The sequence below is a fragment of the Pedobacter sp. UYEF25 genome (assembly GCF_054061655.1).
This window is the reverse complement of record NZ_JBSSEL010000001.1, coordinates 1-57,671: the sequence shown is the minus strand read 5'-3', so window position 1 is coordinate 57,671 and position 57,671 is coordinate 1. Positions and strand designations below refer to the sequence as shown.

The window sequence follows — 57,671 nt, the reverse complement described above, 5'->3', positions numbered from 1 at the left end:
AATTGCCGGCGGACATACATTTGGCAAGACACACGGTGCCGCAGATCCAGCAAAATATGTTGGTAGAGAACCTGCAGCAGCTGGATTAGAGGAGCAAGGTTTGGGATGGAAAAACTCTTTCGGAACGGGCAATGCAGATTACACCATTACCAGTGGATTGGAAGGTGCTTGGACATCCACGCCAGCCAAATGGGCTAATGGCTATTTTGAGAATTTATTTGGGTACGAATGGGAGTTGACAAAAAGCCCGGCTGGTGCACATCAGTGGAAACCAAAAGATAATGGTGGGGTGGGTACAGTTCCAGATGCACATGATCCAAGCAAAACACATGCGCCTTTTATGCTCACCACGGATATAGCCTTACGGGTGGATCCCATTTACGAACCTATTTCTAGACGCTTTTTAGAAGATCCTGCATACTTTAAAGAATGTTTTGCAAAGGCTTGGTTTAAGCTTACCCACAGAGATATGGGTCCGGTAGAACGTTATCTTGGTCCAGAAGTGCCTAAAGAAGAATTGCTTTGGCAAGACCCTGTTCCTGCAGTAGATTTCCAACTTGTAAATGAGGATGACATAGCAGACTTAAAAGCTCAAATTTTATTGTCAGGGCTTTCGATTTCTGATTTGGTGACGACTGCTTGGGCTTCTGCATCAACGTACAGGGATTCTGATAAAAGGGGTGGTTCTAACGGCGGTCGTATTCGCCTTGCGCCACAAAAAAATTGGGAGGTAAACAATCCAGATCAACTGAAGAAAGTACTTGATAAACTGGAGTCAGTTAAAGAAGACTTTCAGCTAGGCGGTAAAGAAATATCGATGGCCGATTTAATTGTTCTTGGTGGAGATGCCGCAGTTGAACAAGCATCGAAAAATGCGGGACAGGCTGTAAAAGTATCATTTACGCCAGGAAGAACAGATTCCTCACAAGCACAGACTGATGTGATGTCGTTTGCGGCTTTAGAACCTGCAGCAGATGGTTTTAGAAATTACATAAACCCTCGCCATAAGTCTGCAGCAGAAGAAATGCTGGTAGATAAATCTCAACTATTAACTTTGACCGCGCCAGAGATGACTGTTTTAGTAGGTGGATTGAGGATGCTAAATGCCAACTTTGATCATGCTGATTTAGGTGTATTTACGGCCAATAAAGATAGTTTGACCAATGACTTCTTTAAAAATCTACTTGACATCAGTACCGTTTGGAAAGCCACTTCGGAGCAGAAAAATGTATTTGAAGGAAAAGATAGAAAGACTGGCGAAACTAGGTGGAATGGTAGTAGGATAGACTTGGTTTTCGGTTCTAATTCAGAACTACGTGCCATTGCTGAAGTGTATGCTTGCGACGGCGCTCAAGAAAAATTCACGAAAGACTTTGTGTCCGCATGGACTAAAGTGATGAATTTAGGTCGGTTTAATCTTAATGAAAATTAAGCTTTGAACGATCGAAAAAACTGAATTTATAAAAAAATAAGTAACGTTTTAAGGTCTCAAATGGCTAATTGTCATTTTTATAAACCAAGCCCAAATTTAGTTGGGCTTGGTTTTTTATTTTAATGGGCACCGTGTCCTTCTTCGCTATTTTTTAATTTTGATAACAAATCGTAAGCGCCTTTTAAAACTACATTCATAGTGTCCAAAGAGGCATTTTGTGGAAAATTAACTTCGGTAAATCCAAGCTCAGTTACGCCTGGAATTATCTTGATCATCTTAAAATGACTTTGTTTTCCATTGTTATGCTCTTCCGATGATTCAACAAAAATATAATGCGCTCCTTCATATCTTAAAATAGCTTCGGTAGGTAAAGCTGGTACTTTCTTACTGCCGCTTTCTACCAACGCTTGCAAATACATCCCCGGTAACAATTGGTTGTCTTCTCGATCTAGATGGCAATGAATATTAACGGTTCGCTCGGCACTAATCTGCCTTCCAATTAAATATACGGTTGCCATTCGCTCTTTGTTTTCGTTAGCTAGCGTAAACCTAACTTTCTGACCAATAGCCAATTTTGGAACGTCTTTTTCAAAAACCGTAAGTTCGGCATGTAAATGTTCGGTATCTGCAATTTCAAACAATACATCAGACGGAGAAACGGTAGACCCAATATTGCTGTGTACTTCAGTTACATAACCATTAATTGGTGAAAATAAGGTTATCGTAGATCGTAGATTTCCATTGTTTAATGTTGCAGGGTTTATGTTCATCAATTTAAGTCGTTGTTTTTGTCCGGAGCTTTTTGAAAGTGCACTTTCATAGTCGCTTTTGGCTTTTTGTAAAATTTTTCTGGCATTAACATTTTCAACAGCCAACTCAACCTGCCTGTTGTATTCAGTTTTTAGATAGTTTAGCTGAGTTTTTCCTTCTAAATATTCTTGTTGGATTTGGATGTAATCTGGATGCTCCAACACAGCAATTACTTCGCCTTTACGTACTTTTTTTCCCTGCAACATGGCTGTACTTTTTAGCATGCCGGTATAAGGGGTTGAGATGGAAACTTTGCTTTGCGGGGGCAAATCTAAATTACCGTTTACCTTAATGGTACCACTCAGCACCTTTAAACTTATTTTTCCTAGCGTAATTCCTGCCGTTTTGTATTGCTCTGGTGTCAATTGAACTTCATCTGCACTTTCTTCGGTCGTATGTTCTTCTTTCTGTTCGATTTTCTTCGAATCGCAAGCAGTCATTCCAAAGCAGACTAAAAAAGTAGCGAATATATATTGGGTAATTTTCATTTTATTAAATGTTATAAGTTAACGAGTTGGGTTGCCAATTAGGAATTCTAATTTATTTTTACTTTGAACAAATTGATTTAAGGTCGACAAATATGTATTTCTTGTCTCAATCGTTTTCTTTAAGTTTAAAAGATGGTCTTGATACCCAATTTCTCCGTTTTGATAAGCAAGCTGACTGTTTTTCTCAATGAGTGTCATATTTGGTAAAGCCGATTTCTCGTAATAATTAAGCGATCTTTTTTGCTTTAAATACGCCTGTAGGGTTTGTTGATATTCGCTGGAAATCTCTTGTTGATAGTAAGCAAGTTTTTCTGTTGCAATATCAGCTTCGATATCGGCCGATTTTATTTTACTGCGATGTGAGCCAAAGAAAAGTGGAATAGAAAGACCCAATTGAAATCCGTCGAATCGCTTACCGCTGTCAAAATATACGCTTTTGTCTAAAATATTCTGCGTTCCAATGATAGATTGATTGAAATAAGCTATCGTAATGTCCGGTAAACTTTTTGCTATTTCGACCTTTTTCTGTCCGTTTGAAATCTTAATTTGCTGCTTCAAAAAACTTAGGTATGGATTTAGCTCTACTTTCTTCGTTTCTGGATTTGTGATTAAATCGCTACTATTTAATGTCTTATCTGCGATTATTAGGTTTTCACCATCAGAAAGTAATAGGTTTAATTGTTGATATAAAACCAAGATGTCTCCATCGTTTTGTTGCTGCAAATTTTTAACTTCCTCTAATTCGGTTCGTGCGGTAGTACTTTCTAACAAATTACTCTCGCCAGTTTTATAACGCAATTCTGCCGATTTTAGAAAATTCCTAAAAATGCTGTCTTGTTTCTGCAACAGTAATTTATGCATATGTTCTAGCTGGAGCTCGGTATAAATTTGTTTTACCCGATAAACGAGTTCGTTCTGGGTAATGAGAAACTTTTGTTCTGAAGAATTAATTTTAGCAGCTGCAAGTTTCCGATTGGCAGAAAACAAGGTAGGAAAAGGAAATGTTTGCGAAACCGACAAACGATTATCGCTGTTTTCTATGGTATTTAGCTGCCCATATTCAAGCCCGAATTCAGCTTTCTTTAGTTCTGTTGCGCTTCTGCCCATCCTTTGTTGCAACTTAATCTCAAGCTCGACACTTTTAAGATTTTTATTTTGCTTTTTCGCCATTTCAATTGCGTCAAGTAGCGTTACCGTTTTGGTTTGAGCGTTGGCTATGGTAAGACTTAAACCGAAGCACAAAACGAGAAGTAGAGTCTTGTGAACAGCCAACTTCTTTTTCCCGATTTTTTCAAACCAAATGTACAATACGGGTAACACCAATAGGGTTAACAACGTGGCGCTTAATAGTCCGCCAATAACTACGGTTGCCAAAGGACGCTGAACTTCTGCGCCACTTCCGTTCGATAATGCCATTGGCAAAAACCCTAAAGAGGCAACGAGCGCGGTAATGATTACAGGCCTTAGCCGGATAGCAGTACCTGTTTTTATAATTTCTATAATATCTGTCATTCCTTCCTTTTTTAGCCGATTAAATTCAGCAATCAATACAATTCCATTCAATACAGCTACTCCAAACAGCGCAATAAAACCTACTCCTGCAGAAATACTAAAAGGCATTCCTCTAAACCAAAGCGCAAAAATACCGCCGATGGCTGATAAGGGTATTGCTGTAAAAATTAACAATGCGTTTTTTAAGGATGCGAAACTAAGGTATAATAGAAAGAAGATAAGCAAGAGCGCAGCTGGAACTGCAATGAGTAATCTAGCGTTTGCAGCTTCTAAGTTTTCGAACGTACCACCATAGGTTGGGTAGTATCCGGGCGCGAAAGCCACATCGACCTCAATTTTTTGCTTGGCTTCTTCTACGATAGATTTCACGTCTCTTCCTCTCACATTAAAGCCTACCAAAATTCTACGCTTTGCATCCTCTCGCTGAATCTGGTTTGGCCCTGTTCTATAGTCTATGTCTGCTAGTTGTTCCAAGGGAATCTGATTTCCATTTGGCGCCGTTACATAGACGTTTTTTATATCGTCTAGACTTTGTCTTTTGTCTTTTTCCAATCGAACCACCAAATCAAAACGCTTCTCGCCTTCAAAAACTAACCCGGCACTTTTTCCGGCAAACGCGGTGTTGATAACGGTATTGATGTTTTCGATGGATAAGCCAAATTGTGCGATTTTTGTCCTATTAAATTTAACAACCACCTGCGGCAATCCCGAAACTTGTTCTACAAATACATCCTGAGCACCCTCAATCTTTCTGACAATCTTTCCGATTTTCTTTGCATAAATACCGAGTTTATCTAAATCCTCTCCATAAATTTTAATCACCACATCTTGGCGCGCGCCTGTCATCAATTCATTAAAACGCATTTGGATAGGTTGTTGAAATCCGTAGGTAACTCCCGGAATGTACTGCTCTAGCTTTAACTGCATTTTTTCTGCAAGTTCGTCGCGGTTTGATGCACTTGTCCATTCGCTTTTGTCTTTCAAGACGACAATCAAATCGCAGGCTTCTACTGGCATCGGATCTGTTGGGATTTCTGATGAGCCAATTTTACCAACTACTTCTTTAACCTCAGGGAAGTTTTCTTGCAATATTTTAGCAGAGCGAGTGGCTGCTTCGATGGTTTGGGATAGGCTACTTCCTGTCAGTACCCTCATCTCTACGGCAAAATCACCTTCATCTAACGAGGGAATAAATTCTGAACCCATAAATTGAAAAGTAACGACCGCAAGTACCAATAAACTGAAGGCAAAACCTATCACTGCTATTTTAAACCGCAGTACAAAGTCTAGCATAGGTGAATAAACACGTTGAAAAAAGCTTATGATGCGATCTGAAATATTTCTTTTTTTACTTACTTTACGATTTAGAAATAAGGCACTTATCATCGGTACATAAGTAATGGAAAGGATGAAAGCGCCCAAAATGGCGAACCCAACTGTTTGCGCCATTGGGCGGAACATTTTTCCCTCTATTCCAATCAGAGCGAGAATCGGTAAGTAAACGATCAGGATGATAATTTCGCCGAAGGCTGCGCTATTTCTAATTTTTGAAGAAGATTGATAAACCTCTTCATCCATTTCCTTCCTAGTTAATTTTTCTTTGTTTTTCCGTATGGAAAGATGGTGTAGCGTTGCTTCTACAATAATTACCGCGCCATCTACAATCAATCCAAAATCTATAGCACCCAAGCTCATCAGATTTCCACTTACACCAAAGAGGTTCATCATTGCAACTGCAAAAAGCATGGCTAAAGGAATAACAGAGGCGACAATTAAGCCGGCTCTAAAATTTCCGAGAAGTAGCACAAGCACAAAGATTACAATTAAGGCACCTTCGGCCAAATTTTTGGTAACGGTTGATATCGCGTTATTTACCAGTTTTGTTCTGTCTAAAAATGCATCTATTACCACCCCTTCTGGCAAGGTTTTGCTAATTTGTGCCATTCGGGTTTTTACATCTTTTATCACTTGAGAAGCGTTTGCGCCTTTTAGCATAAGCACCAAACCACCTACAACCTCGCCACTTGCGTTCCTTGTCATGGCGCCATAACGGGTTGCGGCACCGATTTTAACAGTCGCCACATTTCTAATCAGTACGGGAATACTTTGACTATGTGTTTTAACAACTATATTCTCAATATCCTCTACGCTGTTTACAAGTCCCTCGCTTCTAATAAAATATGCGTTGGGCTTTTTATCGATGTAAGAACCGCCAGTATTTTGATTGTTCTTTTTTAATGCAGTAAAGACATCTTCGATGCTGATGCTCATGCTGTTCAATTTTTCTGGATCAAGCGCAACTTCGTACTGCTTTAAATAGCCGCCAAAACTACTCACATCGGCTACGCCTGGAACACCCAAAAGCTGGCGCTTGACCGTCCAGTCTTGTAAGGTGCGAAGCGCTGTTGCATTAAATTTAGATTCATAACCCTTTTTTGGATGGATGACATACTGGTAAATTTCTCCAAGTCCGGTAGTAAGAGGCGCTATTTCAGGAATTCCCATCCCTTCTGGGATAGATTTAGAAGCTTCATTCAGTCGCTCATTTACTTGTTGTCTTGCCCAGTATACCTCAACGTTTTCTTTGAAAACTACAGTAACAACCGAAAGACCGAATCGGCTAAAAGAGCGGACTTCTTCGATGCCCGGAATCGTAGACATGGTTTGCTCGACCGGAAACGTAACAAATCGTTCAATGTCTTCTGCGCCATTACTTGGGGAACTAGTAAGAATTTGGACTTGGTTATTGGTGATGTCTGGAACGGCATCGATAGATAACTGCTTAACAGACCAAGCGCCCCAAACGATCAGCAATAAAGTGAAGACAGCGATGACGAGCTTATTTTTTATGGAAAATTTGATGATATGATTGAGCATTTTTACTTGCTTGGATTAAAAATATAGTGAAATGAAACACAACTCGCTGCATTGATAAAAAAACAATGCAAAACGATGATTGTGGATGTTTAAATAGAAATTGTGAATTGGATTGACCTTTTCGATCGATCAAATAGGTTTAAGACATGAAGGTCAAACCAGGTTACAAGCCAAAAATTAAGCTAATTTAGGAGGTTGCCAAACAGAAATAGTAATGTCTATTGGTTGAGCAGTTAATTTTTCGGCATCTTTTGCGCTATCTATTTGAAGATCGAACGGAAAAGAATCGCTATTTTTTGCAATTGCTCTAACAGAACAGCAAGAGCAACCACAGAAAGGGCTGCATTCATCCTGGCTATGATTTTGATGATTTGCCGTTTTATCAACGGTTTCTGTATGAAGGTTTTCTTTAACGGATGCGTTATCTGCACATGGATGGAATGACATGCACAAAACAATTAAACCCGTTAAAAAACAAAATATTTTCATCTGATGTTGCAAACCTAACGTTATTTTTTTTATTAAGTGGATGTTATCAATGTTGGTTGTAAAAAAAAGACATCATTGATTTTTCAAAAGCCGCTGCATATTGATGTTTTTATGACGGTTACCTTGAATTTTCTCGATCCCTTCTGTTGTTTTTCTATCCGCACCATCAGCCGGTTTAATAAGTTTTTTAAAACAGGCTTGATTTGAAAGCGTTTATTTGCAGTATTTTTTATATTTTTAGGCCTAACCACTAAAGAAATGAAAAACATAGTACTTATTCTTTTAGCATCCTGTTTTAGTCTAGCTTCTTTCGCCAAAGTTAAACTGCCATCTATCCTCACAGACAATATGGTGTTGCAGCAAAAGACAAATGCATCCATTTGGGGCTGGGCAAAAAACGGGCAGCTCGTTTCGATAACCACAAGTTGGAATAAAAAGAAATATAGTGTTACTGCTAGTGCCAATGGCGATTGGAAAGTTTCTGTTGCGACGCCAAGCTATGGAGGACCGTATCAAATAAACATATCTGACGGAGACTTGACCGAATTAAAAAATGTGCTAATTGGTGACGTTTGGCTCTGTTCTGGTCAATCTAATATGCAATTGCCTTTAGCCGGATGGGGCAAAATAAATAATTATGAGCAAGAAGTTAAAGATGCAAACTATCCAAAAATCAGGTTGTTACAAGCAGAACATGTAACTAGTTTTATTCCACTAGATGATGCAAAGTTGAACAACGGCGACGGTTGGGAGGAATGTACACCAAAAAGTGTGGCAGAATTCTCTGCGGCAGCTTACTTCTTTGCGAGAGAAGTTTACAAGCAAACAGGAATTCCCATAGGATTGATTCATACTTCTTGGGGAGGAACTGTGGCGGAAGCCTGGACGAGCAAATCGGCATTAGAAACCATGCCCGCTTTTGCAGCGCCTTTAAAAATTATCCAAGAAAAAGCCGCTGTTACAACAACGCCTTATGCCGAGCAATTAAAACAATGGAACGATAAGGCGATGAAGACAGATGCAGGTTTTGAAGATGGGAAAGCTGTTTGGACCTTAGCAGCCTTAGATGATGCGGATTGGAAGACAACAAAAGTTCCTGGCGTTTGGACTACCGAAGATTTAAAGAATTTTGACGGAGTTGTTTGGATGCGTAAAGACATAGACTTACCTGCAAGCATTGTTGGCAAAGAGTTAGTTTTAAATTTAGGTACGATAGATGATGATGACATTACTTATTTTAATGGCGTTAAAATAGGAGAGACTGTTGGTGTGGCAAATGTTAGATCGTACAAATTGCCTTCCGATCTAATTAAGGCTGGCAAGAATACTATCACCACACGGGTTTTTGATACAGGTGGTGAAGGAGGCTTTTATGGTGATAAACCACCCAAAATTGATGTGGCCGGAGGAGAGTCAATTGCGCTTTCGGGTGGTTGGAAATATAAAATTGGTTTCAACCTCTCTAAGTTGCCAGCTAAACCAAGTCCGGATAACGACCCAAATCAAGTAACGGTTTTGTATAATGCAATGATTCATCCTTTTTTAAATTACACCATAAAGGGCGCATTGTGGTATCAAGGCGAAAGTAATGCAGACAGACCGGAGCAGTATAAAACACTGTTTCCTTTAATGATTGCGGATTGGCGAACAAAATTTAGGCAAGGTGATTTTCCATTTTATTTCGTACAGTTGGCTAACTTTATGGCTAAAGAGAAAGAGCCAGTAGAATCTAACTGGGCAGAACTACGTGATGCGCAGCGAAATACTTTAAAGCTAGCAAATACAGGAATGGCCACTATCATTGATATTGGTGACACGAATGACATTCACCCAAAAAACAAACAAGAGGTGGGAAGAAGACTTTCACTTATTGCGCTGCACAATGATTATCACAAGGACATCGAATATTCTGGACCAATATTTTCAAACAGTAAATTAGAAGGAAACAAGGTTGTTTTAGCATTTACACATGCTAAAGGACTGCATGCAAAAAGCGAGACTAAATTAAAAGGTTTTGCCATTGCTGGTTCCGATAAAGTTTGGCATTGGGCAGATGCAACCATAAATGGAAGCAATATTTCGTTGAGTGCAGCGGCCGTAGCGCAACCAAAATTTGTGAGATATGATTGGGCAAATAATCCTGACGGCAATCTATATAACAGTAGTGACCTGCCTGCATCTCCATTCCAAAGCTTAAAATAATCAGCAAAAAGCATCGGTAGAAGAAATCCACCGATGCTTTTTATTTTTTTTTCTTACTTTTTTGGCGGCAGATCAAATGCTATTGCTTCGTGCTCAAAATGATTTCTATGAGCGCCGTCGCAAAAAGGCTTGTTTGCAGAGAGACCGCACCTGCAGATCGAAACAATTGTTCTTCCTTGTAAGCCGTAGTTGTTTCCGTCTTTATCTACAATCTCAAAATCGCCCTCTATTTTCACAGATCCATTGTTATTGATAGTTAGTTTTGTTGTCGCCATAGCTGTCTTAAATTTTGTCCAAAGATATTCATCAAAGTGCCTTGTCGAGGAATATTAGTATAATTTAGAAACGTTATATTGTCTCAACCAACACTTGCAATTTCCGAAATAGTTTTCTAACAACATAAAATTGTAGGCCAAGCGAAAGCGCATATACAGGAAATTATAAATCGACATTTTCAAGACAAAAGCTTTTAATTTCATTTTATATAAGTATATTTAGCTATTAATCATTTCTTTTTAGGGATGGTGTATTACCAAATAATTCTTGTAGAAAATATCGGCGGTTTTGAAGGGTTAAATACTTCTGAACTGCGTTAAAATGACGCGATAAATTTTTATTTTGTCGTGTTTTTATGTCGAACTACCATCAGGCCATAAAATTTGAAATTAACTAAATCCAAATTGATATGATACAGATATTAAAAAATAATGAAGATTTACAGGCAATTAAGTATTTGTCATTAAATATGCTCCAGGTTATTTTTTACAAAGCTGGTGAACTAAACATCAACGATCTCCATATTAAAGTAGACAAGCCTTGCGCACTTTACGTAAAAAACGTAGACAGCGAGCTTCCTATCCTTCATTTAGAGGATTCTGCACACGAACATTCAAACATAAATGTACAATTACAGACTGCGGGATTTAAAATTGAAAGAAACATTAATTTCGATCTGCCTGTAGTAGATTGGACTGCTTCTAAGCCTTACCCGATTATGTTGAAGTAGGAACATCTACATTTTAGCATTCTTTGACACTAATTTTTCTTAAATTTCATTGAAGTAAGATGTTGTTTTAACTGTAAAAATTTACGTCAACAATGAAGGAATTATCTAAGTCTTCTGTGTAAACGCATCTAACACATCCATGCTCAATAAAGCATTTTCTGCACTAGACGGATTTAGACCTTTGTCTAAAAAATAATCTACTACTTTTTGAATCATCGGCTGTTGAACATGATCTAAGGGTTCAAATTCATATTTTTTATGTATACCTGCTGACGAAATGGTTACATCATAGCCGAAAACGGGGAATCGGATGACACCTTCAGATCCGTAAATTTCGCAAACATCCTTTCTGTCATCTGGCGCTACTGAAAAACACCACACACCATTGAACACCACCCCATTTTTGAACAATATGTTTCCAACCACCACATCATCTGCTGTAGAACCAACCTGTTGCGTACTCGAAACCCCAGAAAATTTCTCAGGCGCACCGAAATAGTAAATCATTAAATCTAACTGGTGAGGCGCTAAGTCGTGGAATAATCCTCCGCCGGATACGGCTGGATCAACTCGCCAGTTGGTCTCGCTTTTTGCAATAAGATCAGGATTTGCAGACTTTAACATTTTTAGATTTATAAATCTAACATCACCAATGACTCTTTCCTCCAACAACTGCTTTATCTTTAAAAACATGGGTTGCGCTCTTCTGTAGTGCGCGACCGAAATTTTTACATTGTTTGCAATAGCCGCATCTATCATACGCTGTGTAGCGGAGGAATTTAAGCTTACAGGCTTTTCTACGTAGACAGATTTGCCAGCGGCAATGGCAGCTATTGCATATTCTTCATGTTGCAGCGGAGGTGTTGCGATGTAAATTGCATTCACTTCTGGGTCGTCAATCAATTTCTGCGCATCATCGTACCATTTTGGCACGTTGTGTCTAAGTGCATAATCTGCAGCCATTTGCGCATCTCTCCGCATTACAGCAACCAGCTTAGAATTGCTAACTTTATTAAAAGCCGGACCACTTTTTTTCTCAGTTACGGCTCCGCAACCGATTATACCCCACTTAATTTCTTGCATTTTACAGTTTAAAGTTGGGAAGTTAAAAATAATTATCACATAACCACGGCTAGTTTTTTTTAAATTTCGACTTCGTTCCGTGCTCTCTTTACTTTATTATTATTTTGATTGCAATATTTATCGATGAAATGACTTGTAGAGATTTAATAAAAAATTTCGACTTTTTAGCCAATCAAGAAATGGTTGATGAAAGTTGCAGTCTGCTGGTTGTAGCAAAACTTGCAGATGCAGTTAATTGGAAAGGTGCCAAATGGAATTATATGGTAGTCAATGACACAAGTGTAAATTCTAGAGAGCAAGCCTGAAGCACATCGAAAATAAGGTTAAGCCGGTAGGTTAATAAACATGAATTTCGAGCTAAAAAGTTCTTCGTATTTAACAAAGCTTAACAAATAAGATTAGGAAACGCTGTGCCAGAAAGCACAGCGTTTTTATTTTACTAAGCAAATGTCTCTTTACGCATTTCTTGTGCAGCGGCAACCATTTTTATTAATGCTTGCTTGGTTTCTGCCCAATGTCGCGTTTTCAATCCGCAATCTGGATTAACCCAGAGCTGATCAGCAGGTATCACTGCTTTAGCCTTTTCCAACAGCTTAACTATTTCCTCTTCAGAAGGTATTCGCGGCGAGTGGATGTCATAAACACCCGGGCCAATTTCATTTGGATAGTTAAAACCGGCAAATGCATCAAGCAGTTCCATTTGAGAGCGCGAACATTCTATGGTAATTACATCCGCGTCCATGTCGGCAATGTGCGATATAATGTCGTTAAAGTCAGAATAGCACATGTGGGTATGAATTTGCGTTTCATCTTTTACTCCGCTGGCAGCAATTTTAAAAGCGTTGATTGCCCATGTTAGATATGCATTCCAGTCGTCCATTCGCAATGGAAGTCCTTCCCTGATGGCCGGCTCATCAATTTGGATTATCCTGATGCCAGCATTTTCCAAGTCAATAACCTCATCACGAATGGCAAGTGCAATTTGGTTACAGGTGACGGAGCGTGGTTGATCATTGCGAACAAAAGACCATTGTAGGATGGTAACCGGACCCGTGAGCATCCCTTTTACCAAGTTTTTGGTTAAAGATTGTGCAAATTTAGTCCAGTAAACTGTCATGGCTTTTGGTCTGCTAATGTCGCCATAAATGATAGGTGGTTTTACGCAACGGCTGCCATAGCTTTGTACCCAGCCATTATTGGTAAAAACGAAACCATTCAACTGTTCTCCAAAATATTCCACCATATCATTCCGCTCAAATTCACCATGTACCAACACATCGATGCCTATTTCTTCTTGCCAGCGAATGGTTTCTTCAGTTTCTTTCTTCAATAGTGCCTCATATTCGGATCGTGTAATTTCCCCTTTTTTAAACTTCGACCTCCAAGTTCTAACCTCGGATGTTTGCGGAAACGAACCTATCGTAGTTGTTGGAAAAAGCGGCAGGTTTAAGATTTTGTGTTGTACTTTTTTTCTTGAGGAAAAGGTACTTAAACGTTTATAATGGTTTTCCGTAAGGGCATGAATACGCTGTTTTATCGCTTCATCATGTATTAATGTAGCATTTTTGCGCGCTTTGGTGGCCTGCTTGTTTTCCGCAAATTTGGCATTTGTGAGTTCATCCGGAGTCGCCGACATTAAATTTTTAAGTGCAGCGACTTCATCTAATTTCTGTCTGGCAAAGGCCAACCACTGCTTAATCTCTGGCTTTAGTGTTCCTTCATCGGTTTCTAGATCTAGATCGCACGGCGAATGAAGTAAAGAACAAGAAGGGGCAATTAGTAGGCGTTGCGATCCAAGTTTTTCTGAAGCTTTCCTCAGCATAGATAACGATAATTCATAATCGTTTCGCCAAATATTTCTCCCGTCTACGAGGCCAAGCGATAACATCAGGTCTTGAGGAATGGCGTTTAACACATCATCTAATTGTTCAGGACAGCGAACAAGGTCTATGTGTAGAGCTGTTATCGGAAGCTTGGTGGCGAGAACTAAATTATCTTTTATTCCTTCAAAATAAGTTGCCACCAATATTTTAAGGTTAGGAAATTGCTTTCTAATTTCTGCATAAACAAAAATAAAGGCCTCTTTTGCTTTCATGTCGATGTCTAAAGCTAAAAACGGCTCATCCAATTGAATCCACTCTGCGCCTACATTTTTTAGTTCGCCAAGAAGCTGTAGATAAACTGGTGACAATTTCCTAATTAAATCAATTTTGTCAAAGCTAGCTTCTTTTGCCTTGCCGAGCAGCAGATAAGAAACTGGACCTATGATTACAGGCTTGCTAATAATTCCAAATTGTTTCGCACGAACAAATTCTGTAATAACTTTATCGGAAAACAAACTAAAGGATTGATCTTTAAAAAATTCGGGCACAATGTAGTGGTAGTTGGTATCGAACCATTTGGTCATTTCCATCGCGGTAATGTCTAAACCATCCTTTTGATAGCCCCTCGCCATCGCAAAATATAAATCCAGCTCATTATTTGCTTTTTTAAGGACCACCTCGTTATAGCGTTTTGGAATGGCACCAACTGTTAACGACATGTCCAGAATTTGGTCATAGTAAGAAAAATCATTTGAGGGAATAATGTCTATTCCTGCTTCTTGCTGTAATTGCCAATTTTGTTCGGTAATTTCTTTACCCTTTTGTAGTAAATCTGCCAAAGAAATTTTACCTGACCAATAGTGCTCGCTTGCTTTTTTTAAAGCTCAATTGTTGCCAATGCGTGGATAACCAAGGTTGTGTGTCTGCATCTTTTTTTATTTTTTAAACGGTTAATAATTATTTTAAACCTTGTTTATAAACTGTAGATGCTTTTTGTTGTAAAAATTGGAGTAGAAAAACGCGGGTATAGAATACCAGGCAAGCTGAAGCCATTAAAGGTTCTGCCCTGCATTATGCATTTGTCTGACTTCAAGCTTCAAATCGCGAAAGCATCGTCATTTCGAAATAGGTAGGTATCTTGACTTGTAACTTTTTTCATTCCAGCATTATCAAATTCCGGCTAAAAATTGTGTTACTTACAGTTGCGCGACAGTTCGTGATTTACACACGATTCCCTTTTGTTTTACACTTGGTAAAACCTTTTCGATTTAGAAATTTATAAAGAACTATTTATTGTACTAAGTTTTTAAATCTTTTCAAAGATAGGTTTGTGGATATAGAATCTACACTAGATATTTTAAAAAGATTAAAATTCTTTTAATTTATATAAATTAAGGATTTTATGTCGATATGTTTGTTAGATTTACCTAATAAAAAGAAAATTATTCTATGGAAGGATGTGATGAAACTGATTTACTACTGTTAAAAATATTGGGTAACAACTCTAGTTTCACCACGAAACAGCTCGCTGCACAGGTAAATTTATCACCATCGCCTGTTTTCGAACGCGTAAAGCGACTGGAAAACAATGGCTATATTAAAAAATATATCGCCGTGTTAAATGCGGAAAAGTTTAACAAAGGTTTTGTCGTTTTTTGCAACATTAAACTCAAACAACACGATAGAACCATTGGTCATAAGTTTGTAGAGGATATTCTAAGTATTGATGAAGTGGTAGAATGTTACAATGTATCTGGTGAGTATGATTTTATTCTAAAAGTATATGCAAAAGATATGAAGAACTATCAAGATTTTGTTTTTAACAAGTTAGGGTCGGTCGAAAGTATTGGAAGTACACACAGTACTTTTGTGATGGCTGAAATCAAAAATTCCCACAACATTAATTTTTAGAATTATTACATTTTGGCTGTGAAAGTGTACCTTCAAAGAATTGTTCAGCACGAATTCAGAAGGTTGAAGGGCAATTAAGCTCTTAGTAAATTAGCTGTTCTAACAATCGATTTTAGTTTTTTATCGCTTTAGAAGATTTCCATTATCTTAATCACCTTTTAGCCGAAGATTCTATTCATTTATTTTATAAACAAACTTTTAAGTTGTCATGACACATCAAAATATTAAAAAATACCTGATTTTCTGTTTGGTCATTTCGCTATTTAGCTCTTTTAGGGAGAAAGAAATAAGTTGGGTTGCCATTGGCGATTCGATTACGTATTTAAACGATCATCTGGATGAAACTGGAAATCGCGTAAGTAAGGGATATCTAACGCGCGTAACTGATCAACTGCCGGCTATGCATTACATAAATCAAGGCCATAACGGATGGACGTCTGGCGGAATTGCAGAACATATTAATAATCTAGCGCTAGTTAAGGCAGATGTTTACTCGATATTTTTAGGCACAAATGATTGGTGGGCCGGTAGGCCGGTTGGTAAGCTGGAAGATTATAAAACGAATGTTGGAAATACGTGCCTATTTGGATCATTCCGCATCATCATTGATAAGGTTCGTGCGCTAAATCCAATAGCTAAAATAGTCTTGATCACACCAATGCAACGCGTAGATTTTGTCTATATCTCAGATCCTAATAACAACGCATATGGTTCGTATAAAAAGAAAAATGGACAATCTCTGGAGGAATTTGCGAATGCGATTTTGGCAATTGGTAGATATGAAGGGCTCCCCGTTGTAGATCTTTATAATCAACCTGCTCTTGCTATAAAGCATTTGATGAAATTCAAGCGATTGAAAAACCAAAAAACAGGAGCTTATGAAAATTTTAAATTTCCACAGTCGACAAACATGATTTTTAACCCAAAAACAGACGACTATCCATATCCGCCTAATGCTGTAAATGTTGCATACGATGGGTTGCATCCATCCGATAAAGGAAATAAAATCATCGCCAAACAACTAGTGCAGGCCTTTAAGAAACTTGACATTTCCTCAGAGTAAAAGGATCAAGATAGCATTCAATCTGCCTTTAACGATAAATTAAAATAACCTCAGAAGCGGCCATCTACAGCGCAGTAAAAGTATATGTGGCTCCAACTTGTGTTTTGAAGTTGTATTCAAAGTTCACATCAGTTTTTTGTTTCGAATATAGAAAGCCTGCTTTTAATTCAGTTTTACTAAGCAACGTACAATCGGCACCGGCTAAAGACTTTAGCACAAATTTTACAACTGTGCCTTTTCTCCATTCTAAATTAGTAATCTCAAAATCTCCTCTAGCTTTTAATCCTTGTACTTGGCCATTAACCCATTGATCTGGTAGCGCAGGCAATAATTGTATTGCACCCATCTGACTTTGGATTAGCATTTCTGCGACACCGGCTGTATAACCAAAATTGCCATCGATCTGAAAGGGAGGGTGCGCACAAAGAAGGTTTCCGTAAATGCCACCGCCCGTATTATAATCCGTTCCCGAACCGCCTGCCAAGGTTATGAAATTATTTAAAATCTTATAAGCATGGTTCCCGTCCTTCAGCCTCGCCCAAAAATTCATCTTCCACGCCATTGACCATCCCGTGGACTCGTCGCCACGCGCAATAAGACTAATTTTTGCTGCCTTTGCTAGCTCGGGTGTCGTTAAGGTACTTATTTGCCTGCCGGGATAAAGGGCAAACAAATGCGAGACGTGGCGGTGTTTGTCATTTGGATCGTCGCGGTCGGTTTCCCATTCCTGCAACTGTCCCCATTTGCCAATTTTTGGTTTCAGCAAATGGTTCCTCATATCGGTAACTTTGTTCTCATAAGCTGGATCAATGTCTAAAATTTCGCAAGCTTCTAAGTAGTTGGTAAACAGATCGTAAATGATTTGTTGATCGTGCGATACACCATCTTCTGTAGGTCCATGCTCTGGCGACCAACCCAAAGGGGAAACCAGCGTTCCGTCTGGTCTGCGTTTTAAATGATCCTCCCAAAACTGAGTAATCTCTTTTAGAATTGGGTAAGCGAAATTTTTAAGATAGGCTTTATCCCCGGTAAATGTATAATGATCCCATAAAGACTGTGCATACCACGCACTGCCAGGTGTATTCCACGTAAAACTATCGCCACCAAAAATATTATTTTCGGTCCTTACCGTCCAGCCACGCACATTGCCATATTCTTTTTGAGTATGCAATTTTGCTACTTCCCGTATACTATTTATGTAATCTAAATAAGGAACTGCACATTCAGAGAGGTTGGTCGGCTCGGCCAGCCAATAGTTCATTTGAAGATTTATGTTAGAATGGTAATCACTGCCCCAAGGCGGATTTGAATTGTTGTTCCAAAGCCCCTGCAAATTTGCAGGTAACCCGCCTTTTCTTGAAGAACTGATCAATAAATATCGACCATACTTAAATAACAAGGCTTCTAAACCCTGATCGGGGTGTTTCTTGTAATTAATTATTTGCTGTTTTGTAGTTGTAGTCAGTTGTTCGTTACCTGGGTTGTCTAACTTTAAAGAAACCCTGCTATATAACTTTTTATAATCGGTTATATGGTTATTCAGTAATGTGGAAAATTGCTTTTCGCTTGCCTGCGCTAAAACGCGCTTTATCTTTAAGTCAGGTTTTTCTCCTTTCCAGTTCTTACCGCGTTCATTAACAAAGTCAGTAGCGGCGGTAAAAATAATAGTTATGACATTGCTTTTGCTTATTTTAAGTGCGGCGTTTCCATTCTTACCAATAATGATCGCAGCACTTCCGCCCTCTATTTTTACCAATGCCGACGCTTGATAAGCCATGCCATTTGCCAGATATCCGCTAAACTGTATCAAATTTTCTTTTACGCTTGGCTTGGCGCCATGATCATCTTTTAAGCTTATAGTGGCATTATAGGCGCCTTTTTTATTCGCTGTTAATCGCATAATCATTACTTTATCAGGAAAACTACAAAAGTATTGGCGACTGTATAAGACGTTATTTTGAGTATAATTAATTTTATGGACAGCGTTGCTTAAGTCTAACTCACGACGATAATTTGTGAACGGCTCATCGGCAGGATCAAAGTCTATAAATAGATCGCCAAAAGCTTGGTACATACCTCGATCTGTCTCGTCGCCACTCCATAAACTGTTGTCGTTAAATTGAATATGTTCTTGGTTAACACTTCCATATATCATTCCACCAATCCTGCCGTTTCCAATTGGATAGCATTCTGTCATCCAATCAGTTGCGGGCTTATCGTCCCAAATTGTTTCTGCGTTTTGAGTAGATGCTTGTATTTGCTGAGCAGCGAGTGGCCGAGTAACCCCAAATAAAATAAATAGAAGAATTAGCGTAATCAAAATTTTTGTTTTCAAAGCGTCCGTTATATACATTTATTTGGTTTTCTAGGTTGAGTAAATATAGTGCTTTGCTCTTTACAGAGTTTTCATACTTTCAGAAAGCTAAATATAAATCTTAAATCTATATTAATTTAACTTTAAAAACGCCAAGCTAAATTCGTTTAATATATCCTTCACAAAATCGGTCAATTGGTAAATGCTGGGAAATTTGAGATCAGCGCAAACACTTTTGTATGGACTGGCTAATAGAAATTCTGATGCCTTAGTCAACCTTCAGCAGGAAGAAGAGCGGTTATATTTAGAGCCTTCCCTCAAAATTAAAAGTTGAGTTAAACCCAAGTTGATTCCAGTAGTTGTATATTTAATCTATTCCTCCGATCAAAAAGCGGGTTTTAATACTTTCATCCTAATGCGAACTTTTAAAATTGCTTGATGGCATTTAGGTTTTTCAACTGTTTGATGATTAAAGGATTAAGTTAAACACCTGGATATTTAATTACATCAGTAAGGTAAAAACTATTTTAAGTCTATTGTATAGTTTATTTTAGATTGAAATCTAAAGAGGTTATATCAATTTCGAAAACACAAAACAGTCTTTTCTATCTCAGTAGTCATAAAATTACCTATAAAGTAATGTTAATATTTTTGGATGATGGATTTTTGATCGCTTAAATCATTTTATGAAGAAACACAAAAGCAGAAAATTAAAGGTATAATTATAAGCAGTATTGGTTAAAATCCAACAAGAGTTCAATTGTGCAATGGATTAACTTTGGAGATTGATGAGCGATGGTGTCGCTTAAAGCATTTAGTGAAGCCAATCCGAGAAAATTAAATTGCGAGAGAATTACGCACTACAGTAAACAATAATTTTAAAACGTTAACTAAAATATAAAATAATAATATGAGTATAAATTGGACGGGGGTTTTCCCAGCTGTAACGACCAAATTTACAGCAGATGATGAATTGGATTTTGAGGCTTTCGACGTAAATTTAGAAGCACAAATAGAAGCAGGTGCTGAGGGTATTATTTTAGGAGGTTCTCTGGGAGAAGCCAGCGTGCTTAGCGACGAAGAAAAATTTGGTCTATTGTCTCACACAATAAAAGCAGTTGACGGAAGGGTTCCTGTACTGTTAAATATTGCTGAAGGCACCACCAAAAAGGCAATAGAGGTGGCTTTAAGGGCTGAAGTCCTTGGTGCAAACGGCTTAATGTTGTTGCCGCCAATGCGATATTACGCTTCACCCGAAGAAACGCTCGTCTTTTTTGGGGCAATAGCAGAAAGCACAAATTTGCCGATTATGATTTACAACAATCCTGTCGACTATAAAATTGAAGTAACGTTAGATATGTTTGAGGTATTGACAAAATACAGCAATATACAAGCGATAAAAGAATCGACAAGAGACGTGTCTAATGTTACAAGATTAATTAATCGTTTTGGTGACCGTTTCAAAATTTTTACGGGGGTAGATCCCTTGGCAATGGAAAGTATTGTAATGGGCGCTCACGGTTGGGTTGCAGGTTTAGTTGATGCTTTTCCGAAAGAAACGGTTGCTATATTTAGATTGGTAAAACAAAATCGCATTGCAGAAGCTTTAACTATTTACCGCTGGTTCTTACCAGTTCTTGAACTTGATGTTCATCCAAAACTAGTTCAATATATCAAACTGGCCGAAGTGGCAACCGGTTTAGGTACAGAAGCAGTTCGTGCACCACGTTTAGCATTAGAAGGTGTCGAGCGTGAAAAAGTTCTGAAAATAATTAACGATGCACTAGCTGTTCGTCCTGAGTTGCCGGCAGGCAGCTGGGGCAAATAGTTTAACTATTAAATATGAACGGAAAAAACATTATCGCCTCCGAATACGTAACGACTGATGGGGTTAATTTAAAAGCAATAAGCCCTGCAACAGGAGCAGAATTGCAAGGCGAGTTTTCAAAAGCAGGAGCAAATGAAGTGAATGAGGCTTTAAAATCCGCAACTGCTGCTTTTCAAATTTATAGAAACCTAAACAAGGATAAGAAGGCTACATTTTTAAATGCCATAGCTGATGAGATAACTGCTCTTGGAGATGAAATAGTTAACCGAGCGTCGGCCGAGAGTGGATTGCCAGTTGCCCGTCTTCAGGGAGAACTAGGGCGTACAACAGGGCAATTGAGGTTGTTTGCAAATTTGGTTGCGGAAGGTTCTTGGGTTGATGCAATTATAGATATTGCCCAACCAGATAGACAGCCATTACCGAAATCGGACATTCGCAGAATGCTAATTCCAATTGGTCCGGTAGTTATATTTGGTGCGAGTAATTTTCCACTGGCGTTTTCTGTCGCAGGCGGAGACACTGCTTCAGCATTAGCATCAGGCTGTCCTGTGGTGGTAAAAGCCCATCCCGCACATTATGGAACAAGTGCTTTAGTCGGCGGTGCAATCATAAAAGCAGTAAGAAAGACAGGTATGCCTGAGGGTGTTTTTTCTATGTTGTATGATGACCGTTATGACATTGGATCGGCACTGGTGAAACATCCACTAACAAAGGCAGTAACTTTTACCGGCTCGTTTAAAGGCGGCATGGCTTTAGTTAAAATCGCTCAGGAAAGAGCGCAACCTATTCCGGTGTTTGCTGAAATGGGAAGCATTAATCCTGTTATTTTCTTGCCATTGGCTATAGATACGCAGGCAGCGGAGCTTGCTAAGAAATATGCAGCTTCAATTGCGCTCGGTGCGGGACAGTTGTGTACCAATCCGGGTTTGCTTTTAGCCATCGCCTCACCTCAATTAAATACTTTCAGAAAGGTGCTTGCAGAATCGATTTCCGTAATTCCGTCTGCAACAATGCTTACCGAAAGCATCGCAAAGAATTACGATAAATTATCGAATGAAGTTGTGACACAAATTGGAGTTGAACTATTGGGATTGTCTACAGTAAAAAACGAAACGCTAGAAAATCAGTCGCAACCTAAAGTTGCACAAGTTAAAGCGAGTGATTTTATAAAAAATCCAAAGTTGCGAGAAGAAATTTTCGGGCCATATTCGCTGTTGGTAGTTGCTGATAATTTTGCAGAACTTGAGGAGGCAGTTGAAGCGTTAGAAGGTCAGCTTACGGTGACTCTAATGGCTGCAAAAGGCGAACTTAAAGATTATTCCAACTTATTAAATATTTTAACCGACAAAACGGGTAGAATTATTTTAAATGGAGTACCTACAGGAGTAGAGGTTTGTGCTGCAATGCAACATGGCGGTCCTTTTCCTGCTACAAACGACAGTCGATTCACCTCGGTAGGTTCTACAGCAGTTGCTCGTTTTGTAAGGCCGCTAGCCTATCAAGATTGGGAACAGGATTTGTTGCCAGACGAATTGAAGGACGGAAATCCGTTGGGAATTTTCAGAACTGTCAATCAGCTTATAACAAAATAGAATGAGTAGAACTTTTTTTTGTGTCGACGCTCATACCTGTGGAAATCCGGTTAGACTGGTTGCTGGCGGCGGTCCACAACTTATCGGCGCTAATATGAGCGAAAAACGACAGCATTTTTTGAAAGAATTTGACTGGATTAGAACAGGTTTAATGTTCGAGCCAAGAGGACACGACATGATGTCGGGTAGTATTTTGTATCCGCCTCACCATCCAGAAAATGATGTCGCTGTTTTGTTTATCGAAACGAGCGGTTGCTTGCCCATGTGTGGTCACGGAACAATTGGCACAATTACTATCGGCATAGAAGAAGGCCTTATTCAACCTAAAATACCGGGTGTAATTAGGATGGAAGCGCCGGCAGGTTTGGTGTTGATAGAATATCAGCAGGAAGGTAAGAAAGTTAAATCGGTGAAATTGCGAAATGTAGCTTCCTACCTCGCCGCAGAAAACCTAGAAGTAGTCTGCCCCGATTTAGGCATGCTTACGTTCGATGTCGCTTACGGAGGAAATTTTTACGCCATTGTCGATCCTCAAGAAAATTTTCCCGGACTTGAGCATTACACAGCAACTCAGCTGATTGTGTGGAGTCAAACGATACGCAAACGCATAAATGAGCAATATACTTTTGTGCATCCATTAGACGATACCATCAACGGTTGTAGCCATATTCTTTGGACTGGCGAAACTTTAGATCCGAAATCTACGGCAAGAAATGCTGTTTTCTACGGCGAAAAAGCAATCGATAGGTCTCCTTGCGGGACCGGAACATCAGCTCGAATGGCACAGTGGTACGCCAAAGGAAAACTAAAACTGGGTGATGATTTTATCCACGAAAGTTTTATTGGGAGCAAATTTGTCGGTCGGGTAGAAGAAGAAGTAGACCTAAATGGCATAAAGGCGATTATCCCAAGTGTTGAAGGCTGGGCTAAAGTTTTTGGTTATAATACCATAAAGATAGACACTGAAGACGATCCGTACGCTTACGGTTTTCAAGTAATATAAAAGCAAAAAATAATGTACCAATGGAAATTCTTTTAAAAGAAGCATCGGATTATTCATTAAATTATCAACATACAGATAAAATACATGGCTAAGGTTTTGATTATTGGTGGTGGAATTATGGGGCTAACTTCTGCCTATTACCTACAGAAAAAAGGCTTTGAAGTAACTGTTTTAGATAAGGGTGATATCTCTGACAATTGTTCTTTCGGGAACGCGGGCATGATTGTTCCGAGTCATTTTGTGCCACTTGCAGCTCCTGGTATGATTAGTCAGGGAATTCGATGGATGTTTGATAGTAAAAGTCCCTTTTATGTTCGTCCTTCACTAAATGGAAATTTACTTAGCTGGGGGTTTAAATTTATGAAACATGCAACAAACAAGCATGTAGCCAGTGCGGCCGAACCTTTGCGAGATTTATCTTTACTTAGTAAAAAGCTGTACCAAGATTTGGCCAAAGAGCCAGATTTCGATTTTGAGTTGACAAACAATGGCATTCTTGCTTATTATAAAACCGAGCGGGCGGGAGCGGAAGAAGCACATCTTGCGCAAAAAGCCATTGCACTTGGACTTGATATGGCGATTTTAAATGTCGATCAATGTCAAGCACTACAGCCTAAATTAAACTTGAATGTATTAGGTGCGGTACATTATCGCTGCGATGCCCACTTACATCCAGCAAAGCTGATGAATGCACTGCTTTCTTATTTAGAGAAAAATGGGGTAAAAATTGTCCGTAATAAAGAAGTTGACAAAATCGAATCGTTAGGAAATAGAGTAACCAAGGTTTTTACAGGCAAGGCCGTTTGGGAAGCAGATCAATACGTTCTTGCCACAGGATCTTGGTCTCCTGCAATAGCCAAAATGGTCGATCTAAATATTTCGCTTATGCCGGGAAAAGGTTATTCTTTCATGGAAAAAGAACCCGAAAATCGATTGACCATTCCTGCCTTACTCTGCGAAGCAAGGGTGGCGCTTACGCCAATGAACGGAAACATCCGTTATGGGGGCACTATGGAACTGGACAAAATAAACACCCGTATAAACATGGTTAGGGTTAAGGGCATTGTAGAAGCCATACCTAAGTATTTCTCAGATTTGCACCCAGAAATGCCCGAAGAAAAGCACGTATGGTATGGATTTAGGCCTTCGTCTCCTGACGGTTTACCTTATATAGGAAGAAGCACACAAAAAGAGAATTTAATAGTAGCTACTGGACATGGTATGATGGGTTTAAGCTTAGGACCTGCAACCGGATTGTTGGTGAGTCAGCTTGTCGCAGAACAAACTCCGGAATTAAAAATGGAGCCTTACGCCATCAGGTAGGGTAGACTGTTAAATAACCAACGGCGGTTTAAGGGGTGCGTATCGCTTTGTTTCAAGTACTTAGAAGAAAACGCCTACATAGACTTGGTTAACGCAACGGATGATTTCTGTGATATTATCAAACATTGACCGTATTTTAACATTATTTCGCTTTTATTGGAATTTAAAAGTTAATATCCATATATTCATTTCATAATCAACCAACCGGAAACCAACTGATCTATGAAAGTATTGCCATTTACGCTGCTTGTTCCCGACGATAAAAGTGTGATCTCGGAAATTATTGAATTGCCTTATTTTTATCAATATTTGCATCGGCACGATGAATGGCAAATTACTTGGGTGCAGCGCGGCGAAGGAACGCTTATTGCAGGAAATGACATGCACTCTTTTCGCTCCGGAGATGTTTTTCTGATAGGCGCCAAGCTGCCACATCTATTTAAAAGTAATCCTGAATATTTTTCTGGAAATGAAAATAAGAGCATAAAGGCCTGTTCCATTTTTTTCAATTCCAGTGGCATTTTAAGCGCCTTGTTTAATCTTCCAGAAATGAAAATGGCTAGCTCCTTTCTCACACGCAATAAGCATGGTTTCAAAATCCCATCAGGTTTTGCCAATCATATTGCCAAGAAGATGTTTGCTGTGCACGAATCATCTGGAGAGGATGTTCTATTTACATTTATTAGGCTGATTAGAGGTCTTCAAGATTTAAATGAGACTGTAGAACCGCTTTGCTCTGATATGTATTCCTCAAATTTTAGCGAAAATGAAGGAATGCGATTGAGTAAGATTATAAATTTTATTACCGAAAATTACAACAACCAAATTGCATTGGAGGATGTCGCAAATGCTGCCTTTATGACTCCACAAGCTTTTTGCAGATATTTTAAGAAACATACAGGGCATACTTTCGTGTCTTTTTTAAATGAGGTGCGTATAAATGATGCTTGCAAAAGTCTAATATCCGGTAAAAAAGCTGATTGTATTTCAGGCATTGCCTATAAATCTGGGTTTAATAGCATTACCAATTTTAATCGGGTATTTAAAAGCATCATCGGCCAATCGCCTAGAGCTTACATAGACAGCTATAATAATGTAAGCAGGGTGAGTTACATAGGTTCTTAACGGTTCCAAGTCATTTTTTTCCTATAAAAACTATCTGATGTTTTGATCGGAGGTCATTATTATTTGTAATTTTATAACGATTTACAATGTTAAAAAATCAATCTTTCTACAATCTATCTCTAATATGCCTGGTCTATTTTTTAGTGCTAAACTAAGTGCGCATAGTCAGAATGACAGTCTTTACGAACAAACCAGCGAAATGGGAACGTTAATTGTAGGCTATCAAAGAGATGTTGACGCAATCGATGATTTTTATCACCCATATCCCAATTAAGGATACTTCTAAATACAGAAGCTAAAATGGCCTTTGGTATTTCTGAATTTGAAGCATGGGGACCGAAATTTAGATGGTTTAAAAACAGATAGCGTTTCCGAAATATCTAATCTGGCTAGCAAAATAAATGCAAAAGTATCTGAATCTTACACTCGCCATTTAATCAAATTAGCTTCATAAATGACGGCTAAGCCAACGAAACTTTTAGGTGGACGGCTTTTAATTGCACTACAAAAAACAGATTGGGTGGAATTTAGCTTTAATAAAAAGCAAATAGTAAATACCGTATATCTTACTTCTTTGACGATATAGGAGGCGTACAACCTCCAAAAGAATTTACGCAGCAAGATTGGGACGGTATTCGCTTTAAAGAAGTGGAAAGCGTTGCAAAAGAAGCCATCCATACCTATCGCCGGCATAAATACCTTTGTTTTTAAAGCTGTTAGTACCTCAAGATTAAAAGTGGTATTTACTCAAAAAAAAGAAAAAGTGTATACAGGCTTGTATGAAATAGAACTTTACAATGAGTGATTAAGTTTGATTTTAGCGTAATTAAAACAGCGCACCGCTAGTTTTAATTAGCTTATAGTTAAGCAGATAAACCCTATTGCGCTAAGTCGTCTGTTTTTAAATAACTCTAAAAATAATAATGGAAAGCTTAGGAAATAGTTCTAAAAAACAAATCAGTATTTTGTCTGAGAAAACGGTTACTTCGTCATTGTTGGAGTTATACACTACTTGATTGGCAACTCAACAAAAAATGTTGTTCCCTTATTTTTCCCCTCACTAACAGCCCAAACTTTTCCTCTATGAAGATTAACAAGTAATTTAACAATTGATAGACCCAATCCGGTAGATCTTTCTCGGCCAGTAGGTTGAGCGCTAAGCCTGGCAAATTTTATGAATAACTTGTTCATATCATCTTCCGAAAGCCCTAATCCTTCGTCAGTTATTGCGATGGTTATTTTGCTTTCTTCAGTAGTGCAGGTTACGTTAATATTGGTATTCTCGTTCGAATATTTAATAGCATTCCCGATTAAATTATCCATTACATCTTGCAGTTTCTCTTCATCTGCAAAAATTTCCGTCGATTCGTTATTCGGAAGTGTTAGGGTTTGATTTTTATTTTTAAGTGATAATTCGAAGTTATCTTGCAAGTTTGCAAAAATGTCTTTGAGCATCACTTTCGTTTTCATTAATTTAATCACTCCATGCTCATTTCTAGCAGAACTAAGCACATTATCGATGTTTCCAATGATATTTTTACTTTGTTGATATATTTTTCCAGCAATTATTTTGGCTTTATCGTTAATGTCTGCAATGCGCCCTAGGAGTTCAGACTGTAGCGAAATGGTGGTCATTGGATTTTTAAGATCGTGAACCATCATCTGCAACCGATCGTCGTAAGCTTTTAATGTCTTTCTAGTTGCGCGCCTTGTTTCTAATTTTTCAATTACGACTAGGGCAAGCTTTTGCAGCATTTCAAGTTGCTTTTCCGTCGGCTGTCGGGGCACACTATCTATTACGCAAACGGTGCCCAATTGAAAACCCTCTTCTGTTGTTATGGGCGAACCGGCATAAAAACGAATGCCACCTTTAGAAGAAACATAGGGATTTTTTTTAAACTCCTCATAAAGATAAGTGTCTGTAAACACGGTGGTTTTATCTTCTAAAATAGCTAAAGAACATAGGCTATGGGCTCTATCAACGGCATTTCCGTCTAAATTATTAATTGACGCTTTAAAAAAAACCCTGTCTTCATCAACAAAAGTTATAAATGCATTTGGCGTATCAAATATTTGTGCAGCTAAGCTTGCAATGGTATCAAATGAATGCTCTTGAGGCGTATCTAAAATTTCATATTGATAAAGTTTTTTCAATCGCCTCTTATCGTTTGAGGGAATAATACTAGTGGGAACGGCGTAATTTAGCATGGGGTTTTAACAATAATGTTTTCTTTGATAAAGATAAGAAAAATTAAAAATGGATAAATTTTGTGAAAACACAGTTATGTAAATTTTAGTTAGGCTTTAAAATTAAGGTAAATTTTAGTTACTTGCGTCGATAAAAACAACAACACTAATGAGGTTAAAAATAGATAGAAAATCGACCCAGATATTCCCTGATAGTAAAAGAGTAATTGCAAGATTTTTTTTTAATGGGGAGGAAAGGGCTTTGGGGGTGATGAAGAAAGTGCTTGAATTTAGCGATGAAAAGGTATTTGCCATTATCTCACCAATTTTGCAAGAATATAGCAGACGACACCGAAACATTACTAAAATTCTTGGTCGGCATTGCAATAAATTAAAGAAACAGTTTGCAAAACTAGGGGTAGATATGGAAGAGTTATCACTTTACAAAAAGTTGCTAATTGGCGCCTATTTCACGCATGAGTATTCCATTGAGTCTGCTGCATTTTTTAACCCTTCCATTATCGAAGATCCTGATCAAACCGATCTTGTTGAAGGAGAAAAGCGCATCATCATAAGTTTTAGGGCGGTTGGAGAAGGTCATATATCTTCTATTGTATTTCGCAGGGCTATTTTAGATGCCGAAAACAACATTACCGTGTTGCAAGTTGGCAACTATGTTGATGAAGCAGATGTAATAAAAAATGCCATCTACAACAAAAAGATTTTCTTTAAAAAAGCAACTTATGCCAAAATAGACCCTTCGGTTTTGCATGAAGTGGAGGAAAAATTAGAAGATAGATTTGAGTACAGTGTTTTAAGTGGTATTATCAAGGATTCTAAAGCTTTAGAAAAGGAAAATCCAGATAAATTGATGGAGTACAACAAGATTTTGTGGTTGTCTGAAACCTATCATACCATCACTTTTTCTAAGGATACCGACATATCTGATCGCGTGATATTTCCTATTTCTGAATTTGAACGAAAAGGCATTGAAGATGCGCGCTTTGTAAAGTTTATAGAAGATGACGGGACGACAGTCTACTATGCCACTTATACCGCTTATGACGGTTCGATCATCATCCCAAAATTAGTGAGAACAGAAGATTTTTATGAGTTTAGGGTAATTCCACTTTATGGAGACGGTGCCCAAAATAAGAATTTAGCGCTTTTCCCTAGGAAAATAAACAATAAATATGTGATGATGAGTAGGATAGATGGTCACAATAATTACTTGATGTTTTCTGATAAAATTAATGTTTGGAAAGAACCGATACTGCTCGACCAACACAAACATTGGTGGGAATTGGTGCAAGTAGGAAATTGCGGTTCACCTTTAGAAACAGAGAAAGGCTGGCTTTTGGTTACGCATGGCGTTGGGGCGATGCGGAGATATTGTATTGGAATAAGCTTGTTAGATTTGGAAGATCCAACCAAAGAAATTGGCCATTTACAAGAGCCGTTAATAATTCCTACAGGAGACGAAAGAGAAGGTTATGTGCCAAACGTCGTCTATTCTTGCGGATCCATAATCCACAACGGCGAGCTTGTTATTCCATATGGTCTATCTGATTATAGCTCGTCTTTTGCTACCGTAAATCTAGAATTACTTTTAAACAGATTGTTGGAAGATAAGAAATTAGAAGAACAGGCCTTGGTTTAATGCCGTTCGGCTTTAAGGTTTGATTAATATTTGTAGAAGCATGTAAAACGGTTTAGTAACTAATTTGAGCCACATTTATTTTTGCAAATGATGGAAATTTAAATATCTTTGGAATTGCCTAAGTGCATTTATCAGCCAATGTGTTTTAAATAAAAAGTTGATAAAAGCGTGTAGGACCTATGGTGTCATCACCTGATTATTAACCAAGTATTTAAAACCAACTCTTAACATGAAAAGAAGAACCTTTATTCAAAATACCGGTATGCTCGGCGCAGGTCTTGTTGCCTCTAAGTTTTCTTTTGCATCAAATTTTGCTCTAGAGTTTCCAATCGTTAGGGTTGCTGCGGGAAAGCGACATTTTGAAAGTGCGGCTGTAGACAAGGCGATTAAAACTTTCCAAAAAAACGTGAAGAACCCAGAACTTTCTTGGCTGTTTGAAAATTGCTTCCCAAATACGTTGGATACTACAGTGTATTATTCTGAAAAAGACGGAAAGCCAGATACGTATGTAATTACTGGAGATATTGACGCGATGTGGCTTAGAGACAGCTCCGCCCAAGTTTGGCCTTACCTACAATTTGTAAATGAAGACCAACCACTTAAAAAACTGATCGCCGGAGTGATAAGGCATCAAACCAAAAATGTTTTGAAAGATCCATATGCTAATGCTTTTTATCAGGATCCAACAAAAGTGGGAGAGTGGAAAAGCGATCATACTGATATGAAGCCAGGCGTGCACGAACGGAAATGGGAAATAGACAGTTTGTGTTATCCAATTAGACTCGCTTACCATTATTGGAAAAAAACCGGTGACAAATCTCCATTTGATGCAGATTGGAAGAAAGCGATAGAAAGTACTTTAATAGTTTTTACTACGCAACAACGAAAGGAAAATAAAGGACCTTATCATTTCGAACGGGAAACTACGCATCCAACAGATACGCAACCGATGGCAGGTTATGGTTTTCCCGTAAATCCTGTTGGGTTAATTTGCTCTGCATTTAGACCTAGCGATGATGCAACTATTTTTCCATTTCTAATTCCGTCTAACTTTTTTGCAGTAACTAGCTTACGCGAGGCTGCGGAAATGATTACGGCACTTCATCCTGATGAAAAATTACAAACTGGGTTAACAGCTCTTGCTAATGAAGTTCAAGCTGCCATACAAAAGCATGCGGTGGTTAAGCATCCTGTGCATGGCGATATTTATGCTTTTGAAGTAGACGGATTTGGTAGTCAGTATTTAATGGACGACAGCAATGTACCGAGTCTACTCGCTTTGCCATACTTAGGTTCGCTTGAGCTAAATGATCCTATTTATCAAAATACCAGAAAATTCGCGCTTTCTAAAGACAATCCGTACTTCTTTAAAGGAACCGCTGCAGAGGGAATTGGCGGACCGCATGCAGGACAGGATATGATTTGGCCAATGAGCATCACCATGCGTGGACTTACCTCTACCGATGATCAAGAAATAAAATATTGTATAGATACCTTACGTAAAACACATGCTGGTAAAGGCTTTATGCACGAATCATTTAACAAAGACGATCCGTCTAAATTTACTAGATCTTGGTTTGCTTGGAGCAATACGTTGTTCGGAGAGCTGTTGTGGAGAACGTACAACGAACGGCCCCATCTATTAAAAGCTTAATTTATGTTATAACTAAATCCCTTGGCAATTCCCAAGGGATTTTTGCATTTATATTATTTTGTTTTTTTTTCGCGGCATTATAGATTAAATCCTTAAAGTTTTTACATTTTTGTAAAGCGCGTTGCAAATGTGATTTAGTTCGTTGCTTGCCGCCTTAATGACATAGAGATGAGCACAAAGAAATACGATTTAAAAATTAGAGTTTGGCATTGGCTTACTGCTTTAGTAGTCACAGGTTCTTTATTAACGGTGTTAATAAATTCTACATTGTTAGATCGAAGTCAAACGCCGGCTGTGCAAAAAGAACTGCAAAATGCAGGCGTTCAACTTAGTGCAGAACAAGCAAGGGCCGCCACGCACGGCTTGGAAGATCAGGTTTGGGGAATTCATATTTATTTTGGTTATGCGCTAGCAGCACTTTTTGTATTTAGATTAATAACTGAAGCTTTTTTGCCAAAAGAACAGAAATTTATTGTTAAAGCCAAAGAGGCGTATAGGCGCTACCGAGATTCTCCATTGGTAAATTTGCGACACAATTTCTTTGTTAAAGTAATCTACGCAATATTTTATTTATTGCTACTCATAATGGTTTGTACGGGTTTATCACTCGCGTTTCAAGATGAGTTAGGCATCTCCCGCCAAATAGGGCACACCATTAAAGAAGTCCATGGATTCTGCATGTATCTGGTATTGGGTTATGTTGTTATTCACATCGTCGGCGTACTGCTTGCTGAAAACCAAGACAGTAAAGGCATCGTTTCTGATATGATTAATGGCGGACGAACTGATCTCCCAAATGAAATAGGAAGATAGCCTAAGAATTTAACGCATAGGTTCAGATTTAATCTTTTGGAATTTTAGGATAGTTTATGTTGGGAGCTTGGTAAAGACCAGCAGATAAGATCTATATTTCTTTGTTGTAACATCGCTTTTTCATAAGGAACAATCTTAAAAGAATACCCCAAATATTGATAGCCGTGCTCTTTTTTTGATGTGCTTGAAGCGGTAGCTAAAAGATCACTTTTTCTTTTAATAGCGCTTTTCCAAACTCCAATTCAAGTGCGTTCTTATTTCGGAAAAAACGAACTCAACATGTTTTCCTCAATGAGAATAAAAAAAGGGTTTAAGTTCAGTCGCCAATTTGAGTTCCATTTTTCTTAGGATAGAAGATGCTTTTCTCCCTCATTTTTGTGTTCAACTTTACATAAATCTATTTTGTACATCTTCGCGACCGTCGTTTATCTTGGAGCATTTCGGTAATATTTAGTGCAGATCCAATATCTATTCCCGGCTTTAAAATCAACTTTTGATTTTCCAAAATTTATGCCAAATAATATTATCCGTATAAAATTTGGCTAAAAAGACCTTCAGAATTAAATTCTGTTTAAAATATAATAATTTATATAACAGATGAATATGAAATTTAATTAAACCGTTTACTTATATGTTTGATGTTTTAATGCTCTCAGACCCTTAGTTTAGCCAAATAAAATATTGATTATGCTAAATATGTTATGTATTACAGCAAGTTATATTGATTATCTAAACTAATAGTTATACCTTTTGTAGGTAGAGATGAAATCTGTACGCATGGCTTTAAATCGATCAACTACCGTTTCAATAAACTGCTCGTCTAAGATTTCAAAAACATCATTTGTTCCTCCGCCGCTCAAATCAGTTTCTGCAATTTTATAGCTCTGCTCAAGCGCCCCCTGCTCAAACTTTACGATGAACTTATCATTCATTTTAAAAATACTGATTTTACACTCGGGGTGTGGCAGCTCTGCTATTACTCTCATAATGAAATTTATTTAATGTTAGTTAGTTGATATTGCAGACATGTTGATGCTTGGTATTGCATGATATTTATCCTCTTCGGGATTGCGCTCATCAGTTTATAATGACCTGACAATTTTACCTTTTTTTTCTTGTAGTAATTTTTTTTAATTATGTTTTGCAGCCGACACGTAATATGGCATCAAGTTGAAAAGTTTGCAACCATAGCGACGGCAATACCTCTTCATCATATTTAATTATTCGAAGGAGGCACCGGAGCAAATTTGGGATTTGCTTTTCGTTTTGCGAACCGCTTTCGTTCAGAATAAAATGTCCCAGCAGAAAGCACTCTAAAAATTTTAGTCAACAAGGGGCAGTACGCTAAATTAGAAATTTCTAAAAAATTTGGTTTAACGCCGCACCCGCAGGATTGCGGTAAAAACCTTGCATACGAGGTTGGTCTATAGCCATAACGCTAAGTTTAGCCAAATTTAATTGGGAAATGCTAAAAGCGTGTTTTTGAAATTCTGGAAGTTTAAAATTTTTAGGTCGCAAAAACCTATTTGCCTTCTTCTTTTTCCTGCTTATCTATCAGTTTGTCTAATTTAGAACCTTCACCGTCTGCAAATTTCTGCTCTTGTGGCGTATATTCGTTGTCCTTGACTTTTTTTCCTTCTTTATTGTCTTTTTCGGCTGGATCTTGTTCGTTTTTCATAAAAAATATCGATTGAAGTTGTATCACTTACTAACCCGAATAAGTCGAATTGGTTTTTGTTAGACTATAGATTTCGAACCTATTAGTAACTGAAAAACTTCTAAGTTTCTGGAACGGCGATCACATTATTTTTTCCGCTTTAAATGAGCTAGATTGTTGTTCAGCTCCATGCATCTGCTGCATTGATGTAAAATTCTGACCTCTAAACGCTATAGATCTATGTTAAGCCCAGTTTTTTCTTCTCAATCACATCTCCTCAAATAGAAATCAATTGCTGCTAGAAAACGTCCTACGATTTTTGGAAATCAACAACTTCGATTAGAAGTCTAAATTTATTAAATGCCGCTTCAAACGTAAATGTAATCTCAAAGTCGTCAGGGAACCATTCGTATTGTTAGTGCTGCATAACTAGTTGTCAGTTATCGATTTCTGATTATCGATGCTGATTAATGCTTTTAAGTATCGAAAGTAGGTCAACAACTCTAACTAAGATAAATGATAGCCGCTGTAAACTCAAATAAATGTGTTGCCTTAGCTTCTTCTACCGTTGCTTACGTGCGCTTGTTATGTCAGTCAGAATTCCCGGTTTTCGAAACATATTTAAGTTGCATTGCGAGAGATTAAAACAAGGAGGGGATTTTAGCAAAGGCATACGCTAAAACTTGGCGGCGAAAAGGCTTGCTTGGATCCGTTTGAAGCTTATAATTACAAGAAAAATCAGCGCATCTCCGTCCAAATCTAGTATTGAAAGTCAAAATTGCACTTCTCAGCTAAAACCATTGTATTTCTGTACTTATAACGTCAATATTTCGTTTCCTTTTACTCAAATATTCTCCTCTTAAAAAGTTCTTTCATTTTATTAAAGTTTTGTCGTGGTTTTTTGCAAAGATAAATTCTTTGATAAAGTTCTTCTTCATTATCTGCATAGGGATTATAAATCACCCTTACAAGTTTTACTTCTTCAAAATATGGAGTAAAAAAATTACCAACCCGATAGCTTAATCCAATAATGGTATTTGGCATCTGTCCTTTAGGCGCCCAAATGTAATAGCTTCCGTGATAGGAAAAGGCTTTGGGTAAATGGTAATTTGGCCCCAACAAATTTACTGCTCCTGCTTGACCGTAATGTTTGGCCCAAATCATTGCATTTTCTTTTTCATTTATTGGCAAACTGTCATAAACAGATTTTAATTGTCCCATCGTTTCTTCCCACTTTCCTTTGGTATAATATTCGTCATACTTTACCCCATATTTGCCACCATCTATGTCTTTCTTTTCATATTTATAAACAGCATGCAGATACCGATTGAAACTATAAACTGGCATTCCAAAGGGAATTAAGACTGCACCTAATAATAATAAAGCTGTTACTGGGTAAATTATCCATTTTCTTTTTTGCAAAATAACTTGTTCCCAAAAGATTCCACCAAAAGGAATAATTGTTAAAATAATAGGATAGAAGTAATAGGGTTTTCCATTATTAAGCGATAAGAAAACGGTCGACAAAATGATAGAGATTGCCAATGGAACGTTTATCGATTTGTGATGTCTAAACATATAAATGAATCCGGGAACAACGATGAGTAAAGAGGAGATCGGATTTATTTCAATCAACAATTGCCCTAAGTTACCTGCACGCGAAAGTTTGTCTAACTGTGTTTCATAAAGCCGGCTAACCATTTGCAACATGGGAAAGTCGTTTGCATATTGCCAAATCAAATTGGGAAGCAGCAATGCGATAGCTACGATTATGTGTTGCCAAAAATGTTGTTGTAGTAATGCCTGGCGTGTTCTTTTAAAAAACAATAAGGAGGATAATCCAAAGATGAAAAACACCGCATCATACTTGACCGAAGAACCTAAAACTACAAATGCGGTTAAATACCACAGACTTCTTTTGTCAAGGTATTTGATAAACCTGGTCAATTGGTAAAATCCTAACACCCAAAATAATTGACTGAAAACTACCGGTTGAAAAAGCTGTTGCGAACGACCAAAACTTGGCCCAATAAGAATACATAATAAAGCTAAAAAAACTGCTCTGTTTTGCCCACCTAATTCAATTATCGTTTTAGCAACATAGATAATGATGAGCATACTTGCAAGGTGCACTAAGAAATGATTTAGATATACGGAGCTGCTTCCGAAAATATTTTGGATAAAAGCCATTAGACCAATCAATGGCGGAAACTCCATATATCCAAAAGCTAAATGTCTGCCGGTCTCAATGTGCAATAATTCGTCACCCTGAAACCCTGAATGGCTGTCGGCAATTAAATGAAGTGATAGTTTTATTATGCAGACAATCAGAATGATTAGTTTAGTCTGTCTATTCATCTGAGATTTTATGTTGTTTGTTCAAAATGGCACAAAAAGGACTGAGGCTGATGAGCGTAGCGGATTTTTAGCAAAAAGTTCAGTGGAATGAATTATTATAGAATTTTGCATAAATGTTTTGTAGAAGCACTACATCTGCAATGTTGCCAAACCGCTGTTAATGGTTCTGGCTTTGTTTTAGCGGTTACTAATCAATTTTTTCTTGTTCAAAATTATCAAAATAAGTAAAGTCTTTTGTTATAATTCCGTTTTCAATTGTCAAAATAGTACAAATTGGCAATTCAAATCTTGAGCCATCAGGTGCAGTTCCACTTGACACAAATTCTACAATCATATGCTTGGCACCAGAAGGATAAACTTGAATTACTTGGTCGTGAAGGTTTGGGAAAACTTGATTTAGTTCTGAATATTTGTCAATAATTTGCTGTCTAGTTTGTTTTATAATCCCTTGTCCTAAAGACGGGTCTTTAAATTCAGAAACCTCCGAATACATATTAGCCATTTTCGTCCATTCATGATTATTGAAATGTTCAAAATACTGCTTTACTAATTTTTCGTTATCTGCGGTCGTCATACTGTTGTTTTTTTGATTGTTACAAGAAATTAATGCACAGGTTACAAAAAATAAAATTGTCAACTGTTTCATCTTTTTGTAATTTAAAATTATTTTTATCTTTAATTGACTGTCTTTTGTATGCCGTTTTGTATGCCATTTTGTATGTCGCTCAGAGCCTGAGCGCTAACCCTCCGCTTAGCCCAACCCTCATCACCTTTGCCCAATATTTAATCCCATAATACTATAAAAACTAACTTGCGTATGTCCCTGCTTAAACGTTTATACTCGGCTCATCCTACCCGTATCATCTTCAAAACTTAAACTTTCTATATCAATCCTATTCACCAGAAACCTTAATCTTTAAAAAAGATCGACCTATCCCAACAGAAATTAGCGTTAACAAGTTGCACCTAAGATAAATGATACTGTGAATAAAATCAAATAAATTGCCGATTAAGCTTCCTATAGTTTTGGTTTACTAGGGAATATTTCTTGAGGGGCGAACTGCAGCGTATATTTTGGGAAACCAACCAAGTAATCCCCTTGCAAGTTGATAACCAGCGGTCTTGGCCAGCAAAATTATTTCCTACATATGTTAGATAGCAGTTTGGGAGGGATAGTGGCAAAACGAAAAGTCCTTAGGGTAACGCCCAAATCATTTAAATAGATTAAACTTTATCCATAGTCAACACTATTAATTATTATTTGGGCGATTTGACACGCGGTCCATTGTATCTTTAATTGGCTTTAAGGTGCCAAGTAAAGGATGCCATTCCCATCGTTAGCGCACCTCTCATTTCGGCTAACGGTTAGCGATTGCAGTGGAAATCCTCCTTTTTTGCGACGTACGAATAAAAAGATTAGAACGTAAAGCGCGACCCTCTTCAGGGGAACGCCCAGATTATGTAAAAAATTTCTTTAGTTTACATTGAGGATTATTTGGGCGCTTTCACACGCTGTCCATTGTATCTTTAATTGGCTCCTAAAGGCCAATTAAAGGATGTCATTCCCATCGTTAGCGCTCGGACGTGATGTCTATTAACGGGTTAGCGATTGCTTGGAAATCCTTTTTTTGAGGCACGAGTAAAAAGATTGCAACGTAAAGCGCGACCCTCTTCAGGGTAACGCCCAAAATGAGCTAAAAACTTGTTAGATTTATTTAAGACCAAGAGTATTTATTATTAGGGCGCTTTTACACGGTGTCCTGTTTTTTCAATCTGCCGGTTTGTTTGGGATTTCGGTATTTGTTGTTGGAGCACTTCGTTCTATAGTTTGTCGTAATAACTCAAATCGCAGGTGTGAATGGCGTTATCATCTGTAAGAAGATCATAATTATAATAGGCACAATCTATAAAAGTAGCGAGGCTATTTTTTGTTTTGGACCTTAATAAGGTGCCTTTAGATTTTTCGTTGGAAATTATACTTGCTCTGTGCACCATCCAATCTATATCTTTTGCTTCTTCTGCCAAGTAGTTGATTACAGCCTCATTGTCTCTATGCTGTCCAAGCAGCCCCGAAAACCGCACAAGAGTGTTTTTAAGCACCCAAAAGATTAAGGAAAGACTTTGCTTGTACGGTCTACTAAAGCCCCCAGCTTGGTAAAGAAAACGTTTTATTCCATATTGGCGCATTGCCGGAATGAGCTTTTTTACGAAGTTGGCATTTACATTTTCGTTTTTTTGTAAGTCTTTGTCCCCCAACATGCTGACCACAAAATCAACACCGTCAACAAGTTCGTCGAAATTTTCGAAATCAATAATGGAACCTTTCACCAGTTTTAAGTTTTGATTTTCGATTAGATTTTTATCTGGATTGCGCACCAAAGCCCTTACGGTATGTCCTTCTTTTAGTGCCAAGGAAACAAAATGTTGCCCTGTTCTACCCGTAGCTCCAAATACTAAAAAAGTCTTTTTCGAATCTATCATTTTATTATCTTTCAATGTGTTGGTTTTTTTTGCTAAGTTTTTCTTAATCGCCCAAAACGGCAGCTCGAGTGAAATTCGACACGTAATCGCTGAGGATCCAATATACGGTCATCTGTTAAGACATGTCCATCTTTAAAATTGTTTATGAGTTTGTACTTTTCTTAATATTTTCGTTCAAAAGACCTGCCATTAAATTGATATACACCGCTTGGATTTCCACCTCCAAACCATAATCCCCCATGTTTACTTTGATAGATGAACCAAATATTTTTACTCTCCAGTCCGTCTTCCTTTGCAAAGTTTTTAACAGAATTGCCATCGTACCTCCAAACACCCGACCCCACCGTACCAAACCAAATGTTTCCTACACGATCTTCGCCAACGGAAAAAACCTTTTTAAGCGCATTGCCTTTTGTGTTTTCCTTGTTCAATTTATGTTGTTCGGTAAAATTGATTATTTTTTTCCCATCGTATTTCAAAACGCCCAATCCATTATTACCAATCCATAGGTTGCCTTTACGGTCTTCCATTATGCTACGAACATGCAAATGCGGACTTAATTTATTTTGTGCTAGATATTTGTTGTCTATTATTTTAAAATTGGAACCGTTATATCCTATAACTACACCGTATGCACCAAGCCATAGCGTTCCATTTTTTCCTTTTACAAAAGACGTTGAAATTGAATTGTTAAAATTAAATCGTTTTTCCGAATATGGTGGAACAGGCAACGTCCGATATAAAAGTGTTTTTCCGTCATACTGATACACGCCTGCGTTCCCTTCAGTTTTGTTATAGCCTTCAATTTCATTGCCTTTAAACCAAAGGTCATGTTCTATTAACTTCCATTTGGCCCTCGATTCATAATCTCTTTGTTTGTAAATGGTCATTTGTTGTCCATTGTAAGTGCTTAATCCTACGCCGCATTCAAACCAGACGATGCCATTTTTATCTTCATAAATACTCCTGACCTGATTGTGACTTAACCCGTTCTTTGTGGTGAAATATTTAAGCTTACCATCATGAAGTAAACATACGCCTTCATTGTAACTACCAAACCAAATATTTCCTTTGCCATCTTCTAATAGTGAACGAATTCCGCTGGTGTATTTTAACTTTACTGTTGAAACGGTTTGCATATTATTCTTGAATGCTACCAGCTTATTTGATTGACTTTGATTGTTGCAAGAGATGGTTAACACCGTCAGAAAGGTTAAATAAAGGCTAAATGAGTGTTGACTAGCTGATTTAATTCTCATTTAATTTTTTTTAGGATGACGCACAATATATTGGCGCTTGGCGACGGTAGGCGATCTTTTTGCAGAAAAGTTCAATCGAAGAAACAAACCCAAAACTTTTTTAAATGCTTAACCGAAGCCGTTTATCCCGCTCTTTTTGACTACCCATTATTTGCCATTCGCTGTTTTCAATTCACCGTATTCTTTTATCTGTATTTAAAAGAAAGTCTTTTCCAACCAAGTGTGGGTATTTCCTTTAATACATTGTTGTCGTTGGTGAGTTTCTACCTACAAATGTATGGATATGATTTAAAATGACCGGGGAAACAAAACTTTCGCAATGGCTGTCCAAATATTTATCTCTAATCTCAGGATCAGGTCGGATTGGAATCCATTTTCCGTTGTTACAAAGTCTACCACCTAGCTTGTCACGAATTTTTAATTAGGGGGTTCCTTCATGTGAAATAGGTTGGGCTGCGTCGGGAAAAGTTAAAACATTATCTCTTACTATTTCAAAGTCGGCATAGCTAAAAGTTAAGTTTTTTCAATGTGCATTTGTTTGAGTGCTTACCGACCAATAGTTTCCTGCAAAGTCATAAAAAGAGCCTCTGGTATCGGGGTCGCCTTCCGTATTTACTGGCTTATCAATTGTTATGCAACCTTTTTCTATGGCTGTGTCAAAAGTTTTAAAAACGTCTGGCACATAGATGTGAAGCATCGTCTTGTTTGCTTTATGGCTTTCGGTACTTTCGCTAATCATAATTACGGAATCGTCCAACAACAATTCTATATGAGCAATTTTTCCATTGTTGTGGTCAAAGCGTCTCAAAGTTTTCGCATCAAAAATTAGCGTCAATAAATCCACCAATTTTTGAGCATCGTCCACAATTAAGTAGGGGGAAAGGGAATTGTAATTTTCGGGTTTATAAGTGCTCATTTCTTATCTGTTTAACTTTTATTGAGTGTCGATTTTCTTCGTCCCTCCTGATGTAAAACTACTGTTAGCGGTATTTTGTTCTACTTTCAAGTTGTTTCTGTATTCTATTTAGTCTGTTGTAGAAATATAAATATCAACCTCAGCATTGCTCCAGTCTCTACTTCTTTCGTCATATATTTCAAAATCATACGTAAAGTTTCTTTTAATTTTAGAAGCCCAAATTTCTTTCCAAGTTTCAGTTACACATCCTGTCATAACACCTTTAGCAGTAAATTTTTTGTATTGTTGAGCAGGAATTATCAATTCTTCAAGTTCTTCGGGCGTTTTTGAATGCTCATCTACTTTACATCCGATAAAATAAGAATAAGAGGTTGTTTCATCTTTCTCATAGTCAAAATAAACCGCGTAGACTTCATTAGATAATTTTTCAGGAATAATTTCAAAAATTCTATCCTTTTCAAATTTTTGCCATAGGTCACCACAATCTTTACTTGATTGATTTTTTTGATTTGTTGTCTTACCGTCTAACTTCAATCCTACTAATTTAAAATCTGCTTTGTCTTCTGTCATAACGTGTTTTAATTGAATAACTTTTATTCTATCGTTCTTTTTAAAATGTTCGGTTGCGTTTAGCAGTTCCAAAAAGTTGCCGAGTGCGGAGAAGAAAAACTATCTGAAAACGCATAACTTGTTAAAAAATAGAGCGGTTCAATTAATCGGTGAACCCACGTTTTTGCTAAATGTGTGTTGTAGTCAGTGTTCTTTATTGCTAATTATACTGTCTATTTTTAAAGTTAATTTTTTAGCACCAATTTCGTTTAAATGGTCTCCATCATAAAAATCTTTAGCAATAAATGTTTTGTCTGTCAAGAAATTATAATAAGCTGTATTTGTGTTCTTTGCAGATAATTGTTTAATAATATTTACAGAATTGTCAAGTTGAATTGGATTTAAATTTTCACTGTATGTTAAATATGCAGGACAAGTGATAAAAATAATTTTCACATTATGATTTTTCGCAAATTCAATTATCGATTTAACAGTCTGAATATTTTCAGAGAAAATTGTTTGGTTGTTTTCTAATTTTATAGTATGCCTTTTTGCAGCAGTTTTACCAGTTTCTATAAGGTCTTTACTGTCTTGTGAGTTATAAGATGTACCAAACCCAAATTTATTACACGTAATATCCGATTTTTTATTAAACAAATATGATTTGGCTCTTAAAATATTTGTCGGTAATTTTCCATTAAATATTTCAAAGCCACTCCAATAATTTCCAAATGTGGAAATGTCATAATAAATTCTGTAATTTTTTACTCGCCAATTTTCAATACCATCTTCAAGTGTTGAGTACATTGAGAAATAATCAATTGGAATAATAACATATTTTAAATTTTCCCATCTATCGTTGTACTTTTCGAGTATAGCTAAATCAAAATTTAATGATTGAGAAATATGGGCTCCGTTAAAAGATTTTCGAGTAATATATTCTGGGTCAATTCCAAAATAAATATGAGAACTACCCAAAAACAATACTTCTATAGTATTAGATTTAGCATTCAAGTAATTATTTTTAAAAGAATAATCATTAGGAATATTTCTCAATAGTAATTCAAATGAAATCATTCCAATTAGGATTGGGAGAACAAATAATATAAGATGTTTTATGAATTTTTTCATCATTAAAATTGAAAATAGATAAATTGCTGTTTAGCACCTGCGAAATAAAATATTGCAAACACTATTATGTAATAAAATCCATGTCGAATAATTTGAGGAATTTTCAAGCTAAATTTTTCAATAGCATACTGATTTTCTCTACCAAACCATTCAATAATGAAAAATAGCACTATTAAAATGAATAATGTATTTGGTCTTATTGTAGGAATTGTAAATAGAGAATTTGAAAATATTTGTGAGATATAAATCATAGCGTGACCTATATTTTCCGCTCTAAAAAAAATCCAAGCAAACACAGTTAAGCTAAACGTAATTAAAATAGAAAAAAAGTCTTTCAGATTAGGTAAATATTTTCCTTTTGCAACAATTTCAAGGTTATTTCTATTTGTCTTAAATATTATTGAAGGCATTATGTACAAAGCATTTAGAAAGCCCCAAGCAATGAATGTCCAATTTGCTCCATGCCAAAAACCACTTACAATAAAAATGATAAAGGTATTCCGAATCTTCATCCAAATTCCACCTTTACTACCACCCAATGGAATATAGAGGTAGTCTTTAAACCAAGAAGAAAGTGAAATGTGCCATCGTCTCCAAAATTCGGCAATGTCTCTTGAAAAATACGGGAAAGCAAAGTTTCTTAAAAGATCTATGCCGAAAAGTCGAGCTGTCCCCAAAGCAATATCAGAATATCCCGAAAAGTCGCCATAAATTTGGAGAGTAAAAAATATAGCACCAAAAACGAGTGTGCTTCCTGAATAGTCTGCAGAATTATTGAAAATTTGATTGGCATATTCGGCACATTGGTCAGCAATTACAACTTTTTTAAATAATCCCCATAAAATTTGTCTTAATCCATCAACTGCTTTCCCATAATCAAAAGCTCTCTTTTTTTGTATTTGCGGTAAAAGATGAGTTGCACGTTCTATTGGACCAGCGACTAGTAATGGAAAGAAACTAACAAAGACAGAATAATCAATGAAATTCTTTTCTGCTTTAATTCGATCTTTGTAAATGTCAATTACATACGACAAGCCATGAAATGTGTAAAATGAAATACCTACGGGTAAAATAACTTTCAATGTCCATGGATTAACGTTTAATCCAATGTTATCTAAAGCGTGTGCAAAGGATTCAGTGAAAAAATTATAATATTTAAAAACACCAAGAAAGCCAAGATTTACAGATATGCTTAACCAAAACCAAAATTTTTTTGAATTTTTATTTTTTGCTTCCGACATTTTTATTCCCGTAAAATAATCAAGTAGTGTTGAAAAAATTAAAAGAAATAGAAATCGCCAGTCCCAACAAGCATAAAAAAAGTAGCTTGAAACGAGCAGTAAAATATTTTGTAGCCTTAAATTACCTTTTGTCGCAAACCAGTAGAGTAAAAATACAATAGGTAAAAAAATTGCAAAATTTAATGAGTTAAAAAGCATATTGTCTCTCTGTTTTTGTAATTTTTGGTTTTAGCAATGGCTTTTAGCCCGACCCACAACTCACGGCTTGGCCCAACTGTTATCCTCATAACTAAATATTTACAGCTAAAAATCCCTGTCGTACCGTTGCACAAATAACCGTTCGTAAAGGGTTAACGTAGTATTAAAAAAGTGATCCATCCTGGTGGAGTCACGAAACTAACCTTTCTATGTTAATCCTTTTAAGGAGAACGGTAACCTTTAAAAAAGATCGGTTTATCCAAAGAGAGAAAGTAGCGTTAATAAGCCGCGACGAAGATAAATCAAACCACGGATAAAATCAAATAAACGAGTTGATTAAGCTTCCTCAAATTTTGGAACTTGAGGGGTAATTGTTAAGAGGTCAAGATACAGCAACAATAAGCTTAATCTTACAGGCTGTTGCGTTGGTAATCTTGTTAGGAGGGTTGCTTGTAAAAACAGGTAGATTGACTGGGAGGCAAGTTAAACAAAAGGAAATTTATAAAATTCGTGTACGAGACGGGGGCTTGACAGGCGATGGAGTGGGCTTGCAAAATTCGGAAACGCGAAAAGGGTGTTGATCACTAAATTTGATGCGAAGCGTTACGCATCGTGTTTTTTTGGCAATTTTCTCCATACGCTTAACTTCTTTGTTGTCGTTCAGTTTATTTGTTTTTAAAAACTCTAATTAATTTTCAATCAAAGTTAACTACTTTAGACTGGGGTATTAGCGCTTCAAGTTTTTTATTTGCTGTTGTCGAAAGTCGCACCCTTAATTAGTAAATGGTTCCAAAATGATGAATGGCGTATGCAATTTGCGGAAAGGTAACTTTTGTTTTGTCAATTAAAAGACTTCCGAAACTCCAACGGAGACATTTCCGTTTTGGTTTTAAACAATTTATTGAAAGACTGAGAATGTTCAAAACCCAATTCGTACGCAATTTCGCTTACAGATAGTTCAGTTGTTGATAGTTTTTCTTTGGCTTTTTCAATCAGCTTTTCATGAATGTGCTGTTGCGTCGATTGTCCCGTAAGCGTTTTCAGCAGACTTCTCATATATTGTGGCGACATCTTAAATTCATCAGAAAGAAACTGAACGCTGGGCAATCCCTTTGTTTTAAAATCATCTTTTTCAAAATAATCATTAAGTAGTGTTCCTAATTTTTCTAAAAACTGATGATGCGCCTTATGACGCGTAATAAATTGTCGCTGATAAAACCTTTCGGAGTAATTCAAGAGTGTTTCTAACAGGGAAATAATAATGTTCTGACTGAACTTATCAATGTTAGTTTGGGTTTCCTGCTTAATATTTTCCACAATTTGCTGCATTTTTATTTCCTCGTCTTCCGATAAAAATAACGCCTCGTTTACAGCATAATCAAAGAACTTGTATTTTTTTATGACACTTGTTAATGGCGTATTCCAAAGAAAATCCGGATGAATCATAATCGCCCATCCGGAAGGGTTTTTGCCATTTTCTTCTCGGGTGACGGTTAAAAGCTGATGTGGCGCCATACCAAACATCACGCCTTCATCAAAATCGTAATCCTGCTGCCCGTATTTGTATTTATGATCCATATCTCTTTTTACGGAGATCATATAAAAATCAAATATTAAACGCTGCGTTAAACTTTCTAAAGAAGGCGCCATCTCTTCAAAATTGACCACACTGATCAGCGGATGTTTGGGCTTTGGAAGGCCACGCAAGGTGTGGAACTGAGAGATGGTTTTTATTCTTATTGGTGTGTCAGACATTGGTTTAATATTTAATCAAATTTAAGGAATGGATTGTACAGATTATTGTTGATTGGTAAAATAAACATCCCCTTGCAAATCTTTCATCAAGGTTGGATGTTGAGGATGCCAATCTAATGCTGCCTTCGTTTCTTCGCTAGAAGACAGATTATTAAGTTTAGTAAAATGCGCAAACCATCCAAAATGTTCTGTTGCCTCCTCATCTGTAAGTGAAACTACCGGAAGCTGCAACTTTTCTGCGATAAATGTAGCAATGTCTTTAAAAGCGATTCCCTGTTCTGCCACGGCGTGATACCTTGTTCCACTTTCAAATGGTTTTTCCAACGCCAATCGGTATAATCTTGCAGCATCCAACCGGTGCACTGCAGGCCAAAAATTTTCACCATCATTAACGAATGCGGAAACTCCTTTTTCTCTGGCAATATTAATTGAAGTTGGAACAAAACCAATCACATCGCCTTTGCCATGAACAGATGGGGACAATCTGATGACAGCCACCTTTACGCCTTTTGCAACTACGGCGTCAGCGGCATTTTCTGTTGCAATCCTAGGGTGTGGATTATTTGAATCAAGGTCCTTTTCTGTGGCGATCCCATCTTTCGAAAAAAGTGCAGTGCCCGAAGTGATGAGAAAAGGTTTGTCTGTTCCATGCAAAGCATTGCCAATGGTTTCAATCACTTTTCCATCAAGTTTGCACATTTCCTCAAATTTTGTAAAATCGTGAACAAAACCCAAATGGATTACTGCGTCTGACTTAGCAGCTCCAGATTTCAAACTTTCGAAATCGTTTAAATCTCCATGATGTGCCTCAGCTCCTGCTTCAGTTAATTTGTTTGCCGATGCTTCGGAACGTGCTAGTCCCAACACTTCATGGCCGTTTGCTAATAATTCTTGTACCACTGCAGTTCCTATAAAACCTGTAGCGCCTGTAATAAATACTTTCATGTTGCTATAATTTAATAAAGCAAAGTTGAGGTTTCCCAACTGTACGCTTGTAGCCGAAAAGTATTTTCTTGTAGCCGAAAAATTTAATCAAACGATTTTCTGAATTTTGGAGGGGAGATTGTTATTTGTAGAAATAGCGCTTTAATGTTATGACTCATTTTTCTTGTCGTGTCAGTCGTCGTTCTACTTTTCTTTCAGTTTAAAGTGTCCTGTTTGCAACGGTGGATTACCTATCGTATAAAGCTGACCGTTTTTTATTACGACATAAAACGCTTCTAGTTGTCCTTTTGTGAATGATGCCGCTGAACCAAAGGGTATAGTAAATGATAAGAAATTGTCGGTGAGGAAATTTTTACGATCAATTGTAAGTGTAATAAAATCTGTCCCTTTTTTTTCTTTGAATATGTTCTTGTCAACTGGAATTTTAAAAAGTCCAATCGCATTTCTTAACCTGTCATAACCTTGTAATTGTTTTCTTGTTTTTCCGTAGGAGTATTCAAACTGGATTTTGTCGGCCTGTCTTGCAATAGTTGAATCAAGTTGGACGTAAATCGTGTCTTTAAAGGGGGATTGAAAAAGGAATTGGCCTATTGTCATAGTTGCTGAAATCTTATAAAGCGTGTCACTGACTTTGCTTATTGTTCCAATATGCTCACCATAAACAACATTGCTGTGTTTGTTATAAATAAAATTTATTGTACTGTCTTTGTTTACTCGTATAGTGCAATTATAGGCTTTCAGCTTGTCTGTCGAAGTACCAACGAAAGTTTGTCCAAACAATAAGGTATTTGGCAAAATAAAAGTCAATAGGATTATTATTTTTCTCATTGTTGTCTATGTTTTTAAAATGAGCCATATCGTTTTGAAAATTTGTACAGAGATGGCATTGCTTGAAGAATCAGTCCCGACCGTACTAAATTAAATAAATAATTGATGACTTATGATAAACCATCGGCGCCATTTTTTGGCGACATTTGCCATCAGCGGTTGTAGTTTGTCTGTTATCGCCTCGCCGGCGCACGCGTGCCGCGTGTGCCTTTACTAAAACCATCATAAATTTTCTATTTTAATCAAACCTTTACCACCACTATAATCTATTGTAAGCTATACTTCCAATGCCGGGCTTCATTTACAAAACCAAATACTACTGGATTATCACGTAAATAATCTGCTTTCTGTTCAATAACAGCTGTACAGATAATTTTATATTCTTATTGTTGTGCCGCCTAAAATGGCTTCTTTAAACCCCTCGCTGGCGCACGCGTGCCGCGTGTGCATTACCTAAAACCATCATAAAGTTTCTATTTCGATCAAACCTCGCTGGCGCACGCGTGTCGCGTGTGCATTTAATAAAAAAATCTGTCGCGTGTGCATTTCCTAAAAACATCATAATTATTTCATTTCGATCAAGCCTCTATCACCACTATAAGCTATGGTAAGCTGTACCTGCAATGCAATGTTCTCAAACATATATCGATCTCGTCGGGATGTTAAGCTTGCGCATCCCGAAGTAGAGGAAAAGCGGATTTCAAATCCGGAAAAAAAACTTTCTCCTTGGGATTGCTGATCCCGATTTATCTTTTATTCGACATCGTCCTGAGGAAGGTGTCGAACAGCCAGTTAAAATAGAGAAAGTTTTTAAAAAAGCACGCCACACGGACGCATTAGCTAAGATATCCTCGGTTATCTTAAGCGTATCCCCCGCGTTTGCCGCTTTGAAACATTTGCTTTAGTTGTAGCTTTGTCGGTATTCAATGGGCGTTAAGTTGGTTTTGCTCTTAAACAGTTTGCTAAACGACTGCGGATATTCAAAACCCAATTGATAAGCAATTTCACTTACGGTGAGGTTAGTTGTGGTTAAAATTTCTTTTGCTTTTTCAATCAATTTACCATGAATGTGCTGTTGCGTGTTTTGTCCTGTTAAGCTTCGCAACATATCGCTTAAGTAGGGGGATGACACATGAAGCGCTTTTGCTAATTTCTCTACGGTGGGCAATAATACCTCTGAATCGTTTGTAAAACAGTTGTCTAATAGCGTCTCAAAGTTTGCAAGCAAATTGTTGGTGGCCATCTTTCTTGTAATGAACTGTCTGTTGTAGAAACGGTTGCAATAGCTCAAAAGCAATTCCAGGTTAGAAACAATTACATCCTGACTAAAATTGTCTAATCTCGAGTTTATTCCTCTTTGAATGTTTTGAAGAATGGTTTCAATGGTTTGCTCTTCTTCCTCTGAAAGATGTAAGGCTTCGTTTAGAGCATAGGAAAAGTATCCATAGTTTTTAATGACTTTTCCTAAGGGGTATTGCCTTATTAAATCGGGATGAAACAATAACGACCAACCATCTCTATTTCTATCTTCTTCATTGTCTACGCTAATGATTTGGTGCTATAAACGACATGGTACCCTCATCAAAATCGTAGTTATTTTTTCCATATTTCAACTTTCCTTTAAAACTTCTTTTGATGGAAATATTATAAAAATCTAAGAGCAATTTTTGGTTATTGGATTTGCTTTGGTTTTGTGTTTCAGCATGGTTTATAATGGTCAATAGAGGATTTAATGGACTTGATAAACCCATAAAAGTATGTAACTCGTTTACTGAATTTATTTTCTTGATATTCAATTCTTTTTCTCTCATCGTTAAATTAGTAGGCAGAAGTGTTGCCGCCTATATTATATTTAAGTGAATTTAAGCATTTAGAAAATCAACACCTGCACTTCTGTCCATTGTCATTAATTCTAGCACATTTGCAGGATATTCAACTGGCAATTTGCTTACTTCATTTAACTCGTTAAGTTCCTCTGCCGTAAAAACAACATTAACCGCATTTAAGTTGTCTTCAAGTTGATGTATTTTAGTAGCTCCAATAACAATGCTGCTTACAACAGGTTGATGGAGCAGCCATGCCAACGCCAATTGAGAGATTGAAGTTTGCTTTTTTTCGGCCATTGGGACAAGCACTTCTAAAACATCATAGGCTCTTTCTTCGTGAAAAGGAGGAAATGGAAAATTGTTTAGTCGGCCTTCTTCTTTTTCTCCGTTTCTTTTGTATTTCCCTGTCAGCAAACCACCGCTTAAAGGACTCCAAACCATCATTCCTACTTTTTGGTCTAGTAAAAGAGGTACAATTTCTCGTTCTGCATCTCTCACATCCAAAGAATAATTTGCTTGGAGGCATGCAAATCGATCTAAACGGTAATGTTGCGAGTGGGCCAAACCTTTCATTAATTGCCAGGCCATTAAGTTACTTGCGCCAAAATACCTTATTTTTCCACTTCGCACCAAATCGTCCAATGTTCTGATGGTTTCTTCCATTGGTGTTAATGGGTCTGCGGTGTGAATTTGATATAAGTCTATATAATCTGTACCAAGTCTTTTCAAACTAGCCTCCACCTGTTGAAGAATGTGCTTTTTTGAAAGACCCAGGTCGTTTTGGCCTTTGCCTGTTGTACCTCTCACTTTTGTTGCCAAAATTAGATCGTCTCTATTGCTGGAAAGATTTTTAATTGCTTGTCCAATCATGACCTCAGAAAGCCCTTCGGAGTAAATATTGGCGGTGTCGATAAAATTCACCCCTGCTTCTGTTGCTGTCCTAATTTGTTCATCCACGGCTCTTTGGTCAAGATTTCCCATATAACCAAAAAAACCTTTTCCGCCATAATTCATCGTTCCTAAACAAAGTGTTGAAACTTTCAAGCCGGTAGTTCCTAAAATTTTGTACTTCATCATTTTTATGTTATTTGTGAAGTACAAAAGTCGGTGGATTAAAAACTTTAGGTGTGTCCAAAATGAAGTTGTTTGTATTCAAAATCAGGTTTCAAGGTTTTTTTGGTTTCTAGGGGGGGAGCACCATCCACGATGATTGCTTGCAAATTTGTGCAGACATGGCATGGCCTGCTTAATCTTTGTTACACCGTAAAGACTCATTAAATAGGAATGAGGCTTACTCAAACCACTGTCAGCCATTTTTTTTGAAAGTTTGCTGTTTGGTATTTTTTATGGTATGTCGTAATAACTCGGATCACATGTGTGAATAACGTTATTATCTGTTTGGAGATCATCCTCGTATTCCCTTACAATAAATTAAGCGCTCTACCAGAATATCGCTATACAATGGTCTAACAAATACAGCTAATCCAATATACGGTTGAAAAACTTACAAAGTATAGTCTTCTTTATTATGGAATTTATATCTACAAATCATTGTTCTGGGTATCTTCAAATTTAATTACTCATTCACACGCGACACGCGTGCGCCAGCGAGGGGCTGATATTACTTTGTACTTCTTTCATACTCCGGCTAGCGCTGCTTCGGTAGAGAAACACATGAAGAAAGTTTTGGAGAATATAAAGTTCACAGAATAAGAATGGATCCACATATAATTCATAATAATCAAACCCGCTCTTCAAAATGCGTAGCTTGCTCATTCCGAATTATCTATAACACGAATTTACTAATCAGCTTTTATCGGGATTGCTCCAAAGGAGCTACTGTGTAGTAAATCCCGTTTTATCTAGAGTTCGACATCGCCCTGCGGAAGATGTGAACAGCAGGTTCTACTATTTAGTCTTTTTCACTTCAAACGTCTGCTCCCCATATACCATATCCTTGGTAGTAAGTCCCTGCACCACAATCTTAAACCTGCCGGTAATATCATTGCTGTAAAATGAGAACTCGGCCGTCTTTAATGATGTTACTTTAGCAAGATGTTTCCAATATAGGGTAGAAACATATTCAGGGGGCGAATTCGGCTGCGAAAGATCAGATGGGTAAAACTCTTGGGCTGCATAAATACCTGTTGATAATGTGTTTTTTGCATCTTGCTTTTTAAGCTCTTCAAAGCAAGCGTAAACAATAGTTCGTTTAAAATGGTCATCAAGATAATAGCGTTTGCCTATTATGGGCTGGAAATTATATATAGAACCGCGATGTAATGGGCAATTCAGTATTTGGTAGCTACAAACGTAGTCACCGCAGGCATTGGCCCCCCGGCCCTGACCGTAAAAAGAATCGTCTTTCTTACTCGTTATTTTCACTTCCTTTAAGTTGATAGCCCGTTGCATCCCGGTCATTTCAAGTAATTGTGTATTGGGTTGCTGGGGCAAATTTCGGTCTGGAAACACAAGTTCGTTTATGAGCTCTTCAGAAGTAGCCAGGTAAGGGTCAACTAAATTTACCAGAAAAGTTTCCTGTTTGGCATCCTTATTCACAAAGATATTCAGCTTTTTATTGCGCTGAACAAGTAGTCTCTCTGCCTCTATGGTAAAATTCCCTGCGGAATCGGTAGGGATGAGCTGAAAGGGCGCATTGGCATTGACCACTTCTACCGGTTTCCTTATCTTAGAACCGTTACGGGTCACCAAACCTTTGAATATTAAATCACTTGACTTGGTTATGGTATCGGCAGGGGTGGTCTTCAGCATATCCAGCCACGTATATCTTCGCCAGCCTTTTATCAGCAGGATATCTTCCAAAAAGCGGTTGTCGGCTTCTCCTGCACCCATATAGCTTTCCCTTACCGGCAGATCGCCCAGCTGGCTTTTCAGATAAAAATAACTTTCGATATCGTTTTTATTGTTGACTGACAACCTGTTTTCCTGAACGCAGGCTATAGATACCAGGCCACTGTCGGGCAAGCTGGCATTATCTAGTTTTAGGCTGAGCGTTATCTTTTCTCTCGGTTGGTAACTTGCCTTGTCCGTTCTGATCTGTAAAGTGGGGCGCTTATCAAAATGTGCAAAAAAGAGTCTTTCAGCGAGTGGGCGTCCCAGGCTATCCGTTATGGTCGCCTGTGTGAGACCCTTGGGCATATCGTCTAGAAGCACACTGATTTTTTTCTCCCCAATATCCAGACTTATCGGCGTGCTGGAGAAAAGCTGCGCATAATTATGCAGGTTCAGGTAGATCAGTTGTGGCTTATCCGTATAGAGCTCAATAGAGAATATATTGCCTGCAACGGCCGCCGGGACGGACATTACGGGGATATGACTTACCGCGGCGGGTAGCTTATACAAGGTGTCTTTCTTGTTTAGGCCCAAAAGCTTTACTCGATATGCCGCATTGGACTTTGGTGTCAACGAAAACCTGCCGAGCCCGTAGCTGTTTGTATGAATGGTATCGATGATGGTTTTATTTTCATATAGAATCGCGCCTGCAGCCATGCCATGACCAGCATGGCTTTTGACCTCCCAGGCAACCACGTTTTTTAGACCCAAAACGAGATTGCCGCCTTCGGGAAAGAACCCCACTACGGCAGGTGCTGGTTGAGCAGGTAAATCGATGTTGAGATCCTTCACCTCATCGGCCTGTCTTACCCTTACATGAAGCCTGTTTTCGCCCTGCCGTAGCATGGCAGATGGGATATCGAAAACATATTGTCCAACAATGCTGAGCTTAACATCGCCTTTCATTAACGGATGGGCACTGTTGCCCAAATAGTAGGAAACTTCTGTTTTAGGAGCCTTCTTTTTAACATCATTATTGAGGACCGTCAGCGTTACCTTTTGTTGTGTGTGTACAAGCGAGGTATCAAGTGGGCTCAACGAGGCAATAAACCCGCTCTGTGCGTTTCTTTTTATGGTGATGCTTTGCGTAAACAATACATCGGGCTTACCATTTAACAAACGGTTGCCATAGGCAATAAAACTGTAATGGCCCGCTGCCGTAGTGTCTGGTATGACGGTATTGCCAAATGCCAGACCATTATTGACCATGAACTTTTCATTAAAGGCGATCAGATCGTCATCGTCCCTTACCAAAGCTACCGACAAGACTTTATATGCTCTTTGATCGCTTAAGTGCAGAAAATATGCCGTAAACCAGACATTTTCATTATTGGTATAAATATTTTTATCAAAATGGATGAACAATATGGGCGACTGTGTTTTATGGCCAAATAGCTCCAGCTTATTGGCAAGGCTGTCGGCCAGGTCATTGCTGTTGAGCCCCTGTGCAGAAACACTTTTTACAACAAAGACGAGAAGAAAAACCATTGAATACCCGGTCATGAATTTTATGATCCCGACAAGGTTGTACAGAAACTTTAACGGCCTAGCGAATAGCGATATCCTCACGGTTGGAAATAGTTAGGTTCAACTTGGTAGCTCATCAAATCTAATGAAATTTTACTTCTATTATGCAGCGCTTATAAGCGTCGCTGGCGCACGCGTGCCGCGTGTGCATTTACTAAAACATCATAAATATTCGAGTTCGATCAAACCTTTACCACCATTATAATCTATCGTAAGCTTAATGGTCTAACAAATACAGCTAATCCAATATACGGTTGCAAAACTTACAAAGTATAGGCCTTCTTTATTATGGAATTTATATTTACGACTCCTGGTTCTCTATGTCTTCTTACTTAATTACGCATTCACACGCGACACGCGTGCGCCAGCGAAGGTTCTATTGCTATTAAACCTTTACCCTCGCTGGCGCACGCGTGCCGCGTGTGCATTTTTTAAGACATCATAAGTATTCCATTTCGATCAAACCTTTACCACCATTATAATCTATTGCAAGCTTAATGGTCTCACAAATACAGCTATCTAGTTTACGGTTGCAAAACTTACAAAGTATAGTCCTTCTTTATTATGGAATTTATATTTAAAACTTTTTGTTCTCTGTGTCCTCTTAATTAATTAAGCATTCACACGCTACACACGTGCGCCAGCTTATATAAATACCTTGTTACCTGCTGGCGTTTTTTAAACTTTATCTTAATTTAGGCAGGAATAATTTTTTGCATTTTTAAGTCATCGAATAAACTAAAGAACGATTCTCTTGTATCTTGATATTCTTTAAATCCTAATTTACGACTTTTGGCCATATTTGTCATCACTTCTATAGGTCGTCCTAGATCAAGGTCTGTATGCCAAGGTGAAGACAATCTGTCCAGTTGTGATTCTGCCAATTGATATTTGTTTGCGATCTTTTCCCATATAGCTTCATCACCTTTCATCAGTTCTTCCAAACTCTTATTATTTTCAACATAACCTTGATGCGCTATACCGAAGTATTCAGCAATTTGTTTCCACAACCAACTCCAACGAAATACGTCTCCATTTACAATATTGAACGCTTCATTTGCAGCCTCAGGTGTAGTTGCAGCCCAAAGGAATTGTTTGGCTAAAATATGAGCGTCTGTTACGTCAGATATTCCATTCCATTGCGCTTCTGAACCTGGCCAAATGAAAGGTGTACCATTTTCTTTACAGATAGTGGCGTAAATGGCTAAAGTTGTTCCCATATTCATTAGGTTTCCAACTGCATGTCCAATCATCGTATGTGCACGGTGAATACTCCATGTAAAACCATCACGTTTTGCGGCCTCAAAGACTTCATCCTCTTGTGCATAATAAAAATTAGGCAATTCCAATCTTGGATGCTCTGTTCTAACCGGTGTTTCGGGCGTAAATCCTGCTTTGGCGTAATTTTCAAAAGGACCTAAATAATGTTTCAATCCAGTAACCAAAGCAACGTGACGTACAGATTTTTTTGGCGACAGTACTTCAAGTATATTTCTAACCATTTTACCATTCACTTCAATATTTTCTGCTTCTGTTTCTTTTCTCATCCAAGCTGTAAAAAATACGTGACTTGGATTTACATCTTTTAAGGCTTTTTCCAAAGATGCAGGGTCAAGCAGATCCGCCTTTATGTTTTTCAATCCTTTAAGTGTTACTTCAGAGTTACGCGTAATGCCATAGGTTATCCAATTATTTTTAATTAATTTCTTAGCAAGATTGTTTCCTGAAATACCGCTTGCTCCAACTATTAATGCTGTATTTTCCATAATTAACTTTTTTTGTTTCTAACTTTAATACAAGATTACAGTGAATTTGCGGGCTGTACATTGATGTGAATCAATAAATAATTTTGATCTAAATCTATATTATTGCTAGAGGTTTTTCTTTATCCTGCTAATGGTTTCAGGAGTTAGCCCCAGATAAGAGGCAATTAAGTTTTGTGGAATACGTTGAGAAATAAATGGATACATTTTTATTAAATGCAGATATTTCTCTTCGGCAGTGTAGGTGTTGGAACTGATTAACCTTCTATCTTTTGTAACTAAAGTATTTTGAAATAAAATTCTGAAATACCGCTCCATAGAAGGAATTTCCACTAAAAGCCGTTCATAATTGGCGCGCGATATTAAAAGTACTTCACTATCTTCAATGGCATAAATAAAAAGTATTGCCTTTTCATCACAGATAAAACTTTTAAAATCGGATACCCACCAACCTTCCCAAGCAAGTAAGCTAATATGTTCTTGGCCTTTATCGTCAATTGTATACGATTTTAAAGCACCTTTCGATACAAAAGCTAGATTTTTGCAATAATCGCCTTCTTGAAATAAATATTGTCTTTTTCGCAGTTTTTTGGTCTCAAAGAATGTAGAAATACTTTCTTTCTCCTTATCAGTCAACACTATTTTTTCTTCAAGTTGGCGAAAAAGTTCAGGGTACATATCTACTTTTTTTAGTTTGTTTTTCAAGCTTGCCTAAAACGTTTTGCAGCTACCCGAAGGCGGGACTTTTACCACAAAACTTGATTTGAAAAACTAATGTTTGATTAACCACAAAACTGTCTACGGAGCACGAAACCCCGCCTATTGCAAATGTGCTGTTATGCGTTCGCCCTTCTTGTCCGCACCGATGATTTAGTATTAATTATTCATCACCTTTTTTCTTTCGTTCTTCTTTCCATTCGTTTTCAGCGTCAACTAATGGCTTATGCCAGTCCCAAAGCTCTTGCAAAGTTTTTATGTCTTTGGTAATTGGATTTGATGCACTAAAAGCTTCGTCAATTGTCAGCGGTAGATTGTGCTGATGGTAACTTTCAAATGTTCTTCTTGGGTTGTATGCAAGTGATGAACTGAAATAGTCATTCGTATAGTCGTAATGATGCGAATGAATAAAATTGTCCCACCGTTTTACACCTTCTTCTTCTGGTCTTATGTCGATGATTTCAAATTGCTCCATATTTCTCTTGCTGGCTGTCCCCCAAGCCGTATTCATCAGACTAACCGCCTCAACATCTGTGTCAGGTGCTCCGTATCCGAAAACAGTTACACGTTTTGTGCTGTCCTCGTGTAGCCATCCTTTTACTCTGTCCCATTCCATACTGATAAATTCGTCTTCTGTGTAGTTTTTCTGAGAAACAGGATATAAAAGCGGAGTTGGTTCAAACAAACCACCGTCTCTCCTCATTTGCATACCTACTGGGCCACATCTTTTGTCCTCTTTGCTATAACCAATAGAAACAGAACCATGTAAAAAAGATAAATATGGCATGTCTGCAATGTGTCCATTTCTACAAAATGCTTGATACAAAAATGGGTCCCAATTAAATGTTGCTATTAGGTCTCTTGGTCGAAGTGAGAGAACTAAGAGGTCATAAATGGTCGCTTCGTTTTCGGGCAATTTCATATCCTTGAAATAGTCGTAAACTCGATTTTGGATTTCAAGAATTTCGTCTGAGTTAGGATTGTCGTTGTGTAAGTTGGTATAAAGTTGCTCGAAATTTTTTGCTCTCAACTTTTCTGGAAGGCTATCCACGATGTCGGATAGTCCTACAAGGTCAATAAAATTGTCCATTGAGGGTAGCCGTTTACCAGAAGGTTCAGGATTTCTAAATGTCGAAGCGATACTTGCTCCAGCACCTAAAATTACAACGTGTCCACCGCCACCATAAACGGTTTTAATTCTATCTTCCTTTGTCTTTGCCATTGTCTGTCATTTTGATGTTAGCACTGTCGGTCATAGGGTGACGCATAACGATTGGCGAATTTGTGTTGTAATGGCATAAAAGCAGAAACTTATCTGCCCGTATAAACTTAGTTAATTGCGATGAAATAACGTAAAGCAGTTCAGCCATTATAATACAAGCATCCATGTAAAAGCAGTAAATTTAAGTTCCACAAAAACAGCAATGTGGCACAGGAATACACCTGTCCACCCAAACTTTAAAGCTATGGCA

44 protein-coding genes, 1 pseudogene and 1 riboswitch (1 of these 46 running past the window's edge) are annotated in these 57,671 nt (G+C 37.6%); of the genes and pseudogenes, 16 read left to right on the top strand and 29 right to left on the bottom strand.

Translation table 11 applies throughout. From position 1 onward, the window contains the following. Nucleotides 1-1,432, top strand: partial view of a catalase/peroxidase HPI gene (gene katG, locus ACVWYG_RS00225; RefSeq protein WP_457268457.1) — the 3' portion only. It extends 770 nt beyond the left edge of the window; only the last 1,432 of its 2,202 coding nucleotides appear in the window; the start codon falls outside the window, past its left edge; its stop codon occupies nucleotides 1,430-1,432. A 119-nt stretch (nucleotides 1,433-1,551) separates the two neighbouring features. On the opposite strand, the gene ACVWYG_RS00220 is transcribed toward katG, so the two are convergent. The 3 genes from ACVWYG_RS00220 to ACVWYG_RS00210 form a co-directional block, all read right to left on the bottom strand. Further along, on the bottom strand, nucleotides 1,552-2,730 hold the full coding sequence (locus ACVWYG_RS00220) for an efflux RND transporter periplasmic adaptor subunit (RefSeq protein ID WP_457268106.1): 1,179 nt from the start codon (nucleotides 2,728-2,730) through the stop codon (nucleotides 1,552-1,554). Nucleotides 2,731-2,748: 18 nt separating this feature from the next. Next, on the bottom strand, nucleotides 2,749-7,119 hold the full coding sequence (locus ACVWYG_RS00215; RefSeq protein ID WP_457268105.1) for a CusA/CzcA family heavy metal efflux RND transporter: 4,371 nt from the start codon (nucleotides 7,117-7,119) through the stop codon (nucleotides 2,749-2,751). A 177-nt stretch (nucleotides 7,120-7,296) separates the two neighbouring features. Further along, nucleotides 7,297-7,608 carry a DUF6660 family protein gene (locus ACVWYG_RS00210; RefSeq protein ID WP_457268104.1) on the bottom strand — a complete coding sequence of 104 codons (312 nt, stop codon included), beginning with the start codon at nucleotides 7,606-7,608 and terminating at the stop codon, nucleotides 7,297-7,299. A 258-nt stretch (nucleotides 7,609-7,866) separates the two neighbouring features. Between ACVWYG_RS00210 and ACVWYG_RS00205 the strand changes: the two genes are divergently transcribed. Continuing rightward, nucleotides 7,867-9,810 (top strand): sialate O-acetylesterase, encoded by a 1,944-nt coding sequence (locus ACVWYG_RS00205; protein WP_457268103.1) that lies wholly within the window; start codon nucleotides 7,867-7,869, stop codon nucleotides 9,808-9,810. A gap of 53 nt (nucleotides 9,811-9,863) precedes the next feature. Here ACVWYG_RS00205 and ACVWYG_RS00200 read toward each other — a convergent pair whose 3' ends face one another. After that, nucleotides 9,864-10,085: a CDGSH iron-sulfur domain-containing protein gene (locus ACVWYG_RS00200; RefSeq protein WP_457268102.1), complete on the bottom strand. Its 222-nt coding sequence runs from the start codon at nucleotides 10,083-10,085 to the stop codon at nucleotides 9,864-9,866. A 410-nt stretch (nucleotides 10,086-10,495) separates the two neighbouring features. On the opposite strand from ACVWYG_RS00200, the gene ACVWYG_RS00195 reads away from it, so the two are divergent. Continuing rightward, the gene (locus tag ACVWYG_RS00195; protein WP_457268101.1) at nucleotides 10,496-10,816 is read left to right on the top strand and encodes a polysaccharide lyase beta-sandwich domain-containing protein; all 321 of its coding nucleotides are present in this window, start codon (nucleotides 10,496-10,498) and stop codon (nucleotides 10,814-10,816) included. A 105-nt stretch (nucleotides 10,817-10,921) separates the two neighbouring features. On the opposite strand, the gene ACVWYG_RS00190 is transcribed toward ACVWYG_RS00195, so the two are convergent. Beyond that, the gene (locus tag ACVWYG_RS00190) at nucleotides 10,922-11,899 is read right to left on the bottom strand and encodes a Gfo/Idh/MocA family protein (protein ID WP_457268100.1); all 978 of its coding nucleotides are present in this window, start codon (nucleotides 11,897-11,899) and stop codon (nucleotides 10,922-10,924) included. Between the two features lie 104 nt (nucleotides 11,900-12,003). Between ACVWYG_RS00190 and ACVWYG_RS00185 the strand changes: the two genes are divergently transcribed. Then, complete coding sequence (locus ACVWYG_RS00185; protein ID WP_457268099.1) at nucleotides 12,004-12,204, top strand: hypothetical protein; 201 nt, start codon at nucleotides 12,004-12,006, stop codon at nucleotides 12,202-12,204. A gap of 134 nt (nucleotides 12,205-12,338) precedes the next feature. Here the strand turns inward: ACVWYG_RS00185 and metE are convergent. Then, nucleotides 12,339-14,591, bottom strand: a pseudogene (gene metE, locus ACVWYG_RS00180) (5-methyltetrahydropteroyltriglutamate--homocysteine S-methyltransferase); the annotation flags it as partial. Nucleotides 14,592-14,833: 242 nt separating this feature from the next. Next, nucleotides 14,834-15,000, bottom strand: a riboswitch (cobalamin riboswitch). A gap of 171 nt (nucleotides 15,001-15,171) precedes the next feature. Here metE and ACVWYG_RS00175 point away from each other — a divergent pair. Both ACVWYG_RS00175 and ACVWYG_RS00170 read left to right on the top strand, forming a co-directional pair. Then, entirely contained in the window at nucleotides 15,172-15,633 is a 462-nt protein-coding gene (locus ACVWYG_RS00175) for an Lrp/AsnC family transcriptional regulator (protein ID WP_457268098.1), read from the top strand. A 208-nt stretch (nucleotides 15,634-15,841) separates the two neighbouring features. Continuing rightward, nucleotides 15,842-16,696 (top strand): SGNH/GDSL hydrolase family protein, encoded by an 855-nt coding sequence (locus tag ACVWYG_RS00170; RefSeq protein ID WP_457268097.1) that lies wholly within the window; start codon nucleotides 15,842-15,844, stop codon nucleotides 16,694-16,696. A 64-nt stretch (nucleotides 16,697-16,760) separates the two neighbouring features. Here the strand turns inward: ACVWYG_RS00170 and ACVWYG_RS00165 are convergent, their stop codons facing one another. Further along, a complete protein-coding gene (locus ACVWYG_RS00165; RefSeq protein ID WP_457268096.1) occupies nucleotides 16,761-19,049 on the bottom strand; it encodes a glycosyl hydrolase family 95 catalytic domain-containing protein in 2,289 nt (762 codons plus the stop codon). 871 nt (nucleotides 19,050-19,920) lie between these two features. Between ACVWYG_RS00165 and ACVWYG_RS00160 the strand changes: the two genes are divergently transcribed. The 7 genes from ACVWYG_RS00160 to ACVWYG_RS00130 all read left to right on the top strand — a co-directional run bounded on the left by ACVWYG_RS00160 (nucleotide 19,921) and on the right by ACVWYG_RS00130 (nucleotide 26,686). Next, entirely contained in the window at nucleotides 19,921-20,838 is a 918-nt protein-coding gene (locus ACVWYG_RS00160) for a dihydrodipicolinate synthase family protein (protein WP_457268095.1), read from the top strand. Nucleotides 20,839-20,852: 14 nt separating this feature from the next. Continuing rightward, entirely contained in the window at nucleotides 20,853-22,430 is a 1,578-nt protein-coding gene (locus ACVWYG_RS00155) for an aldehyde dehydrogenase (NADP(+)) (RefSeq protein ID WP_457268094.1), read from the top strand. Nucleotide 22,431: 1 nt separating this feature from the next. Further along, entirely contained in the window at nucleotides 22,432-23,433 is a 1,002-nt protein-coding gene (locus ACVWYG_RS00150) for a 4-hydroxyproline epimerase (protein ID WP_457268093.1), read from the top strand. 84 nt (nucleotides 23,434-23,517) lie between these two features. Further along, on the top strand, nucleotides 23,518-24,756 hold the full coding sequence (locus tag ACVWYG_RS00145; RefSeq protein ID WP_457268092.1) for an NAD(P)/FAD-dependent oxidoreductase: 1,239 nt from the start codon (nucleotides 23,518-23,520) through the stop codon (nucleotides 24,754-24,756). A gap of 222 nt (nucleotides 24,757-24,978) precedes the next feature. Continuing rightward, nucleotides 24,979-25,881 carry an AraC family transcriptional regulator gene (locus tag ACVWYG_RS00140; RefSeq protein ID WP_457268091.1) on the top strand — a complete coding sequence of 301 codons (903 nt, stop codon included), beginning with the start codon at nucleotides 24,979-24,981 and terminating at the stop codon, nucleotides 25,879-25,881. Nucleotides 25,882-26,005: 124 nt separating this feature from the next. Further along, nucleotides 26,006-26,155 (top strand): hypothetical protein, encoded by a 150-nt coding sequence (locus ACVWYG_RS00135; RefSeq protein WP_457268090.1) that lies wholly within the window; start codon nucleotides 26,006-26,008, stop codon nucleotides 26,153-26,155. 384 nt (nucleotides 26,156-26,539) lie between these two features. Further along, nucleotides 26,540-26,686, top strand: coding sequence for a hypothetical protein (locus ACVWYG_RS00130; protein ID WP_457268089.1), 147 nt, complete (start codon nucleotides 26,540-26,542; stop codon nucleotides 26,684-26,686). A 203-nt stretch (nucleotides 26,687-26,889) separates the two neighbouring features. Here ACVWYG_RS00130 and ACVWYG_RS00125 read toward each other — a convergent pair whose 3' ends face one another. Then, nucleotides 26,890-28,089 carry a GAF domain-containing sensor histidine kinase gene (locus ACVWYG_RS00125; RefSeq protein WP_457268088.1) on the bottom strand — a complete coding sequence of 400 codons (1,200 nt, stop codon included), beginning with the start codon at nucleotides 28,087-28,089 and terminating at the stop codon, nucleotides 26,890-26,892. Nucleotides 28,090-28,237: 148 nt separating this feature from the next. On the opposite strand from ACVWYG_RS00125, the gene ACVWYG_RS00120 reads away from it, so the two are divergent. The 3 genes from ACVWYG_RS00120 to ACVWYG_RS00110 all read left to right on the top strand — a co-directional run bounded on the left by ACVWYG_RS00120 (nucleotide 28,238) and on the right by ACVWYG_RS00110 (nucleotide 32,195). Then, nucleotides 28,238-29,728 carry a glycoside hydrolase family 130 protein gene (locus tag ACVWYG_RS00120; protein WP_457268087.1) on the top strand — a complete coding sequence of 497 codons (1,491 nt, stop codon included), beginning with the start codon at nucleotides 28,238-28,240 and terminating at the stop codon, nucleotides 29,726-29,728. A 229-nt stretch (nucleotides 29,729-29,957) separates the two neighbouring features. Continuing rightward, complete coding sequence (locus ACVWYG_RS00115) at nucleotides 29,958-31,382, top strand: glycoside hydrolase family 125 protein (protein ID WP_457268086.1); 1,425 nt, start codon at nucleotides 29,958-29,960, stop codon at nucleotides 31,380-31,382. A gap of 168 nt (nucleotides 31,383-31,550) precedes the next feature. Further along, complete coding sequence (locus tag ACVWYG_RS00110) at nucleotides 31,551-32,195, top strand: cytochrome b/b6 domain-containing protein (protein ID WP_457268085.1); 645 nt, start codon at nucleotides 31,551-31,553, stop codon at nucleotides 32,193-32,195. A 734-nt stretch (nucleotides 32,196-32,929) separates the two neighbouring features. Here the strand turns inward: ACVWYG_RS00110 and ACVWYG_RS00105 are convergent. The 21 genes from ACVWYG_RS00105 to ACVWYG_RS00005 form a co-directional block, all read right to left on the bottom strand. Next, a complete protein-coding gene (locus tag ACVWYG_RS00105) occupies nucleotides 32,930-33,181 on the bottom strand; it encodes a hypothetical protein (protein ID WP_457268084.1) in 252 nt (83 codons plus the stop codon). Nucleotides 33,182-33,717: 536 nt separating this feature from the next. After that, on the bottom strand, nucleotides 33,718-33,873 hold the full coding sequence (locus ACVWYG_RS00100; protein ID WP_457268083.1) for a hypothetical protein: 156 nt from the start codon (nucleotides 33,871-33,873) through the stop codon (nucleotides 33,718-33,720). An 819-nt stretch (nucleotides 33,874-34,692) separates the two neighbouring features. Beyond that, nucleotides 34,693-36,210 carry an ArnT family glycosyltransferase gene (locus ACVWYG_RS00095; protein ID WP_457268082.1) on the bottom strand — a complete coding sequence of 506 codons (1,518 nt, stop codon included), beginning with the start codon at nucleotides 36,208-36,210 and terminating at the stop codon, nucleotides 34,693-34,695. 187 nt (nucleotides 36,211-36,397) lie between these two features. After that, on the bottom strand, nucleotides 36,398-36,856 hold the full coding sequence (locus ACVWYG_RS00090; RefSeq protein WP_457268081.1) for a nuclear transport factor 2 family protein: 459 nt from the start codon (nucleotides 36,854-36,856) through the stop codon (nucleotides 36,398-36,400). A 1,175-nt stretch (nucleotides 36,857-38,031) separates the two neighbouring features. Next, a complete protein-coding gene (locus tag ACVWYG_RS00085) occupies nucleotides 38,032-38,691 on the bottom strand; it encodes an NAD(P)-dependent oxidoreductase (RefSeq protein WP_457268080.1) in 660 nt (219 codons plus the stop codon). A 161-nt stretch (nucleotides 38,692-38,852) separates the two neighbouring features. Then, nucleotides 38,853-39,950, bottom strand: a complete 1,098-nt coding sequence (locus tag ACVWYG_RS00080) for a ligand-binding sensor domain-containing protein (protein WP_457268079.1) — start codon at nucleotides 39,948-39,950, stop codon at nucleotides 38,853-38,855. 523 nt (nucleotides 39,951-40,473) lie between these two features. Continuing rightward, entirely contained in the window at nucleotides 40,474-40,866 is a 393-nt protein-coding gene (locus tag ACVWYG_RS00075) for a VOC family protein (protein ID WP_457268078.1), read from the bottom strand. A 108-nt stretch (nucleotides 40,867-40,974) separates the two neighbouring features. Beyond that, complete coding sequence (locus ACVWYG_RS00070; RefSeq protein WP_457268077.1) at nucleotides 40,975-41,436, bottom strand: GyrI-like domain-containing protein; 462 nt, start codon at nucleotides 41,434-41,436, stop codon at nucleotides 40,975-40,977. Nucleotides 41,437-41,619: 183 nt separating this feature from the next. Then, nucleotides 41,620-42,492, bottom strand: coding sequence for a hypothetical protein (locus tag ACVWYG_RS00065; protein ID WP_457268076.1), 873 nt, complete (start codon nucleotides 42,490-42,492; stop codon nucleotides 41,620-41,622). A 56-nt stretch (nucleotides 42,493-42,548) separates the two neighbouring features. Next, entirely contained in the window at nucleotides 42,549-43,985 is a 1,437-nt protein-coding gene (locus ACVWYG_RS00060; protein ID WP_457268075.1) for an MBOAT family O-acyltransferase, read from the bottom strand. 840 nt (nucleotides 43,986-44,825) lie between these two features. Beyond that, complete coding sequence (locus ACVWYG_RS00055) at nucleotides 44,826-45,740, bottom strand: helix-turn-helix domain-containing protein (protein ID WP_457268074.1); 915 nt, start codon at nucleotides 45,738-45,740, stop codon at nucleotides 44,826-44,828. Nucleotides 45,741-45,782: 42 nt separating this feature from the next. Continuing rightward, on the bottom strand, nucleotides 45,783-46,685 hold the full coding sequence (locus tag ACVWYG_RS00050; RefSeq protein ID WP_457268073.1) for an SDR family oxidoreductase: 903 nt from the start codon (nucleotides 46,683-46,685) through the stop codon (nucleotides 45,783-45,785). A 183-nt stretch (nucleotides 46,686-46,868) separates the two neighbouring features. Further along, nucleotides 46,869-47,513 (bottom strand): hypothetical protein, encoded by a 645-nt coding sequence (locus ACVWYG_RS00045; RefSeq protein WP_457268072.1) that lies wholly within the window; start codon nucleotides 47,511-47,513, stop codon nucleotides 46,869-46,871. A 901-nt stretch (nucleotides 47,514-48,414) separates the two neighbouring features. Further along, nucleotides 48,415-49,014, bottom strand: coding sequence for a helix-turn-helix domain-containing protein (locus tag ACVWYG_RS00040; RefSeq protein WP_457268071.1), 600 nt, complete (start codon nucleotides 49,012-49,014; stop codon nucleotides 48,415-48,417). A gap of 43 nt (nucleotides 49,015-49,057) precedes the next feature. Beyond that, nucleotides 49,058-49,324 (bottom strand): hypothetical protein, encoded by a 267-nt coding sequence (locus tag ACVWYG_RS00035; RefSeq protein ID WP_457268070.1) that lies wholly within the window; start codon nucleotides 49,322-49,324, stop codon nucleotides 49,058-49,060. A 51-nt stretch (nucleotides 49,325-49,375) separates the two neighbouring features. Next, nucleotides 49,376-50,416 (bottom strand): aldo/keto reductase, encoded by a 1,041-nt coding sequence (locus ACVWYG_RS00030; RefSeq protein WP_457268069.1) that lies wholly within the window; start codon nucleotides 50,414-50,416, stop codon nucleotides 49,376-49,378. Nucleotides 50,417-51,247: 831 nt separating this feature from the next. Next, nucleotides 51,248-53,695 (bottom strand): hypothetical protein, encoded by a 2,448-nt coding sequence (locus tag ACVWYG_RS00025; protein WP_457268068.1) that lies wholly within the window; start codon nucleotides 53,693-53,695, stop codon nucleotides 51,248-51,250. Between the two features lie 719 nt (nucleotides 53,696-54,414). Then, nucleotides 54,415-55,485: an SDR family oxidoreductase gene (locus ACVWYG_RS00020; protein ID WP_457268067.1), complete on the bottom strand. Its 1,071-nt coding sequence runs from the start codon at nucleotides 55,483-55,485 to the stop codon at nucleotides 54,415-54,417. Between the two features lie 105 nt (nucleotides 55,486-55,590). Next, nucleotides 55,591-56,187 (bottom strand): Crp/Fnr family transcriptional regulator, encoded by a 597-nt coding sequence (locus ACVWYG_RS00015; RefSeq protein WP_457268066.1) that lies wholly within the window; start codon nucleotides 56,185-56,187, stop codon nucleotides 55,591-55,593. Between the two features lie 175 nt (nucleotides 56,188-56,362). Then, on the bottom strand, nucleotides 56,363-57,421 hold the full coding sequence (locus ACVWYG_RS00010; RefSeq protein WP_457268065.1) for a hypothetical protein: 1,059 nt from the start codon (nucleotides 57,419-57,421) through the stop codon (nucleotides 56,363-56,365). Further along, nucleotides 57,399-57,587: a hypothetical protein gene (locus ACVWYG_RS00005; RefSeq protein WP_457268064.1), complete on the bottom strand. Its 189-nt coding sequence runs from the start codon at nucleotides 57,585-57,587 to the stop codon at nucleotides 57,399-57,401. The genes ACVWYG_RS00010 and ACVWYG_RS00005 overlap by 23 nt, the downstream gene beginning before the upstream one ends. Nucleotides 57,588-57,671: the final 84 nt, after the last annotated feature.

Excerpts from the sequence above, each read along its gene's own strand:
- ACVWYG_RS00220 (WP_457268106.1), bottom strand. The coding sequence starts at position 2,730 with ATGAAAATTACCCAATATATATTCGCTACTTTTTTAGTCTGCTTTGGA.
- ACVWYG_RS00215 (WP_457268105.1), bottom strand. The coding sequence starts at position 7,119 with ATGCTCAATCATATCATCAAATTTTCCATAAAAAATAAGCTCGTCATC.
- ACVWYG_RS00210 (WP_457268104.1), bottom strand. The coding sequence starts at position 7,608 with ATGAAAATATTTTGTTTTTTAACGGGTTTAATTGTTTTGTGCATGTCA.
- ACVWYG_RS00205 (WP_457268103.1), top strand. The coding sequence starts at position 7,867 with ATGAAAAACATAGTACTTATTCTTTTAGCATCCTGTTTTAGTCTAGCT.
- ACVWYG_RS00200 (WP_457268102.1), bottom strand. The coding sequence starts at position 10,085 with ATGGCGACAACAAAACTAACTATCAATAACAATGGATCTGTGAAAATA.
- ACVWYG_RS00195 (WP_457268101.1), top strand. The coding sequence starts at position 10,496 with ATGATACAGATATTAAAAAATAATGAAGATTTACAGGCAATTAAGTAT.
- ACVWYG_RS00190 (WP_457268100.1), bottom strand. The coding sequence starts at position 11,899 with ATGCAAGAAATTAAGTGGGGTATAATCGGTTGCGGAGCCGTAACTGAG.
- ACVWYG_RS00175 (WP_457268098.1), top strand. The coding sequence starts at position 15,172 with ATGGAAGGATGTGATGAAACTGATTTACTACTGTTAAAAATATTGGGT.
- ACVWYG_RS00170 (WP_457268097.1), top strand. The coding sequence starts at position 15,842 with ATGACACATCAAAATATTAAAAAATACCTGATTTTCTGTTTGGTCATT.
- ACVWYG_RS00165 (WP_457268096.1), bottom strand. The coding sequence starts at position 19,049 with ATGTATATAACGGACGCTTTGAAAACAAAAATTTTGATTACGCTAATT.
- ACVWYG_RS00160 (WP_457268095.1), top strand. The coding sequence starts at position 19,921 with ATGAGTATAAATTGGACGGGGGTTTTCCCAGCTGTAACGACCAAATTT.
- ACVWYG_RS00155 (WP_457268094.1), top strand. The coding sequence starts at position 20,853 with ATGAACGGAAAAAACATTATCGCCTCCGAATACGTAACGACTGATGGG.
- ACVWYG_RS00150 (WP_457268093.1), top strand. The coding sequence starts at position 22,432 with ATGAGTAGAACTTTTTTTTGTGTCGACGCTCATACCTGTGGAAATCCG.
- ACVWYG_RS00145 (WP_457268092.1), top strand. The coding sequence starts at position 23,518 with ATGGCTAAGGTTTTGATTATTGGTGGTGGAATTATGGGGCTAACTTCT.
- ACVWYG_RS00140 (WP_457268091.1), top strand. The coding sequence starts at position 24,979 with ATGAAAGTATTGCCATTTACGCTGCTTGTTCCCGACGATAAAAGTGTG.
- ACVWYG_RS00135 (WP_457268090.1), top strand. The coding sequence starts at position 26,006 with ATGCCTGGTCTATTTTTTAGTGCTAAACTAAGTGCGCATAGTCAGAAT.
- ACVWYG_RS00125 (WP_457268088.1), bottom strand. The coding sequence starts at position 28,089 with ATGCTAAATTACGCCGTTCCCACTAGTATTATTCCCTCAAACGATAAG.
- ACVWYG_RS00120 (WP_457268087.1), top strand. The coding sequence starts at position 28,238 with ATGAGGTTAAAAATAGATAGAAAATCGACCCAGATATTCCCTGATAGT.
- ACVWYG_RS00115 (WP_457268086.1), top strand. The coding sequence starts at position 29,958 with ATGAAAAGAAGAACCTTTATTCAAAATACCGGTATGCTCGGCGCAGGT.
- ACVWYG_RS00110 (WP_457268085.1), top strand. The coding sequence starts at position 31,551 with ATGAGCACAAAGAAATACGATTTAAAAATTAGAGTTTGGCATTGGCTT.
- ACVWYG_RS00105 (WP_457268084.1), bottom strand. The coding sequence starts at position 33,181 with ATGAGAGTAATAGCAGAGCTGCCACACCCCGAGTGTAAAATCAGTATT.
- ACVWYG_RS00100 (WP_457268083.1), bottom strand. The coding sequence starts at position 33,873 with ATGAAAAACGAACAAGATCCAGCCGAAAAAGACAATAAAGAAGGAAAA.
- ACVWYG_RS00095 (WP_457268082.1), bottom strand. The coding sequence starts at position 36,210 with ATGAATAGACAGACTAAACTAATCATTCTGATTGTCTGCATAATAAAA.
- ACVWYG_RS00090 (WP_457268081.1), bottom strand. The coding sequence starts at position 36,856 with ATGAAACAGTTGACAATTTTATTTTTTGTAACCTGTGCATTAATTTCT.
- ACVWYG_RS00085 (WP_457268080.1), bottom strand. The coding sequence starts at position 38,691 with ATGATAGATTCGAAAAAGACTTTTTTAGTATTTGGAGCTACGGGTAGA.
- ACVWYG_RS00080 (WP_457268079.1), bottom strand. The coding sequence starts at position 39,950 with ATGAGAATTAAATCAGCTAGTCAACACTCATTTAGCCTTTATTTAACC.
- ACVWYG_RS00075 (WP_457268078.1), bottom strand. The coding sequence starts at position 40,866 with ATGAGCACTTATAAACCCGAAAATTACAATTCCCTTTCCCCCTACTTA.
- ACVWYG_RS00070 (WP_457268077.1), bottom strand. The coding sequence starts at position 41,436 with ATGACAGAAGACAAAGCAGATTTTAAATTAGTAGGATTGAAGTTAGAC.
- ACVWYG_RS00065 (WP_457268076.1), bottom strand. The coding sequence starts at position 42,492 with ATGATTTCATTTGAATTACTATTGAGAAATATTCCTAATGATTATTCT.
- ACVWYG_RS00060 (WP_457268075.1), bottom strand. The coding sequence starts at position 43,985 with ATGCTTTTTAACTCATTAAATTTTGCAATTTTTTTACCTATTGTATTT.
- ACVWYG_RS00055 (WP_457268074.1), bottom strand. The coding sequence starts at position 45,740 with ATGTCTGACACACCAATAAGAATAAAAACCATCTCTCAGTTCCACACC.
- ACVWYG_RS00050 (WP_457268073.1), bottom strand. The coding sequence starts at position 46,685 with ATGAAAGTATTTATTACAGGCGCTACAGGTTTTATAGGAACTGCAGTG.
- ACVWYG_RS00045 (WP_457268072.1), bottom strand. The coding sequence starts at position 47,513 with ATGAGAAAAATAATAATCCTATTGACTTTTATTTTGCCAAATACCTTA.
- ACVWYG_RS00035 (WP_457268070.1), bottom strand. The coding sequence starts at position 49,324 with ATGAGAGAAAAAGAATTGAATATCAAGAAAATAAATTCAGTAAACGAG.
- ACVWYG_RS00030 (WP_457268069.1), bottom strand. The coding sequence starts at position 50,416 with ATGATGAAGTACAAAATTTTAGGAACTACCGGCTTGAAAGTTTCAACA.
- ACVWYG_RS00025 (WP_457268068.1), bottom strand. The coding sequence starts at position 53,695 with ATGACCGGGTATTCAATGGTTTTTCTTCTCGTCTTTGTTGTAAAAAGT.
- ACVWYG_RS00020 (WP_457268067.1), bottom strand. The coding sequence starts at position 55,485 with ATGGAAAATACAGCATTAATAGTTGGAGCAAGCGGTATTTCAGGAAAC.
- ACVWYG_RS00010 (WP_457268065.1), bottom strand. The coding sequence starts at position 57,421 with ATGGCAAAGACAAAGGAAGATAGAATTAAAACCGTTTATGGTGGCGGT.
- ACVWYG_RS00005 (WP_457268064.1), bottom strand. The coding sequence starts at position 57,587 with ATGGATGCTTGTATTATAATGGCTGAACTGCTTTACGTTATTTCATCG.